General features: G+C 40.8%; 42 protein-coding genes (2 of these 42 cut by a window edge). 19 read left to right on the top strand and 23 right to left on the bottom strand.

From position 1 onward, the window contains the following. Positions 1-612: the 5' portion of an outer membrane beta-barrel protein gene (locus HPC41_RS00465; protein ID WP_172392046.1), read on the bottom strand. Its footprint begins 603 nt before the window's first position; only the first 612 of its 1,215 coding nucleotides appear in the window; its start codon is at positions 610-612; its stop codon lies off the left edge, out of view. After that, positions 609-1,286 (bottom strand): RNA polymerase sigma factor, encoded by a 678-nt coding sequence (locus HPC41_RS00460; RefSeq protein WP_172392045.1) that lies wholly within the window; start codon positions 1,284-1,286, stop codon positions 609-611. The genes HPC41_RS00465 and HPC41_RS00460 overlap by 4 nt, the downstream gene beginning before the upstream one ends. Before the next feature lie 60 nt (positions 1,287-1,346). Between HPC41_RS00460 and HPC41_RS00455 the strand changes: the two genes are divergently transcribed. Genes HPC41_RS00455 through HPC41_RS00440 form a run of 4 tightly spaced genes read left to right on the top strand, consistent with a single transcriptional unit; the run spans position 1,347 to position 4,141 of the window. Continuing rightward, positions 1,347-2,198 (top strand): hypothetical protein, encoded by an 852-nt coding sequence (locus HPC41_RS00455; protein ID WP_216660609.1) that lies wholly within the window; start codon positions 1,347-1,349, stop codon positions 2,196-2,198. A gap of 24 nt (positions 2,199-2,222) precedes the next feature. Beyond that, on the top strand, positions 2,223-2,627 hold the full coding sequence (locus HPC41_RS00450) for a hypothetical protein (RefSeq protein WP_172392044.1): 405 nt from the start codon (positions 2,223-2,225) through the stop codon (positions 2,625-2,627). A gap of 10 nt (positions 2,628-2,637) precedes the next feature. Then, on the top strand, positions 2,638-3,192 hold the full coding sequence (locus HPC41_RS00445) for a YceI family protein (protein ID WP_216660608.1): 555 nt from the start codon (positions 2,638-2,640) through the stop codon (positions 3,190-3,192). A 19-nt stretch (positions 3,193-3,211) separates the two neighbouring features. After that, complete coding sequence (locus tag HPC41_RS00440) at positions 3,212-4,141, top strand: DUF5777 family beta-barrel protein (protein ID WP_172392043.1); 930 nt, start codon at positions 3,212-3,214, stop codon at positions 4,139-4,141. 238 nt (positions 4,142-4,379) lie between these two features. Here HPC41_RS00440 and HPC41_RS00435 read toward each other — a convergent pair whose 3' ends face one another. From HPC41_RS00435 to HPC41_RS00380, 12 genes are all read right to left on the bottom strand, one after another. Next, the gene (locus tag HPC41_RS00435) at positions 4,380-5,261 is read right to left on the bottom strand and encodes an AraC family transcriptional regulator (RefSeq protein ID WP_172392042.1); all 882 of its coding nucleotides are present in this window, start codon (positions 5,259-5,261) and stop codon (positions 4,380-4,382) included. 215 nt (positions 5,262-5,476) lie between these two features. Further along, positions 5,477-6,466, bottom strand: a complete 990-nt coding sequence (locus tag HPC41_RS00430) for a DUF5007 domain-containing protein (RefSeq protein ID WP_172392041.1) — start codon at positions 6,464-6,466, stop codon at positions 5,477-5,479. A 7-nt stretch (positions 6,467-6,473) separates the two neighbouring features. Beyond that, positions 6,474-7,157: a hypothetical protein gene (locus HPC41_RS00425; RefSeq protein ID WP_172392040.1), complete on the bottom strand. Its 684-nt coding sequence runs from the start codon at positions 7,155-7,157 to the stop codon at positions 6,474-6,476. Between the two features lie 15 nt (positions 7,158-7,172). Next, positions 7,173-8,786, bottom strand: coding sequence for a RagB/SusD family nutrient uptake outer membrane protein (locus HPC41_RS00420; protein ID WP_172392039.1), 1,614 nt, complete (start codon positions 8,784-8,786; stop codon positions 7,173-7,175). Between the two features lie 4 nt (positions 8,787-8,790). Beyond that, complete coding sequence (locus HPC41_RS00415) at positions 8,791-11,928, bottom strand: SusC/RagA family TonB-linked outer membrane protein (RefSeq protein ID WP_172392038.1); 3,138 nt, start codon at positions 11,926-11,928, stop codon at positions 8,791-8,793. A gap of 402 nt (positions 11,929-12,330) precedes the next feature. After that, complete coding sequence (locus HPC41_RS00410; protein WP_216660607.1) at positions 12,331-13,515, bottom strand: glycoside hydrolase family 76 protein; 1,185 nt, start codon at positions 13,513-13,515, stop codon at positions 12,331-12,333. Positions 13,516-13,582: 67 nt separating this feature from the next. Next, positions 13,583-14,710 (bottom strand): glycoside hydrolase family 76 protein, encoded by a 1,128-nt coding sequence (locus tag HPC41_RS00405; RefSeq protein ID WP_216660606.1) that lies wholly within the window; start codon positions 14,708-14,710, stop codon positions 13,583-13,585. 10 nt (positions 14,711-14,720) lie between these two features. Further along, positions 14,721-15,860, bottom strand: coding sequence for a SusE domain-containing protein (locus HPC41_RS00400; protein WP_172392037.1), 1,140 nt, complete (start codon positions 15,858-15,860; stop codon positions 14,721-14,723). Between the two features lie 75 nt (positions 15,861-15,935). Then, on the bottom strand, positions 15,936-17,561 hold the full coding sequence (locus tag HPC41_RS00395) for a RagB/SusD family nutrient uptake outer membrane protein (protein WP_172392036.1): 1,626 nt from the start codon (positions 17,559-17,561) through the stop codon (positions 15,936-15,938). An 11-nt stretch (positions 17,562-17,572) separates the two neighbouring features. Next, positions 17,573-21,010: a TonB-dependent receptor gene (locus HPC41_RS00390; protein WP_246250236.1), complete on the bottom strand. Its 3,438-nt coding sequence runs from the start codon at positions 21,008-21,010 to the stop codon at positions 17,573-17,575. Between the two features lie 212 nt (positions 21,011-21,222). Next, positions 21,223-22,398 (bottom strand): FecR domain-containing protein, encoded by a 1,176-nt coding sequence (locus tag HPC41_RS25655; RefSeq protein WP_172392035.1) that lies wholly within the window; start codon positions 22,396-22,398, stop codon positions 21,223-21,225. Positions 22,399-22,505: 107 nt separating this feature from the next. Continuing rightward, a complete protein-coding gene (locus HPC41_RS00380) occupies positions 22,506-23,084 on the bottom strand; it encodes an RNA polymerase sigma factor (protein WP_246250234.1) in 579 nt (192 codons plus the stop codon). 457 nt (positions 23,085-23,541) lie between these two features. On the opposite strand from HPC41_RS00380, the gene HPC41_RS00375 reads away from it, so the two are divergent. Next, positions 23,542-24,042, top strand: a complete 501-nt coding sequence (locus HPC41_RS00375; protein WP_172392034.1) for a GNAT family N-acetyltransferase — start codon at positions 23,542-23,544, stop codon at positions 24,040-24,042. A gap of 170 nt (positions 24,043-24,212) precedes the next feature. Here HPC41_RS00375 and HPC41_RS00370 read toward each other — a convergent pair whose 3' ends face one another. Further along, positions 24,213-24,671, bottom strand: coding sequence for a hypothetical protein (locus tag HPC41_RS00370; RefSeq protein WP_172392033.1), 459 nt, complete (start codon positions 24,669-24,671; stop codon positions 24,213-24,215). Positions 24,672-24,993: 322 nt separating this feature from the next. On the opposite strand from HPC41_RS00370, the gene HPC41_RS00365 reads away from it, so the two are divergent. The 3 genes from HPC41_RS00365 (at position 24,994) to HPC41_RS00355 (ending at position 26,862) form a co-directional block, all read left to right on the top strand. Further along, entirely contained in the window at positions 24,994-25,770 is a 777-nt protein-coding gene (locus HPC41_RS00365) for a hypothetical protein (RefSeq protein WP_216660605.1), read from the top strand. 194 nt (positions 25,771-25,964) lie between these two features. Beyond that, positions 25,965-26,432, top strand: a complete 468-nt coding sequence (locus tag HPC41_RS00360) for a GNAT family N-acetyltransferase (RefSeq protein ID WP_172392032.1) — start codon at positions 25,965-25,967, stop codon at positions 26,430-26,432. A gap of 22 nt (positions 26,433-26,454) precedes the next feature. After that, a complete protein-coding gene (locus HPC41_RS00355) occupies positions 26,455-26,862 on the top strand; it encodes a GNAT family N-acetyltransferase (RefSeq protein ID WP_172392031.1) in 408 nt (135 codons plus the stop codon). Between the two features lie 11 nt (positions 26,863-26,873). Here the strand turns inward: HPC41_RS00355 and HPC41_RS00350 are convergent, their stop codons facing one another. Then, a complete protein-coding gene (locus tag HPC41_RS00350; RefSeq protein ID WP_172392030.1) occupies positions 26,874-27,485 on the bottom strand; it encodes an HD domain-containing protein in 612 nt (203 codons plus the stop codon). 106 nt (positions 27,486-27,591) lie between these two features. Here HPC41_RS00350 and HPC41_RS00345 point away from each other — a divergent pair, with 106 nt between their 5' ends. The 10 genes from HPC41_RS00345 (at position 27,592) to HPC41_RS00300 (ending at position 43,484) form a co-directional block, all read left to right on the top strand. Continuing rightward, complete coding sequence (locus HPC41_RS00345; protein WP_216660604.1) at positions 27,592-28,494, top strand: DUF6528 family protein; 903 nt, start codon at positions 27,592-27,594, stop codon at positions 28,492-28,494. A gap of 431 nt (positions 28,495-28,925) precedes the next feature. Next, complete coding sequence (locus HPC41_RS00340; protein ID WP_172392029.1) at positions 28,926-31,583, top strand: glycoside hydrolase family 78 protein; 2,658 nt, start codon at positions 28,926-28,928, stop codon at positions 31,581-31,583. 363 nt (positions 31,584-31,946) lie between these two features. Beyond that, the gene (locus HPC41_RS00335) at positions 31,947-32,531 is read left to right on the top strand and encodes an RNA polymerase sigma factor (protein ID WP_172392028.1); all 585 of its coding nucleotides are present in this window, start codon (positions 31,947-31,949) and stop codon (positions 32,529-32,531) included. A 129-nt stretch (positions 32,532-32,660) separates the two neighbouring features. Beyond that, positions 32,661-33,878, top strand: a complete 1,218-nt coding sequence (locus HPC41_RS00330; RefSeq protein ID WP_172392027.1) for a FecR family protein — start codon at positions 32,661-32,663, stop codon at positions 33,876-33,878. A 105-nt stretch (positions 33,879-33,983) separates the two neighbouring features. Then, entirely contained in the window at positions 33,984-37,388 is a 3,405-nt protein-coding gene (locus tag HPC41_RS00325; protein WP_246250231.1) for a TonB-dependent receptor, read from the top strand. 5 nt (positions 37,389-37,393) lie between these two features. Then, the gene (locus tag HPC41_RS00320; protein WP_172392026.1) at positions 37,394-39,184 is read left to right on the top strand and encodes a RagB/SusD family nutrient uptake outer membrane protein; all 1,791 of its coding nucleotides are present in this window, start codon (positions 37,394-37,396) and stop codon (positions 39,182-39,184) included. Between the two features lies 1 nt (position 39,185). Then, positions 39,186-40,352 carry a purple acid phosphatase family protein gene (locus HPC41_RS00315; RefSeq protein WP_172392025.1) on the top strand — a complete coding sequence of 389 codons (1,167 nt, stop codon included), beginning with the start codon at positions 39,186-39,188 and terminating at the stop codon, positions 40,350-40,352. A gap of 222 nt (positions 40,353-40,574) precedes the next feature. Continuing rightward, positions 40,575-41,492, top strand: coding sequence for a helix-turn-helix domain-containing protein (locus HPC41_RS00310; protein WP_172392024.1), 918 nt, complete (start codon positions 40,575-40,577; stop codon positions 41,490-41,492). A gap of 89 nt (positions 41,493-41,581) precedes the next feature. Next, a complete protein-coding gene (locus tag HPC41_RS00305) occupies positions 41,582-42,790 on the top strand; it encodes an MFS transporter (protein WP_172392023.1) in 1,209 nt (402 codons plus the stop codon). A 169-nt stretch (positions 42,791-42,959) separates the two neighbouring features. Further along, positions 42,960-43,484 (top strand): GNAT family N-acetyltransferase, encoded by a 525-nt coding sequence (locus HPC41_RS00300; RefSeq protein WP_172392022.1) that lies wholly within the window; start codon positions 42,960-42,962, stop codon positions 43,482-43,484. 112 nt (positions 43,485-43,596) lie between these two features. Here HPC41_RS00300 and HPC41_RS00295 read toward each other — a convergent pair whose 3' ends face one another. The 4 genes from HPC41_RS00295 to HPC41_RS00280 are packed head-to-tail and all read right to left on the bottom strand — an operon-like array spanning position 43,597 to position 51,210. Then, positions 43,597-45,606: a hypothetical protein gene (locus tag HPC41_RS00295; protein ID WP_216660603.1), complete on the bottom strand. Its 2,010-nt coding sequence runs from the start codon at positions 45,604-45,606 to the stop codon at positions 43,597-43,599. 51 nt (positions 45,607-45,657) lie between these two features. Continuing rightward, the gene (locus tag HPC41_RS00290) at positions 45,658-46,614 is read right to left on the bottom strand and encodes a glycoside hydrolase family 43 protein (RefSeq protein WP_172392021.1); all 957 of its coding nucleotides are present in this window, start codon (positions 46,612-46,614) and stop codon (positions 45,658-45,660) included. Between the two features lie 28 nt (positions 46,615-46,642). Continuing rightward, positions 46,643-48,202, bottom strand: coding sequence for a RagB/SusD family nutrient uptake outer membrane protein (locus HPC41_RS00285; RefSeq protein WP_172392020.1), 1,560 nt, complete (start codon positions 48,200-48,202; stop codon positions 46,643-46,645). A gap of 17 nt (positions 48,203-48,219) precedes the next feature. Then, on the bottom strand, positions 48,220-51,210 hold the full coding sequence (locus HPC41_RS00280; protein WP_172392019.1) for a SusC/RagA family TonB-linked outer membrane protein: 2,991 nt from the start codon (positions 51,208-51,210) through the stop codon (positions 48,220-48,222). 254 nt (positions 51,211-51,464) lie between these two features. Here HPC41_RS00280 and HPC41_RS00275 point away from each other — a divergent pair, with 254 nt between their 5' ends. Beyond that, a complete protein-coding gene (locus HPC41_RS00275; protein ID WP_172392018.1) occupies positions 51,465-55,457 on the top strand; it encodes a hybrid sensor histidine kinase/response regulator transcription factor in 3,993 nt (1,330 codons plus the stop codon). Between the two features lie 83 nt (positions 55,458-55,540). On the opposite strand, the gene HPC41_RS00270 is transcribed toward HPC41_RS00275, so the two are convergent. From HPC41_RS00270 to HPC41_RS00260, 3 genes are all read right to left on the bottom strand, one after another. After that, entirely contained in the window at positions 55,541-56,398 is an 858-nt protein-coding gene (locus HPC41_RS00270) for an alpha/beta hydrolase (RefSeq protein ID WP_172392017.1), read from the bottom strand. A 173-nt stretch (positions 56,399-56,571) separates the two neighbouring features. After that, positions 56,572-56,796 carry a methyltransferase type 11 gene (locus HPC41_RS00265; RefSeq protein ID WP_172392016.1) on the bottom strand — a complete coding sequence of 75 codons (225 nt, stop codon included), beginning with the start codon at positions 56,794-56,796 and terminating at the stop codon, positions 56,572-56,574. Between the two features lie 703 nt (positions 56,797-57,499). Further along, positions 57,500-57,671, bottom strand: the 3' portion of a protein-coding gene (locus HPC41_RS00260; protein WP_172392015.1) for an HD domain-containing protein. 422 nt of this gene lie beyond the right edge of the window; 172 of the gene's 594 nt are visible here — the last part of the coding sequence; the start codon falls outside the window, past its right edge — the gene reads right to left on this strand; its stop codon occupies positions 57,500-57,502.

The raw sequence follows: 57,671 nt of genomic DNA, 5'->3' as shown, positions 1-57,671 counted from the left end.
TGGGGCTATTATTTCATCACCTTTTGATTGATAAATGGAGGCCAAACGATTAGCCGTCGCTTCGACGGGGTCGGCTTTAAAGCTGAAACTTGGCAATGTTTTTACATTATATTGCATTTTTGGAATTGAGAAAGCCGTATTCAAACTGGTTACTTGCCCCGGCGTATATTTCGCATCGCCAATATCTACGATTCGTATACTTTGCAATAACGCTGCTTCAATTGCAGTTTGTAACTTCAGCACTTTCTCTTGTTTCGGGTCATACAAAATCCGTGTTCCCTCCTGTTTTGGATCAACAATAGGATAGTCCAAAGGATCAGCAATTTCGTTTTCCGGAATTGCTTCTTTATGTGCTGAAACGGGCTCAGTTGTTCTTTCTGATGATTCGTTTATCAAGCGTAAATCACCATTCCAGGAGAAAAACACCGCGAAGACGGCCGCTATAGCAGCAGCTAATGCTGCTAATACGACAATCTTTTTCTTTTTCGACTGTCTCTCTTTATCTAGCCGGAATTCAATATCATGCCAATGTGATTCATCAAAGTCAAATTTCGCATCACTGAGACCGTCCCTAAAAATCTCATCAATCTTATTCTTATCCTTTTCCATCATGTTTTCTCCTCAGTTTTACCACATGCTGCACGTTGATTTTTCACCATTTCAGCCAATCGGCCGCGAGCCTTATGTAGATTGGATTTTGATGTCCCAATAGCAATACCCAACATGTCACTGATCTCCTCATGTCCATAACCATCTATGGCATAGAGGTTGAAAACCGTCCTATATGCTGGTGGAAGCTGATGCACCATTGCCAATAGATCTTCATAGTTTAATTTTTGGCTGATCGTATCATCATAAACGATTGTTTGCTCATACATCGCTACATCCACAAGTATGCCCTGTCTTATCTTTGCCCGATAAAAATCAATTGCTGTATTTGTCATGATCTTTTTGATCCACACAGAAAAAGGTTTTTGATAATCGTATTTACTTATATTTTTAAATACTTTAAAAAAACCTTCATTTAATATACCTATGGCGTCCTCCCTATTATTCGAATAACGTAGACATATCCCCAAGGCCATCGCATAATAGAGGGTATAAAGATCTTTTTGGGCCCTACGGTCACCATCGATACATCCTTTAATAATATGGATAGATTTTTCGTCAACTTCAGGTATCGCCACTCGATATTGCTTCTTTCTTTTGATAAATATAGTATTAAGTCTAATACGAACGGATAATTCAAAAGGTTGCCTGCAAAAAATATTTTTTTTTCGCCTCATCTCAAGGCAACTTTTTACGCGCAGTGCTCGTAGTAACAAGACAACATTTTAAAACACACAATGATGAAATCAAACAAAAAACAGGTGGCAGCAGCCTTTATAGCCATGATCAGCTTATTTTCGGCATGCTCAAAAAACGATAGTGATGGCCCAGATGTTGAAAACAAAAACAAAGGCGTACAGATAACCGCTAACAGCCAATTCGGCAGTATCCTAACGGATGAAAACGGAAAAACACTTTATTTCTTTTCCAATGACACAAAAGGAAGTTCGACATGTAGCGGCAACTGTTTGGCAACTTGGCCCGTTTACTATAGCAGTGAAGCAAGTACGGACGTCAAAATCGATAAAAGCCTACTTGGTGAAATCATCCGTGAAGACGGTTCCAAACAGAGTACCTTCAAAGGCTGGCCCTTATATTACTATGCTGGCGACAGCCAATCTGGTCAGGCAAAAGGTGATGCCGTAAATAAAATCTGGTATGTCGCAAAACCCGATTATTTACTTATGGTTGCCAATGCGCAGCTCATCGGCCATGACGGTAAAAATTATTTAGCTGATTACACCGAAGGAACGGGAAAAACAATCTATCTGACTGACGACAAAGGAAGAACACTGTATGCTTTTAAACCGGACAAGTTCAATAAAAACAATTATACGGAGCCAGATTTCAGCAATGACGCCATCTGGCCAATCTATCAAAAAGAAACCGGTTCATTACCTTCTCTTGTGGGCTCTGCGGATATCGCTGTAATCTCCGTTTTTGGAAAGAAACAATTGACATACAAGGGCTGGCCGATATACTATTTCGGACAGGATCAGCAACGGGGAGATAATAAGGGAATCAGTTTTCCTCGTGTTGGTGTATGGCCTATCTTGAACGATAATACTGCAATCGCTCCAACAAATTAATCCAATCCTAATCAAATTAAACCTATGTTAAAAAAACAAGAAACAGCAAATACTGGTCGAGCGAGTCGTCCTTTCTTAGTGTTGTCAATGACGATAGCTGCCATTGTATTGACAGCCTGCACCAAAAAACAGGCCCAAGAACTCGGTCCTGATCCCGATGGTGGAGATGAGCCCGTAACGGTAACGAACGTCTCCTACAACAATTTTGCTAAAGCACTTTTGGAAGCTAAATGCAGTTCCTGTCATGCCCCGGGGCGCGGTGCCAGTGCAAAGTGGACATTTAGCGGATATTCATCTGTAAAAGACAATAGCGCAAAAATCAACAATGCAGTATTGGTTATCAAATCCATGCCGATAGGCGGCTCGCTGACAGCAAAAGAGATTGAATTGCTGGACGCTTGGATTAAACGAAATACACCTGAAAATTAATATTCTGAATATGAATAAGATCAGCATTTATAGCATACTCTTCCTTATGGAATTTGGGGGGATTGCGGCATTCGCACAAGAAACATCGTCCTTGGTTTCAAAAGAAACAAGTATCACTTTCTTTAGCAGTGCTCCTTTGGAAGACATCGAAGCAAAGAGCGCGCTAGCGGCATCTGCCATGAACATCAAAACCGGAGATATTATCTTTCGGGTAAAAAACACCTCGTTTCAATTCGATAAAAAACTTATGCAGGAGCATTTCAACGAAAATTACATGGAAAGTGATAAATATCCCTTGTCAGAATTTAAAGGAAAGATCGAAGGTGCCGAAAAATTAATCAAAGATGGCAATTATACCTTAAACGTGAAAGGAACATTACAAATTCATGGGGTGACTAAACCCTACACGGCTGCAGCGATATTCAATGTGAGGGCTGGGGTAATAAAAGCCACGGCAAGTTTTCCGGTCAGGCTCGCGGACCACAAAATCACCATCCCATCTATCGTTGGAAAAAAAATTGCTGAAGTAGTGAAAATCAAAGTTGAGGCGCTATACAAACAATAATAATACGAATTTGTTGCAAATGAGAAATATACTATTTATAATCCTGTGTTTTGCTTCGGCAACAACATTCGCCCAGGAAGACCTTGATAAATTAATACATATCGAGGATCCAAAAAACGAAAAAGTTACAGCAACCTTTAAATCGGGCAACCTAATCAATCTAAAAACAACCGAAACTATTCATCGCAATGAAATGGACTTTAGGGTAGACCATCGTTTTGGCGATATCGCTGGCAGTGCTGGTGGTGCCAAGAATTTCTTTGGGCTCGATAATTCGACTGACATTAGAATCGGTTTTGACTATGGCCTGCTCGATAATCTGAATATAGGGATCGCTCGGGCAAAAGGAGCAACGGAGGTCAGGCAGCTCTATGAAGGAAACCTGAAATACCGATTTCTCGAACAAACAGTTGACAACGGTGTACCTGTGTCCGTCGCATTTTTTGGAAGTACAACCGTTTCTGGAATGGAGGCTGCTGAGGATAAGCAGTCGGCGGCTAGCTTCACCCGTTTCAGTGACCGCCTCAGCTATGTAACACAGCTGATCATCGCACGAAAATTCAGTTCCAATTTCTCGCTAACAGTAGTTCCTTCTTATCTCCATCGGAATTATACTGCCTACAATGACCAAAATGATCTCTTTGCACTTGGGCTTGGTGGTCGGGCCAAAGTCAGTAATCGGATAGCAGTTGTCGCCGACTATATATTTCCTTTCCGGAAGTCATCAAATAAAAAATATCGCGAGGAAGTGACTGGTCAGCGCTATTATAATGCATTGGGTGTCGGTCTAGAAATGGACACCGGAGGACATATATTCCATCTCAATTTTACAAATGCTACTGCGATTCAAGAATCGCAATTTATCAGCGAAACAAATAGCGCTTGGGGTAAAGGCCAGTTTCGCTGGGGATTTAGCATTGCACGGCGTTTTAACTTTAACAAAAAATAAAACTCAAACAGAGCCCTTACAGTCGAAAGGCTCTGTTTGAATTTGACCTATTCAATGAGTATAACAGTGTTTTACCAATTTGTAAAGACACATGGTTCTATACCGACCATTACGCTTCCATACTGCCAAAAACTACTCTTTGTATAGCATTATTACTTTGCAGGCATTGCATAAAATACGTAATGCGTTTACCCTTATTTATTTGATCTACAAACTCACTATTTTCGTAATTTGCGTCTTATTTTTCGCTAGACTTTTGCTTGTAGCTTACCATATATTCTTTCGGTGTACAACCAATGATATGTTTAAAAATACGGTTGAAATTTGTAATGCTGTTAAACCCGCAATTGTACGCTATAAAGGATACGCTATCCAAATGATCCTTGTGCAGGCGACTACAAACCTCACTGATCCTAAGCTGATTGAGATAACCAACAAGGGTCAATCCGGAATGTTTTTTGAAATACCGGCAAAATGCCTGTGGCGAAAGGTTGGCTCGTTTAGCAATACTTTCCAGTGTAAGTTCTTCTTTAAAATGGCTATCGATATAGCGGCAGATCGATAAAATTCGGCTTTTATGAAATGAATGGGCTCTAAACTTCCCGTCTGTATCCGAACAAAGCGGTTCAGCATCTTTTGAAATAGCTGAAAGCGTCCTCAATAAATAAAAAAAATGCATCATCTTGTCTATTTGATCTGAATTTTTCAATTGAACAATTCGATCTGAAACACTTTCATTTTCACTGTTTGGAACCTTAAATCCGCGTGTGTTGTGATTTAAAAATTCTTTTAAAGAATCAAATTCCCCCAACATACATAGTTGCCGCAGCTTACCTAACGGATCAAAAAATATCGAAATTGAACAGGCTTCATTCTTTGAAAAATCGGTTGCCAATGATTTAAAGACATGTGCCTGATTGGCTGCAATAAAAAAGATATCACCTTGTTGAAAGGGATGAACCTCCCCCTCCACAATAAGCACCCCATCTCCTTTTACCACCCACATCAACTGCGCTTCCTGATGACGATGGAGATAGGGATAAAAAGATTCTAAGATGTCCTCCTGAACCCTTATGGTCTGCCCTTGACCAAAAGGTACTTTAAAATCCAAAGTATTCATAATTGTAAGTATTAGGTTACTTAACGTACTAGATGCACCATAAATATAACGACTATAACCTTACCCTTCACCATTAAGATCCATACATAATACAAATTATCAAAATTTAGATAGCATTGGATAATTTATTGTTACTAACTATATTTCAAACCTTTACAGATACTACCCATAAAGTGGAAAGAAAGAATTCTCACTTTTCGGACAGCTTCTTTCTCTTACTGCGTGACACGTGTTACTGCGGGAAGCTTTATTTCAACTTCATAGGTACCTTCCATCAAAATCTGAAAGCCAAATACTGGATTTACATTGTGTGCTGGTAAACCATCTACTTGTACATATTTCATTGGAATGCGATAATAAATAAGAAAGCCCCAATCTGTCCCTCCCTTATCAATGTAATTTGTTAAAGGAAAGGGTGCCACCTCAAAGTCACATATTAATGAATTGTCAGTAAACTGAACCGGATTAAACTTTACATGTGTCTCGAACATCGGGCGATCTCCCCTTTTTACAATCTCTCCATTTTTAGGGTTAAATGCTTTTCCATTTTTGTCTACGATTTTGAGGATGACACGTGCACCATCGTTTGAAATTTTTCTACATTCGATCTTAGGAGCTGTAATTCCGGTAAAAACCTCACCTGCCGTGGAGCCTGTAGCAGCTTGATAGGTCACCTTAAACATATCGTCAATACTTGGCTCCACGACCTCGATAGTAGCAAGCTTGGGAAACAACTTTTCACCTCTAGGATTTGTCATTTTTACATCGAAATTATAACGGCCTAACGGTAAATTAGCCGAAGTCCGATTGAAAACCAGCTGACCGCTTACCGTGTTGAACTCCATGGGTGTTTTCTTGACCGTTTCCCTTTTTTTGTTTAACAGCTCAATAGTCGTATCGGTCTCTGCATTGAAGACCATACCTGGCTTAAACGTCAAAAGGTCAAATTGTTTAAAAAACACTTCCGGCGCAGGCTCACCCGAAGATTCGTTGCGCAGATTTAATAATTCAAATTGATAAGGTGGCGTCGAACCGTCCGTATTGATCCTGTCAGACATGATCAATGACATGCCGCGTTTACAATAAATTGTATTGTCCTTGTAGCGGATGCCGTCACTTAAAAAACCATTATCGATCTTCTTACATGAAACGCTCAATCCGACGACAAAAATAAGGGTATAAAAAAAATTTAAATTCGCTTTCATAACTGTGTTATTGAGCCATTTTTCCGGCGTTAAAAAATAAACGATGTGAATTGCTGAGCACATGCAAAATGCCTGTCGTGCTGATGATTCCTGAGGTCTGGCAGTCATACGATTTATCAATTTCTTCCTTCGGAATGGTATTGTAATCCGGTTCCTCAGCGTCCAGCGTGCCGATGACCTTAGTATAATTTAGGTAGTCCACGTAATCTAAATAGTTGTTATAATCGCGCGTCCTGCGCAATTTAATATTGAACCTTACGTTAGGTATCGCTCCAAACTTGCTTACAAAATATTTGTTGTCTGGGGTTAAATTATCTCGGTTTATTTTTCCATCGAATAAATAGATCATCATGGAATCCCGGAGCTCTTTTACTGGAATATTGTTGATCCCAAACTTAATATTTTCATCACCTTCTTCTGCAATTTTTTCTTGCTTTTTTGCTGCTACATACTCCCTGACACCATAATCACTTGTCGCAAAAAACGTAACATCTGAATTAACGATATCTTTAATACCGGCGCGATCTATAATTTTGACCAATGAATCAAAGCTGCCATGATCCTTTAAAAAATCATAGGTTGTCTTGTTGACGTGGGCTTCGCTCTTACCGCCGTCAACCTTATAGTTATCTTTCTCGCATGCGAAAAGAAAAAATAATAGCAATGCGAACAATCCTGTTATCTTTTTCATAATTCTTTTTTGGGGTTATACCTTTCCTCTCCAAAAGGAGGTTTGAATCAGTTTATTATTATTCTTAAACAGAGCCGGGTTGATCGGCCAATAAAATCCTTCTTGCCGGAAACGTGATTCTGAAAGCCAGGGGACAAAATTGCTGTATTGTCGCGTGCGCAACAGATCATAAAAAATCTGTCCCTCAAGGTAAAGTTCTTTTCCGCGCTCTACGATATACTCATACATAACTTCTTCTTTTGTCGAAGAATCGTTCACAAATGAGGATTCGTCAGCGCCGTTACGTTCTCTAAAGTCATTGATAATATTGATTGCCGTCGATACCTGATTTTTGTATAGCGCAATCTCCGCCTTCAGTAAACGCATATCCGACAGTCTATATACAATCAGGTTGTTACTGACATAAGGATCAAGTTTCTGTGTTGCGTTACGGTAAAATACTTTTTGATATTTTACACAGGTCGGTTTGTCGCTATCCAAGTCAGTAAAATTCCGTCGGCACCGAATATCACTATCGTCAAATGAGCGGGATGGCATCGATTTCCATTCCCATTGGTTTAAAGATGCATTCCAATACCAGTCCCAAATCTCTTCAATCTTATAAAAATGGTTTGACAAATAATCTTGTGGGACATAGCATCTAGAATTGGTGCCTACGGTAGAAAGCTGGGCAGTGCGCAAAAACAAGTTGGCAATATGATGATTGGTGCCTTCCCGATTATTCTCGCTCATGCTGATCTCAAAAATTCCTTCGGACGACAACCCTTCGAAAGTTTTATAGTAATTGGCCGTATCAGTAAGGGAGTACATGCCACTGCTTATAATTTCATCGATCGCCTTGTCGGCCTTTTCAACAGCATCGGCGTCTGGCTGGTTGGAATTGACATCGCTCATGGTGGCTTTCCATAGATAAAAATGAGCTAGCAATGCATTGACCGCCCCTTTATTGGCCGTTACTTTGGCATTTCCGAGTGCTGAATACTGCCACGGCAGGAGATCTCGCGCTGCAATAGCGTCTTTTTCAATCTGCACCATCACGTCTTTCTTGGAACTTCGGGCTAATTCTGGCGCAGATATCGGATCCTCATACTCTTCGGTCACCAATGGTACGTCTCCCCATACACGCAACATCATAAAGTATGTAAAAGCCCGTAAAAAGTAAGCTTCACCCAATATTTCATTCTTAAATTTTGACGGACTTGTCACATCAGTCAATAATTCATCTGACACTTTGGGAACGCGATTGATTATAATATTGCTCATGGTAACCGCCTTATAAAAATTCGTCCAGTCCGCAAAATATTGAAGGTTGTACTGGAAGGTAAAATCACCATCTTGTATCCCCTCAAGGCCATCTCCGGAATATTGTATCGTAAAGTAATTCTTGGCAACAGCATCTCCATACATAAAATAACGTGGGCTTGGATTCCAATTCCCTGAATTCATGACATTTCGGACCAATGCATAGTTTCCGGCAAGTGCACTCCTTAGATCACCTGCACTTTTCCAATAGGCTTCTGAAAAAGTTGAATTGATAGGCTCCTCGACCAAAAACTTTTTGCAGGATCCGAGGGAAAAAACGACAATCAGTAGAATCGCCAGTTTATAATTTAAAATAATTCTTTTCATCGTCTTAAAAAGTTAGTTCAAACCCTAAAGTGTATTTTCTTGGGATAGGATATCCACCGCCATTATATTCTCCGTAAGGGTTTACAGCCTCCGCATCAGGCAGTTTCTTGGATTTTTGCCATCGGGCAACGTTGTCAATCGTTCCAAACAACCTAACCCTCGAAATATTCCACCGTTTGGTTATCCGGTCAGGGAGACTATAGGATAAAATGAGATTTTTAAATCGCATATATGATCCGTTTTCCAGAAAGAAGGTCTGAGCCGATGTATAATAATAGCGATAAGTACCAATATCATACTTTGCATACTCGGCCTGGTCACCCGGATTACGCCAAATATTGAGTTTGTCCAAATCCCGTATCGAATAATAAACAAAATTTGAAACTGCATCCCCCGAAGTGGAATTACTGAACTGATCTGCTTCAAACAGATTGAGTACATCCCGTCCAAAACCATAGGTAAAAAATAGGGTAACTGAAAAGTCTTTGTAGGTAAAAACGTTATTCCAACCACCAGTCCATTTGAAATTCGGATCTCCCAATACTCTTTTATCTGGGTTAAGGCCACTATTGAATACATCAACAAAATAATCTCCATCCACATCTTCAAAGTGAAAGTCCCCAGGATTAAATACTCCATTTGAATTACGATAACGCTCCCCAGTATATGGATTGACAGGGATGTCATTTAGGGTGGAGAATACGCCTAGTGTCCGGTATAGATAAAATGAGTTTATTGGACTTCCCACTGAAAGAATATGGGATTTATCAAACCTGTCGCCATCCATTACCAGATCACGACCACCATTAGGAAGATTCATAATCCGGTTTTTGACGTAAGAAAGGTTTAAGTTGGCACGCCATTTTAAGGCAGATGATCTCGGCAGCACATCTGCCGACAGCTGAATATCCACACCGCTATTGCGGATGCCCACCGAATTTGTTTTGGCATAATCATATCCGGAAGTAACCGGAAGCATTACATCAAAGAGGCCATCGTAATTTTCTTTGTTAAATACATCGATGTTGGCCGTAAACCGCCCTTTATACATTTCCAGATCGACTCCGAGATTCCATTGCCGATTCCGCTCCCAGCTTAGATTCTTTTGCGCTACACCATTCGTGAAATTTGGTGTGATCGCAACCTGACCGTTATACGAACTTGCCCCAGAATTGCCTTGGTATCCACCGTTATTGACATTGTATAAGTTATATTGTAGATAATTGCTGGTCGGCAAAGCTCCGGTAAGACCGTAACTCCCTCTGATCTTTAATAAGGTAAGATGTGGATTATTTTTTAGAAAATTTTCTTCGGTCAAAATCCAGCCTACCGATGCCGAAGGAAAATATCCCCATTTGTTATTTTCTCCAAACCGCGAGGAGCCATCTGCACGTATTGCTCCAGAAAACAAATATTTACTGTCAAAATCATATGAAAACCGACCGAGATAAGAAAGCTGTGACCATTTTTGAAGGTCGGAATAGGCCCCGATATTGTTTTGCAAAAATCCGGTAACGACCTGGATTTGGTCGGAAACACCTTGACCACCCCAAGCTGATACAGATTGTATTTTATTTTTTTCTGCTTCTTGGCCCATCAATAGATTTAGGGAGTGCTTGCCCAGCTGCTTGTTGTAGGTTAGGAAATTTGAAATCCTAACTTGATTGCTCTCATACGAAAATGCGGAGGAATAGTTCCCTTCTCCACTCATTAATGCGGACGGCCTATTATACTGCCTATTGGCCATATCTTTTATGTAGGCTGACTGTGAAGTAAAGGTCAGTCCTGGCGCAATATTGAAGATCAAATTCAGGTTGGCGTTCAGATTAGAAGATTCATTGTTGTCGAGATTGTCATCATAGGTGCCTAACATAAAATCTCTTTTTGCCTGAGAAAGACTGATCAATGAGGTGGGCATGCTTCCGGCACTCAAAGCAATCGGACTAACATCGCTCCCCGTCCCTCGCGCTCGTTTATTATAAGAATAGGCTACGATTGGATTGATTGTCAATCGCTCATTGATCGCTTTACTTGTCAGATTAAGCCTACCGGTATAACGCTTGAAACCCGTCGCTTTTATGATGCCCTGTTCGTCGTAATAATTCCCACTAAAGCGGTAGGAACTAATGGAAGAACCTCCACTGACGGAAAGATCTGCACTATTGATCTTTCCTTTCTGGTAAAATAGATCCTGCCAATCGGTATTTCCGTTAAAGGCTGGATTAAGCGAGTCGGTTAACAGTATAGGCAAATACCTGTAATCATTGTCTGAGAGCTGGTTTTTTAAAATATTCAGTTTTTGCTGCCGTTCCGTCCTTCCCAAAGTAACTTCGCGCAATTCTGGCCGTTGCGTAAGGCCTGAATAGCCTGAAATCATAAAACGGGGATCTCCATTGCGACCTTTCTTTGTGGTAATCATCACCACACCGTTGGCAGCTCTTGAACCGTAAATAGCTGCTGCAGAAGCGTCGCGAAGAACATCAACGGATTCGATATCATTTGGGTTTAGGCCAGCGAGATAATTGGTACCAGTCCCGGTATTGGGCGACACAAATTGCTCTGTTGGTTGGGGTACGCCATCGATGACATAAAGTGGATTACTGACGACCTTATAATAATCATCACTGGAATAATTTAGGTTGACAGCGGAAGTACCCCTTACGGACAGTGTCGGAGAAGCCCCCGGCGCACCGGAAAAATTCTGCACGTTGACACCCGCAAGACGTCCCTGTAAAAGCATATCGAAACTTGCCGCAGGAAGATTTTCCAAATCTTTTCCAGAAATACTCGAAATGGCGGCAGTGGCTTTTTTTCGGGAGGTTGTCTGATAGCCGATCACCACGGCTTCATCCAAACTACTTAACGTCTCAGGCATGGTGAAGGTTACCTTTCCACTGCTGGGAACAACTTGGCGTGTACGCTCATAACCCACAGAATTTGCTTCCAGAATGTCACCTGTTTTACCTGAAATCTTAAAATTCCCCTGTTCATCGGTCTGGGTACTTTTTGATGTACTTGTGTTTCTCACGGTTATCCCCGCTAATTGCTTGCCATTTAGATCACGTATGGTTCCCGTAATTTGTTGGCCGAGTGCAACTAGTGAAGTCAGAAACACAGATAAAAATAATACGATCTTTTTCATTTGTGTTTGATTAGGTACTTTGTTAGGTTAGTCCAAATTTAAGCCTCAGGAAAAGGTAATATTTACCTTATTATACCTCTTTATAGCACTTTTTTAGCAAGAAGTAAAAAGATAGTTCATTGTTTGTCCTACTCTTGATATCCTCGTTCGCTCTGTTCTCCCAAAAGCTATTACTGGGATGGACAATATTGCCTTTTAGCATACTTGACCAATACAAAAGAATCGATAAGCAAGGCATTGGGAGGTGGAAGAAGAAATGGAATAAAAAAACAGGTTAAATAGAAAGAGCCCGGTGCAATACCGAGCTCTTCTACAAAAACCTTAATTTTAGAATTGTTCAATTTTTTGGGGTCACTTCATCTTTTGTACAGTCCATACTATTAATATGACGGATTGAAAAGGCTAATACCCCAGTTTTGCCAATCGCCCATACATCTCTACGAAGGCACATTGGTCTAAAAGCCATTTTGATTTTTTAGGCTTCTGCAATGTCCAGTCAACATCAAAAAGCCCGTCCTGATCCCGCATCTGATGCCATGCGAGATCAAGATTTTTGGCAAAGACAGCTACATATTTTCGATTTCCATCTTGTTCAAATAGGCTAATAAAGCCCCGCATCATTACCGCATGGAACCATAGATTACTATTTTTTAAGACTGGAAAATCTTTGCCGTCTCTTTTTTCAAAAAAATAGCCTAGACAGGCCTCAGCAAGCTGCTGTGCGTCGTCTAGGTATTTCTTTTCTTTAGTCAACTGGTAAAGCAATGCCGCAGCCTGCAGCATCTGACCCGAATTATAGGAATATTTCGCCTTGTTAACCTTACCGTCAAGATGCATATTATCCCAATACAGCTTGTCTTCCGGATCTTGAAGCCCCGCTTTTGTCCATTCATATAAACGTCGACCTTCAAGTAAATAGTCCTTTTGTTTGGTCGCTTCAAATAATTTTAAGGCAAATACTGCTGCCGGTGCATTCGAACAGGTATTTTTAGATTCCTTTTTCTGCTCACACCAATAAATGCCCCCGCCAAGTTTATTATCCTCTCCACTTTTTACAAAGGTCCAAATCTCTTTCGCATGTTTGAGATAATCAGCCTTTTTGGTCTGTATATAACTATCTGTAAAATCAATACCCAGCCAGATGTTATCGTCATAAAAACGGTCTGATGCTGGTGCTGAATTGATATAGGACGCATAGCCAGCAGGTGTACGCTGTTCGTCTCTATATTCACGTAGTCCTTCTAGCACCTTGTGGTCCAATATTTTCTGATAGGTTACTTTATCCTTTGACAGTTCCATCAACGCATTTACTGCTGAGAAACTACCAGAAAAAGGCCATAGATACGCGTATTTTTTTTGCTGTTCAGCCTGTGTAGTATTATTCAAATAGTCCGCCTTAAAATTTTCGTCAAAGGGATATTTCTCGGCCAGTAATTTATTTTTGGCGTTCCCATATTTGTCATAGATCACATCCAAAGTCTTCTGGGCATAATCAAAAAATTGACCGTTTTTAACCTGCGCCTGAGCTGTTAGACAGTATAAACCTGTCATGAGTGCTATCGTCGCTATCCTATTTATTTGTTTCATCAGCATCTATTATTCTAATATAGCCATCAGGACCTGACTGGTAACCTAATGGCTAGTGTATAATCTATTATTTTACCTTCGTCTGATAACGTGCCAGACTCTCAAACAGCATTGCAGCGCTGGCATAGGCTGTAATTTCACTGTTTCCGACCGGCGGCTGCGACCAGGAAGAGCCAAAGAATAAGGTCGGAAGGCTAGTCCCCTTGGTCCAGGCAATTTTGCCATTATTGACCAAAAACTTTTCAAATTTAGCACGGTAATCAGCGTTAATCCCTTCGAGGTTCAGATAATCAACAAAATACCGGATAAATATGCCTTTGAACAATGCTCCATCACCATTACCCTCGTCGCGAAGGATATTATTTCCACCATCAATGCATCGGGTAATCGTATAATAACTTATTTTTTGCGCATCGACCAAATAAGTCTGATCTTTGGTAATCTTAAAAAGCTCAACGGCGGTACCCAGAAAAGTTCCTTGATTATAAGTCAGTGTTGTCTGATTGACAGCGTCAGTCTCCCCGTTGATATTATCATATACAGCACCTGAAGAGGGATTGTAAAGTGTTGCCTTCTGCCATTCATAGATCTTTTTGGCCCAAGTCAGATAGTTCTCATCTTTTGTTAGATTGTAAAGCCTAGCTGCAAGAATACTAGCTGGTCCATTTGAACATGCATTTTTGCTATATAGCATATCCTTGCGCCAAGCTAGTCCCCCACCGGCAAATTGTTCATTCCAGCCCTTGATGATATCTTTCCACAAAAGCAATACCGCATCGAGATATTGCTGTTCTTTTGTGGTCTCATAGAGCCGCAGCATAGTGAGGGCATTCCATTCCATGTCATCGTAGAATACATTGTAATAGGTGTTGCCATTTTTCACTTTAACACCCTCAAACCACTTATTGAAGTAGGTGCTATACTTTGCATCCTTTGTTCGTAAGTAGGCATCAATAACCACGTCCATCGCGTGTGCATTGGGCCAGTATTGAAATCCGAGATCCGATTGATTGATGGCATTATTAAAATACCCCGCTTCATTCCAAAAACCGGTGACCATTTTACTGGATACCTGATCAGCAATTTCCGTCCAAGATTCCTGAATCGCATCGTCGTAGAGGTAAGTATCCTCAACTTTTGTACATCCAAACAGTAAAAACAGTATGGATGAAATCATCACAATTTTTTTCATCATTTCTCCAGCTTTAATTTGGAACTACTGCATGTGTATAATCTTTGTCACCCTGTAAAATCATCGAGATTTTTGTTGGATGTCCATCCACGGCATCTACAAATTTCCATTTGTCATCCCATTGCGAAAGATTTGGTAGGATGCGGACAAAGAAGTATGTCGGATCAGTACCATTAGGTGGCACATCAGTACCTTTTTGGGTGCCTAGCTGCACGGTCTCTGCTTTCCCCGCCTTGATGGTTTCCATCTGGAACTTATAGCGTTGGTCGCGGCCCCAGGTTTCCTGTTTAAAGTTGATGACACCTGTCGCCGACCAGATCCCCTTCCCTTGGTAAGGCAGATCGAGTACTACTGCTCCTGAAGGGGAGAAATAAACACCCATGCTTTTGATCTCGGTATAGGTGATTGTCGCCACATTGAAATCAATTCGAATACGGTATACGGCTGTTTTGGTCGCGGTGTTGCTTCCAGTTTCGCTTTCCTTTAATTTTGTTTGATCTTCGGAATAGAATATACGTCCGTCCGCTGATTTGCGGTCCGTAAATGTATATTTTTTGCCGGCCTCCAATTTAGTAAAAATCTCATACTCCCCGTTGCCCACAAGCTTAAACGGCAATGCTTGCGCAATGGCTGTACCATTTTCAGTTCCTTCGCCCGTGATAAACAATTCATCTGGAATATCTGCAAACCCTTCCAAGGATTTAATAGTCAATACTTTTTTTACTTTACTTAGTACCCGCCTCATCCCTCTAATGGAATATACAGACCAACTGACATCACCACTTGTGCCAGGTTCGATCCCCGCTCGTGCAGCTACCTGATTCAATATTTTGTGGCTGATGTTTGCTCCGTTTGAATTTCCGTTATTATCCGATGTAACGCTATAAAGGGGCTTGCTAAAATCGCCATCCACCTTATCAAAAACAACCTCATATTGAGCTGCCCCCCCATCAGCAACCAACGCGGACTCCCATTCAAAATACAGGGCAGCAGAACTAGAGCTCAATAATTTGACAGCTTTCCCATCTGCAGGTGCATATAAGTTCTCTACAGCGGATACGTCTGCATCCGAATATTTCATATCGTCTTTTTTGCAGGAAACAATCCCCCCAATCAATACGATCAATGTTATAATTTTAAAATACCATTTCATGTCTTTATCATTAATTTAGTGATTCAAAACGTACCTTTTTTGTAGCGTTTATAACTATTTGTTTCAATTAAATTTTTAATTTGAATAGCCTTGGTTATTGGGCAGTAGATTTTTATTCAGATCAATCTGCGTCCTTGGCACTGACCATAAATAATCCCGGCTCTCATCAAACCGTCGAATATCCAACTTGATATAGCTACTATTGCCGCCATATTTAGCTCCAAATACCTGGCCATCTAAGTAGGTTTTACCGGCTTTCCAGCGCACAATATCATAGTAACGTAAACCTTCTAGCGCAAGCTCGCTTCGGCGTTCATTCCGTACAATTGATTTCAGGTCACCTGAAGTCGGAAAATCCAGTGCTTTCGCGGCTTCAAAACCGGCTCTTTTGCGAATAGGTTTGATCGTTATATCCCATATTGCGGCATCGAGCTGTCCTAGCGCCTCTTTTGCTTCGGCATACATCAATAAGACATCGGCATACCTGAACATAATGATATTGAGCCCAGCATCGTATTTTACAGTTGCTGTTTGATCGTAATATTTTTTCACATAGTACCCTGTGGGTGATGCATTGGCACTTGCTCCCTGATATTCGTCAAGACGTTCTTTATCTGTCTCTCCCGAACCCGGTTTGATAAAAATCTTACGTACTGTTCCGTCGAAATCAGTCCATTGACTTCCGTGGAAAACAATCGTTGCGGCCATCCTTGGATCCCGATTAACATAGGGATCATCACTCCGGTAATTGGGATCTGTAGTGATCGTATTGCCATCCAGGGTGATGTAGTTATCGACGAGACTTTGCAAGGGTGCATAACCATTTAGACGTGCCTGGGCGGAGATCGGCGCTGCATCATAGAGTTTATTCCAGGTTTTCAGCTGCGGCACATAGGCATAGTCGAGGATTACTTCTGAATTGTACTCATTGGCTGCAGTAAACAACCCAGAATAACTATTAAAAAGGGTGTATGCACCAAATTCCGCCTGTTTCTTGATCAGATTTTCACAATATTCCAGCACCTTGTTCCAGTTACTTTCATAAAGATAAGCTCGTGCCTGAAAGGCTGATGCCGCACCTTTTGTAATCCGCCCTTTATCATCAGCGGGTAACGCATCTTTGCTGGGTAAATCTACCATACAATCATCCAATTCCTGATGTATAAAAGTCATTATTGTGGCTTTAGGTGTCCTGGATATCGTCTTAGACTCGTCCAGAGTTATATCCTTTGTAAAGAAGGGCACATCACCATAAAAATTGATCAATCTAAAATAGAGCGCGGCGCGGATAAACCGGATCTCGGCTATACGTCGTTTTTTTAGAACTGCATCCAGTCCAGGTACACGATCCACATTTTCCAGATAAACATGGCAGGTCTTGATGCCGCCATAGAGATCTGACCATTCAGAACCAAAACGTCCCAACGTCGGATCCGCAGTCCCATTACGGATAGCACGTTGATCTGTATTGGACCGCCCCTCAAAAATATTATCACTTAGGGCTTCGTCATTCCATAAACGGTCTGCAGAAAACAGTTGATTATAGGCCATATTGACCATTTTTTCCGCATTTTCCGGATAATTCCAAAAGTTTTCATCGGTAAAACGGTCTGTTGGCAAGGTATCCAGCTTATTACAGGAAGTGAAGTGGACAGCAGCCACTAAACTTAAGCCGCCTACAAGTAATTTATATCGTTTCATCACATCAAAAATTAGAATTGAATATTTAATCCACCACCATAATATTTCAACGTTGGATAGTTACGAGCGCTATTGGCCGAACCGCCCATGTTAGAATCAAATTCGGAAGATTCAGGATCTATCCAGGAGTTTTTGCTTAATGTCAGTAAATTTTGGGCATTGACAAAAAAGCGCACCCGCTGTAGCCCTAATTTTGAAACTACTCCTTTTGATAAACTATATCCTATTTGCAGGTTTTTCAGCCGTGCATACTTCCCGTTGAAAAGATAGAGGTCAGAATCTTTGCCAAAATTGTTGGTAGACGCTGTAGACCCATTCGCGGTAAGCCGTGGCCACTGCCCATCGATATTTGTCGGTGTCCAATAATCCAGCTGATGCTGGTAAATGGCATACGAATAATTCTGATGAAAAGGTTCAATCAGTTCACCGCGGATCATCATATCACGCTTACCAACCCCTTGCCAGAACATGCTAAAGTCAAAATCTTTATAACTAAGATTATAGGTCAACCCAAATGTAAAGCGGGGGAAACCATTACCCAGGACGAATCGGTCACGCGCGTCGATGATGCCGTCGTTATTTCGATCGACATACTTGACATCTCCAGGGCGCAAATCCGCGGCAGTAATGCCGCTTGGCAAGGCTGAGGTTTCTATATCGGCGATATTCTGAAAGAGTCCTTCCATCTTGTAACCGTAATAGGAATTATAGGGAAGACCGACACGTGTCAATTTGGTGATATTATCCACGGTTGAGATCCGATCATCTCCTGGCATTGCAATAATCTTGTTATGGCTATCTCCCATATTGGCGTTGATTTGATGCTGAAATTCGCCTGTTTTAGCTTGATAAGTCAGGTTGATCTCCCAACCTTCGTTGTTCATTTCACCTAAATTCTGGTTTTTTAATGAAGTTCCGAATACGGAAGGGATCTGTGGTGACATCAGGATATCGACAGTCCGCTTTTTAAAATAGTCAAAACTGGCAGTCAGCTTATTCTGAAAGAAAGTTGCATCCAAACCGATGTTAAAGTTATAGGTTTTCTCCCAGCGCAAATCTAGGCTGGCATAATTAAACCCTGCGGAAGTTACAGGCTTATTGTTGAATCCATAACTGTTAGGATAGGATTCATAAGTGAAATAATAGGAATAGTCATCAACTGCCTGATTTCCCAATACGCCATAGGTTGACCGAATCTTCAGACTTCCGACATGATCCTTGTACCAGCTCATAAATTGCTCATCCGATGCCCGCCATCCCAGTGACCCTGAAGGGAAGAAACCCCAGCGATTTGCTTTCGAGAACTTGGACGATCCATCGTATCGAAAGCTAAATTCGGCGAAATACTTACTTTCAAAATCATATCCAGCGCGCCCAAAGATTGAATTGATACTATTCTGTAAAGTGCCATTGGGTGTGACACGAACATCGGCAGGGTTAATAACCGTCCCACTACCAGGTGTCCCCAGCACAGGATCAGTAAATTTCATTTTGAGTTCGTTCTGTCTACGTGTATAAGATTCATTGGATGCGCCAATCAAGCCTGAAATGTGATGCTTGCCAAAGGTCTTATCATAATCCAGAAGTAATTGAAAATTCAGTAAAGAAGCTTTCTCGTTAAAGTCCTCGGTATTCCGATCCGAATTGACGTAGACCTGGGGCTGTAATGCATCCGGACTGGAATATAGGGGTACCTGGATCCGTCGAATAAAGCGGTGATCAGCATAGATATCGGCCCCAAAAATACCACGTAGTTTTAAACCATCGAACAGTTTCGCTTCGAGATTCAGGTTTATATTAAAATAGTCATTATCATTTTTGATATAACCACCTTCATTAAGTTCAGCCAATGGATTCTGATCCGTCAGGGCATTGTTTACCAGGTATTTTCCATTGTCAGCCCGCATTCTATAGTAATAATATGAAGGTAGACGAGAAGCATTGATAATAGCACTTCCAGCCGTATTGCCTATATTATTATTGCGAGTATAAGCTAAAATCGAGGTCAGTTTAAAACGCCCGATCTCAGTACTGAGGTTAGTCCGCAGATTATATCGTTTTATCCCGAAATCCTGTCCTATAAAGTTACTTGGTTGGTTATAAAATCCTCCAGAAAATAAATAGGAGCTCTTCTCACCACCGCCAGCAACACTGATATTATATTTTTGCTGGAATGAATTTTTCATGATCTCCGGTAAATTCCATTGTTCAATATCCTGATGTGCATACAGATCAGCGATTGCTTCAGGAGAAAACTGAGGATCCATTCCGGAGTTGGTGAGCGCAAGATTGCGTAAGGTAGCATTTTCATAGCCCCTAACAGGAGAGAACAAAATCTTGGGCTGTTGTATTCCCCATTGTGTGCCGATGTTAACGGTAGGCTTCTGATTTTGTCGTCCTCTTTTTGTGGTTACGAGGATGACACCATTGGCCGAACGTGAACCGTAGATAGCTGTAGATCCGGCATCTTTAAGCACTGATACGGTCTCGATATCATCTGGATTGATCTTATTTAAGGTCCCGCCTTCGGTAATAATGCCATCAATCACTACGAGTGGCGCATTACTATTTACAGTAGATATCCCCCGAATATTAATGTTCATTGAATTATCGTTCGGATCCATGCTTTTCTGTTGAATGGTCAAACTTGGAGAAGCGCCCTGTAGGGCTTGCGTCACGTTGCCAACGGGCCGATCCTGAAAGGTTTTGCTGCCGATCTGATCAACTGCACCAACCAAGCGCTGGCGGGTCGTCGTACCATAACCGATTACAATAACCTCTTCTAACTGACTATTGCTATTTTTCATTACTACATGTAACTGTCCCAATTCTTCGGTACGTAAAGAAGCCAGTTCCACACGCTGCTGATCATAGCCCACGGAAGAAAAAACCAATGTCGATCCCGGAGAAAGATTACGGATTGTAAAACTTCCATCCGTAGCAGTAGAGGTCCCAGCAGACTCATTCCCTTTGATGCGCACGGAAACGTTTGCAAGGGCTTCGCCCCGTTCATTGGTGACCCGACCCTTGATCGCTTCCTGATTTGGCTTCACTGCGGATGCTGCCGTTGACAGGATCGTCGTTGCTTGGGGCCGGTCACGGATGACGACTGTCTTATTGTCCAGTTGATACGACAGCGGCTGATCTTTAAAGATCTGGGCCAGTACATCTGATAACACCCGGTCCTTTACTTTTATATTGACAGGTCGGGCTACCGACATTTGCCGTTCGGTATAAAGAAAATTGTACCCTGTCTGTGACTTTAGGTCCTTAAATATTTTTTTAAGGCTCATATTGGAATATTCCAATGTTACCTTTTGTGCAAAGGTCGAAGCACTAACCTGCATAAAAGTAACCAAGATAATTATGGTCGTCAATCGCATAATAAGCCAAAGTTTACGGAATAGCAGATAAGCTATCTCCTTTTTTCTGATATAATTTTGATACATTTGCAAGGTTTGATTCGCAGTATATTCGAGTCGTCCAAAACAGAAATATACTGCAGATTGGATAGTTAAAAATTAATTGTCCCAAACAGCAACCGGGACCTCCGGGATCTTGGTTGCTTTCCTTTCCACTGCGATTGCTATTCGATTTGTTTATATTTTTTCATCATATTTTTTTTAGGGTATGAGTTATAATTGAATATTTAGCGAACAATTTATGGAAGGACATACAGGGTTTTACCTTCAATTCGAAAATGGACCGCCCCCGTTTTTTCCAGTAGATTTAAGACCTGCTTGACATCGTCAAAACGGGAAATTCCGCCCCCGAACTTCTCTGTCGTTTTTTTGCCTTGATAGATGACATCAACTTTATACCAACGTGCTATCTTACGCATAACACTTTCAATATCATCATCGTCAAACATAAATTCATGATTGGTCCAGGCGACGATGGGTGCAGTATCCACTTGTTGCAATTTTAGCATCCCATTGGCTGTGAGGCTGGACTGTTGTCCCGGAAACAATCGTAGTTTTTGATTATTAGGGGAAGAGACTTGGACACTGCCTTCCAACAAAGTGGTTCGCAGCTCTGGCTCGTCAGCATAACTATTTACATTAAAGTGGGTACCCAACACTTCGATCTTTTGCCCAGCACTCTGTACCACAAAGGGATGTCGAGGGTCCTTTGCCACTTCAAAATAGGCCTCCCCTATCAATTCCACTTCTCTTTTTCCCTGAAGGGCAAAACGCATTGGATATTTAAGGGCTGAAGCAGCGTTGAGCCACACTTGCGTACCGTCGGGCAGCTTAATGCGATAAGTTTCGCCTTGTGTTGTTGATAATGTATGATGTCCTGTATCATTACCAATATTTTTCCCAACCTCATAGATTAGCTGTCCGTCATTACTTTTAGATATTTTGATACCCATTTCATTCAAAATCTGTCCATCTACAGTTTCTTGCAGATGAATCTGTTTACCATTGGCTAGTGTTAAGGTTGCAGATTGCTTTCCGGGTGATATGGGCTCCGGTGTGACTTGCTGGGATACCGTATTGCTGGCGCCATAAAAAATCCACCAACCGGCAAATAATACCCCAATAACCATTGCTGCAGCTGCACTGATACGTTTCCAGGACCACAATGATCGCATTTTCGGTTTATTTATCTGAAGATGTAATTGTTCCCATGTGTTATCCAATACTGTTAATAATTCAGGATTCTGAAGCAAGTCCTGATCAATAGGATCATCTAAAACTTCTTGTATCAGTTCATGTAGCAATACCGAATCTTCACCAGATTTTATATAAGATAGGAAAGCACGCAAATTTTCTTCACTGAGCTCTCCCCGTATATACTGTCTTAAAGTATATTGAAGTAATTTCTTTTCCACAATTGGTTATCTTCTTTTTAGCTAATACACTTCAAAAGCAAGGATCATCTGCTCTGAGGGTAATTTTATTTTACTTTTTTTCAGCCTTAAAAAAATAATTGCGGTTACTATTGTTGGAGGAGTATGAAGGAGACTATCAATAGCGTCGACTTATTCACAACACGGTGTCTTTCTTTGATATACTTTGTAGCTTTTACAATATGGTCATTAATGGTGGAAGTGGATATCCTTAACAAGCTACTCACTTCTGCGTAGCTTTTGCCTTCGATTTTACAAAGTCTATAGATCAGTCTTCGTTGAGGCGGAAGCTGTTCAATCGTTTGGTACAGCCATTGTTCGTCTTGTTTTTCGTCTAATTGTTCTTCTACATGGGTATAGAGCTGCGTATTGTGGCGGCTAAGATAGGCTTGAATCTGTTTCTCTAGGTTATTTTTACGGATAAAATTATATACTGTGTATTTGGCAATCTGAAACAAATAAGACCTAAAGGACTGTTCGACATCGATCAGCTCCCGCTTATCCCATACTTTAATAAATACTTCTTGCAAAAGCTCTGCTGCATCCTGTTCGGATTTGACCATTTTACAAATATTGAGGTAAATACGACCACTGTACAAACTGTAAATTTGTCGAAAAGCAGATTGGCAGCCCGAACGCAGGGCCGACAGAATCTCCTTCTCTTCCATATGATCATATCCCGGTTTATACATTGCCACTCAAGTGAAATATAAAATAGATTCCCAAATCTTGGTCTTTCCCCATATCCTAATGACAAAAAGCAGAAACTATCCCTTTTGTTGAAAAGTAAAAATGCTATAGCTTTATCGTATTTGGTTACCCTCTCTCTTATATCATATATAATACATCTTATTAAAAACCAGAAAAGATTCATACTGGCATTTCAACAAATTGAGGCCCTAGCTCAGCTCAACTTTATTTATTATTGATACATCCATAAGATTGAATAAAACAAATATAAAAAAACTAAAACGGTTTTGCTGATTTCAGAAAAATTTATGGAATATTAAACTCAATTATCTAATTTTACTTATAAGGGGAACAAACAATCAAATAAAAGAAATTTGGTTACGATCCATTAATTCTTTCTTTTCCACAACCAAGGTATAAAAATTGAGCTTTCACATGGAAACTTTAATCGCAACAGATCAATTAATATTGAAGCCTGTCGAACTGGCAGACTTGCAAGATATGTATGTTCTCCGAACCGATCCGCAGGTCGCTCAATACATAGAAAGAGATATCACTAAAAGTCTTGACGACATAAGACTGTTTATTGAGATGGTCAGAAAAAATAAATTCTATTTTACGATTAAAACAATCAATGGAAATGACTTTGTGGGAGCTATAACCTTATGGAATATTGACTGGAGTAAAAAATATGCTGAATTAGGTTACGAATTACTTCCGCAATTCCAAGGTAAAGGACTCATGAGCGAGGCTGTAAAGGCCATGCTAGATTATGCCTTTACTGAAGCAGGGTTTGAATATATCGAAGCGTATACACATCAAGAAAATATTCCTTCCAAAAAACTTCTGGAGCGCCTCGGCTTTAAATTGGTCGATGATAAAATTGACGAGGATAATTTAGATGTTGTCATTTACGGAATAAATAAAACCTGTTGATCCAATCTTAAACGGGATGTACAACAAATACAAACTATTTCGAGAACAGGTAAGCAAGACATCCTAACCGAATATTGCAAACACCATTTGATCGTTGTATTTTTCACATACTAGGAATTCTTATTTGTTTTGAAAGCACGGTTCGGTGGTGATACAACTATTTCATTCCATCATGAAATAACTATCGCGTTCCCTTTTCTACTATTCTGAAGTAGAATAATCAAATAGGGTATTAGAAAAAATAAATCAAATGAAATTTTGCGTGGGAAAATTGGTTGATCAAAATAGATCAGGCCAAAGATCATAAAAAGACAAATCAGGATACCGATCACCGCATCAATATGAGCAAAAGTCTTTGCCCAGTCCATACCCTTATAAAATCCCCAGGCAACTAAAAATTTAAAGGCATAAACAATAATCGTTACAACGCCTGTTATTGTAAGTAGAGATTTGCTTTCAAGACCATAAATACTGATTGTCGCTTTCACTCCAAATAGTTGACTTATTGCAATTATTAGGACTACTACGCCCGAAAGCATAAAATAGTAAGAAAAAGCGCGAATAAAAAAAGGTAAACTCATCCAGCTATCTGCAGGTTTGCCAGCAATTGTATTGAAAAAATTCTTCATTATAATTAGTTTTTGTCCAAAATAACATGCGATAAATAAAGGTCTTTCGCTGATATATGATATAAATTTAAGCATAATATTATAAAATCTGGTAAATTATATACGAAACATCAAATCCCCTTAACGTTCTGCATCAGCATTTTAGACCCTTACAACGAATATTGATTCGTTAATGGCGATTCGACGAATATCTTCTATCGCTTCAATTACCAATGATCTATCAAATGTAAAAAACGAAGCTATAGAAACCGTAGAAGACGAAAATCATATTTGATCATTATCCATATAATTTTAGTAATTTAATAGCTAAAAGACAGAGCGGATGACAAAACAACAGATGAAATTTAGCTTTTTAATTATGACTTTGCTGGCTTATAGCTTTGGCTATGCACAGAAACCCGAAATTAACGCTTCAAAAAAAGCCAGAATCAGCAATATTATCTCATTATTTAAACAACAGAATATAGATGATATTTCGACGATTGTAAACTATCCTTTGAAGCGGGAAACCCCCATTCCGGATATTAAAAACCCAAAAGAATTCAAACAAAGATTTCGTGAAGTCTTTGATGAGACGCTCGTCGATCTGATCGCACATTCCAAAACTGAACAATGGACAGAAGTTGGCTGGCGAGGAATTATGCTCGATAATGGCATAGTATGGATAGATAGCGACGACGGAAAGATTACCGCGATAAACTATCAGAGCACTGTTGAAAAAAAATTAAGACAAGCACTTATTCACCAACAAAAAGAACATGTACACAGTTCGCTCAAGCCATTCAAAAATCCTATATACAGGCTAAAAACGGAAACATATCTCATCAGAATAGATGAACTAGTTAATGGCAAGTATAGATATGCTTCCTGGAAAATTGGCAAAAAAGAAAATGCTCCACCTGATCTCATCTTAAACACTGGTAAACTGGACTTTGAAGGAAGCGGAGGCAATCATGTCATCACCTTTAAGAATGGTATTTATACCTACAAGATATATCGAAATATTATTGGAGAGAAAAATGCACCGGATATTACCCTTATTGTTGAAAAAAATAACCGGAGAATTTTACGTCAGCATGGCACACTAATAGCAGACTAAAACATTCGGCTACGATTGCGAATGTAGATACGATGACAAAGGCAGCACAATACCACTCTTCCCTATTACCTTTAAACTAACATACAGGAAAACGCTGTGAATGACAGAATTGAAAGGTGAAAATATGCAATAAGCTAAACTTTTTGAAGCGATATTTCAAAAGCTGAGATATTGTTGATAAATTGGGTCTAGCTATGGAAAATACATTCACATTTCAGGACACAACAACCGATTTAATCGCTGTCATGAATTTATGGAACGATGAATATCCTGCCAGTTTATCCTATACTAAGACGGCAGATTTCGAAGATTATACCAAGACCCTTTTATTTCCAAATCATATCCTTATCAAAAGTGACAATCAACTTGTTGGTTGGGCTACCAAATTTGACCGTGAGACTGATCGTTGGTTTGTGATTATACTATCCAAGAATATACAGGGAAAAGGTTTGGGATCTAAAGTAATGAATAAATTAAAAAGAAATGAACAACGGCTTAATGGGTGGGTTATCGATCATGATCTTGGAATCAAGATAGATGGTAGCCCTTATCGATCACCACTCGGATTCTATCTAAAACACAGATTTATCCCGGCCTTCGACCAACGTCTTGAATTCCCTAATTTATCGGCTGTAAAAGTAACATGGACCGACAAAATATAAATACAAAGATTGATTATAATAAATGAGCATAACAATTTCTAATACACGCAACATTAAAATTGATGATATTTTAAAATTATACCAGGCTAACGGATGGAGCGCCGCGAGCAAACCAAGTGAATTGTATCAAGCGCTGATGAATTCGCATACATTGATCTCCGCATGGACAGAAGGAACATTAGTTGGCCTGGGAAATGCAATTTCAGATGGCCACCTTGTCGTTTATTACCCGCACCTATTAGTCCACCCTGATTATCATAGCAAAGGAATAGGTCAGCTTATTCTTCAAAAAATGCAAGACATCTATGGTCATTTTCATATGCAAATGCTTACAGCAGACGGGAAAGCTGTAGATTTCTATAAAAGGAATGGTTTTGAAAGAGCTGGAAAAACTGTCCCTATGTGGATTTACAAAGGTGACGAGCATTAACCAATAGCGGGCTATCTGATTAAATCATTGATTTCACGCTGAATATTGAGGCGGGCCTGTTTTTCATATTTTTCATAGAAAAGGTCCGTTTTAAATATTTTTTCCATCGCTAGGAAACTCCGCAAAACTTGCGTCCTTCCTGCGTCAAAATAAATAGAGTCACCATATTCTTTACGGATTCCAGTAGCATACCTCGCATAGGAAGCATTGTCTGCACCAAGTATCGACATATCAGCATCAATAAAATAATTTATATTGGTGTCCCTATTTTCCGCATGTGCCTTTGTTGCCAGGATCATCTCCACACAGTTGCCGATCAGGTGCGATGGATAATTCAATCTACCTAAATGATCTACTGCAACCAATGCACTTTTTGCTTCATTTGTACCATCCATCATAAAATATACAATATCATGATAGATCATGGCCAAATAAACTGTAGAATAATCTGATAAATTATGTTTGCAAAGATCCAACTGCTGACTAAAGTGCTGAAGGTGTGCCAAGGTATGATAGCCCCTTCGTTGATCCGAATACGATGTTAGAATCTCACCCCAACATGCTTCCAGCAGTACAATATCATCGGTATATGGCGTCAAGCACGAAAAATATCTCGCTTTCATTTTTAAGTCATCAACTATCATAGTTAAAGCTAACTATTTTCATGTGTATATTCTTTTCAAAAATTTATGTGGTTAACTTTAAATAGGAATTTAAGTAAAATGTAATATGAAATCTATTAAAATAACGCATACATTAGTGCTATGCTTCATCATGGCAATACCCTTTTTTAGCAAGGCCCAACAAATAACCCAAATCTCCAAAGGCTATTGGGTAGCTTGTGGAGATGACAAGGTGCTTATTATTAACCCTGCAGTTGGATCAGATAGCTCAGCTATAATCTGGAAATGGCAACTCAAAGAAAGTGCCGATCAGATACCGGAGGAATATAGCAATTATTTTAAATCGATAGATGAGTGCAAGCCGGTTTTCGCAAACAAAAAGATCCTGATTACTTCATCGACAGGCGCAACCTGCTTATTGAATATCGCCGATAAAAAAATCGAGTTCTTGGCGAAAACACCGATGGCTCACTCCGCAGACTTACTATCCGAAAAGCTGGTAGCTGTGGCAAACTCGACCCATCCAATGGGTAACTCCTTAGAACTTTACCACTTGGATCAGATGGAGAAACCGATCTATAAAGACACACTTTATTCCGGACATGGTGTCGTCTGGAACAACGAACTACAACAGTTATTTGTGCTGGGTTATGATGACCTACGAACATACCAATTAACTGATGATAAAAATAGCTTAACACTTGTTAAAACGATAAAAATCCCAGGACAGGGTGGCCATGATCTTTCTTTGGTAGACAACAACCGTTTACTCGTTTCTTTTGCAGACAATGTCGCTGTCTTTTCTATAAAAGATCAAAAATTTGCCCCGTTCGCTCAATTAAAGGGTGTACATCATATAAAATCTGTAAACTGGAATGCAAAAACAAATCGTGTGATCTATACAAAAGCCGAAGATAGCTGGTGGACATATAATATATATGCGACCAACCCAAATCAAACGCTACATATACCAACGTTGAAACTTTATAAAGTCCGCGTTTGTAATTAAGATTATCGAATTAATTATTGATCAATCGATTTACATTTAGGAAACTGTGTAAGCAGGTTGATTTATAGGTTGAACCAATTCACTCGTTTCGTAGACATAAAAAGCCACATCTCACGACGTGGCTACTAAACTAAACTTATAAACTTATGATTCACTAATTGTTAGGCTACGAGCTAAATGACTCACCACTAGTTGTTGTTCTGATTTGTTGATTCAAAACTACAACACAGGGGTTCCCCCGGGCAATTGGCTTTAGGCTAACGGGTATAAAAACTCGGTAAACAACGGAAATATGGAGGTGAAATTCACCAAATTTTGTCTTTTGTAATAGGTTTCAAAAGTATACAGGATAGTGCATGACGCCTCTATCAAATTTAATATTTATAATAGTAAATCATTCCGGATCTCCGGCTAACCATCAATCCTCAAATATGGAACCAATTATAAAACATCTGTTTCGGAAAATTGTGACACTCGGGATTCTATGTCTATTGGCTATCAACACCTTTTCTCAAAAATTAAGTGTAATCGACCTTAAAGTAGAACACCTTAAAAACCCTCTGGCAATCGAAACCGAAAACCCACGATTTAGTTGGAAAATAACCTCCCCGATAAAGAATACACAACAGTCATCATATGAAATCAGAGTTGGCCGTCATAAAGCAACGATGGATGCAGGCAAGGACCTGGTGTGGAAAGCGACAGTAATCGGCGATCAGTCTGTATTAATTAAATATGAGGGTGCTACACTACAATCAAGAAAGAGATATTTTTGGCAAGTTAGGGTAAAAGACAATCATGGCAATACTTCCGCCTGGTCTGAACCTGCGTTCTTTCAAATGGGCATTAGCCCTATGTCATGGTCTGCAACATGGATCAAAGTAGCCGGAAAAGACACGTCGGCAAGAAGTCCTCTTTTCAGAAAGGAATTTGCCATCAATAAAAAACTTAAATCAGCAATGGTCTATGTCACAGCAAAAGGATTGTACGAAGCGCATATCAATGGCCAACGCATCAGTGATACCTATTTTGCTCCAGGATGGACCAGTTATAAGGATCATTTACAATATCAAGTGTATGATGTAACGACAATACTAAGGAATGGTGCTAATGTCTTTGGGCTCAGTGTTGGAAATGGTTGGTACAAAGGGCGGATTGGATTCGGAAATCAACATAATTTCTATGGCGATACGCGTGGGTTGCTCTTGCAGCTTATGATGGAATACACAGATGGAACAACCGAAACGATCCAAACCGATGAAAGCTGGAAATATGCTTACGGACCGATCATGGCATCCGATATTTATGATGGCGAAATCTATGATGCTCGGATGGAAATAGATGGTTGGAATAATATTGGCTTTCAAGTGGATAACAAATGGAATAGCGTGAGCACAATGGAGAAAGGTCCAGAAAAACTTGTCGCAATGAGTGGCCCGCCTATTAAGAAACACGAACAGTTCAAAGCGCTTAAAGTTTTTAAAACACCTTCAGGTGAGACTGTTGTGGATTTCGGACAAAACCTGGTAGGTTGGGTCATGCTCAAAGCTAAAGGTGCCGCCGGAACCAAGATCACACTGAGCCACGCTGAAGTACTTACAAAAGAAGGCAATTTTTATACCACCAACTTAAGATCCGCTAAGGCACAGGATATTTATATTTTAAAGGAAAATACCGAACAGGTCTTTGAACCTCATTTTACGTTTCAAGGTTTCAGGTATGTGAAGGTCGAGGGCTATCCAGGGGAATTAACAGCCGACAACCTTACTGCTGTCGCGTTGTATTCCGCGATGGAGAGTACAGGAAAATTCGCTACTTCCAATAGTCTACTGAACCAGCTACAACATAATATTCAATGGGGACAAAAGGGAAATTTTTTGGATGTACCAACGGATTGTCCACAACGCGACGAGCGTCTGGGTTGGACGGGTGACGCACAGGCTTTTGCCAATACTGCTGCTTACAATATGGATATTGCGGGATTTTTCACCAAATGGCTCAAGGATGTCAAGGCTGACCAACTACCTAACGGTTCAATCCCACATGTAATACCCAATGTACTAGGAGCAAACGATGGTGCATCAGCAGGTTGGGCAGATGTGGCTACTATTATTCCATGGAATATGTATGTAGCCTATGGCGACCGGCAGTTGTTGGAAACACAGTTTGAAAGTATGCGGAAATGGGTAGATTATATATCTTCCGTAGCCAAAAATGATCTTTGGAACTCAGGTTTCCATTTTGGTGACTGGTTATTCTATCGCCCCAATGATGACAATGACGGAAGGGCCGCAGTTACCGATAAATACTTGATTGCCCAGACTTTTTATGCGCATTCTACCCAATTATTGATCAATGCAGCTAATGTATTGGGCAAACAGCAAGATGTCGCTAAATATACAGCACTGTTAGCCAATATTAAATCCGCTTTTGTAAAGGAATACATGACACCCACTGGGCGATTGGTTTCTGGAACACAAACGGCTTACGTTTTGGCGCTACAATTTGATATGTTGCCCGAAGAACTTCGAGCAGCATCGGCAAATCGTCTTGTGGCGAATATTCGTGATTATGGCAATCACCTCACAACAGGATTTTTGGGCACTCCCTATCTATGCCATGTACTAACCAGATTTGGTCATAATGATGTGGCTTACGATCTCTTGATGCAGGAAAGCTATCCTTCATGGCTCTATCCTGTTAAAATGGGTGCAACAACAATATGGGAACGATGGGACGGGATCAAGCCGGATGGTTCTTTTCAAACACCGGATATGAATTCCTACAACCACTATGCGTACGGAGCAATTGGAGATTGGATGTACCGAACGATTGCGGGCATCAATTCGGTCGCCGAGGAACCTGGTTATAAATCCATTGTTATCGCCCCTAAACCAGGTGGAAAAATAACAAGTGCCTCCGCAGAATTAGAAACTCCATATGGTCCAGTAAGATCGGCTTGGGCACTAGAAAATGGATTATTGAAACTTGAGGTTACTATACCTGTGAACACCAAGGCAAAAGTGATACTACCTGAAGTGACAAGAGAAATCGGTTCGGGCACCTATCATTTTGAGAGTAAATTTTAATTGCTCAAGGTCTTGCATACAATAACCTCCAAAAAATAACATGTAGATAAAAATTGGAATACATCTCCGAGCGACATAATCTTGCTATTGCCTAAATAAGAGATCATATTTGGTGTTGGTTGATGACCAATGCTTCTATAATGCATGTTAGCGAATCTCTCAAGCGAAAAAAGCTTAAAAAATGGTATCATAGATATTAAATGGGTTTTCAAATCGCAGCTTGCGTTCGTATCTTATACTACTTTATAGTGGCGTCAGGTTGCGCATCTTATGTTTCGAAAGGTTTCATTTTGAATTAATACCTTTTTTATATAAATTTAATATCAATTTTGTTTCTTTAGACCAATAAAAACCTATGTATTAATGGATTTGAAAGGATTTCCACTTGATTTAGAGGAATTTGAACGATTTCAAATGGCTGATGGGAGAGTTTTTCGAAAAATTTTTGATAACTACAAGCCCTGTTTACTGAAAAAAGTATGCCGTTTGACCTCCTCAACAACTGAAGCAGAAGAAATTGTGCAGGAAGTTTTTGTTCAGCTCTTTCTAAAACGAAATGAAATTCCTGCTGCTGAAGCGATATTCCCCTTTCTCTATGTTGTAGCCAAAAGATTGGCGATATCTAATTTTCGAAAAGAGGTCATCCGAAAACAATACCGAATGGATAGTGGAAACATCCAGTTGAATACATCACCCTGTGGACACATTCAGTTGGAACAAAAGGAACATGAACAGATGCTACAAAAGGTTATTGATGCACTTCCAGCCCAACAAAAACGGATTTACCAAATGAATAAATTGGAGGAAAAGAGCTATCAGGAAATTGCGGAGCAAATTGGTATCTCCCGAAATACGGTGAGAAACCATTTGACTGCCGCCTGTAGTTTTGTCAAGTTAAGACTCCAAAAAATCTTATTCACACTAGCCGTCCTACTCGTGTTATATTAACATGCTGCTCTTGTGGCTCTCCCCTATTTTCTGTCATCTATTTTCATTTTTAAAAATTTCACTTTTTTGACTAGTACATTTTGATCACTGATGCGAATAGACATTTAAAGCATGTAGAAATTAGCATCGATGTCAAAAATAGAAGCTTACAAAAGATTAATCCGTCAGTATTATAACGATAAACTCCAAGGAGAGTCGTTAATGCAGTTTATAAAATATATGGACGATGAAGATTTTTTGGATGCATGGGAACAAATAAAACTTGAAGAACAGCCCGTAAATAAGCTTGGGTCTGAAATGAACAACCAAGACATATTTGAAAAAATCACCGCTGATGAGCGTATCAAAAATCAGTTGTTGGAGCTGGTTCCGCTAAAAAAACCAACGCTGATTCCCTGGCGAAGTATGGCTGCTGCTGCCTTGCTATTGGTCGTCGGTATAGGTGCACTAATTTATTTTTTCGGAAAATCCAGTGGCTCTTTGATCAATGAGCAGCAGCTCATGGCCAATAATGGGATCGAATCGGTGCTCCCGGGTAAAGACCGTGCCCAGATTATTCTGGAAAATGGCCATCGAATTGACCTGGAAAAAATCAAAGGTGATACTATTATTGACCACGGCGATTTTGAGATTATCAAAACCGCAGCCGGAGAGATTTCCTATCATATCAAGGATGGTGTTGATCCTCATAAACTTGTCTACAACAGCATCGTAACGCCAAGGGGCGGTGAATATAATCTTACACTACCCGATGGTACACGAGTATGGCTCAATGCATCTACTTCGTTGAAATACCCTGTTGTGTTTGATCGGTCAAAACGGGAAGTAGAAATGTATGGCGAGGCCTATTTTGATGTGGCTAAACGAACTGAAGAGGGAAAACGAATCCCCTTTATTATCCATACTGGTTCTCAGTCAATAGAGGTATTGGGTACTTCTTTTAATGTGCAGAACTATGGAAAGAAAATCATAACAACTTTGGTGGAAGGTAAAGTAAAACTGAATTTTAAAAATACGACAATACCAGATCAATTCCTGCAGCCCAATGAACAGGCAACATTTGAACATGCGTCAAATCAGTTTTCGATAGATCCGATTGATCCCTTTTATTCTATCGCATGGAAGGATGGTAATTTTGCCTTTTACAAAACCCCTCTTGTTGAGGTTATGGCCATTATCGGCCGCTGGTACGACGTTCAGGTGGAGTTTAAATCTCAATTTGAGGATTTTCAATTTTCGGGTACAATATCGAAATATGGTGATATCAAAAAATTATTAAAGACTATCGAACTTGTCGGTGGTGTACATTTTGAATTAACGGGGAGGAAAATATATGTAAAAAACTAATCTTTTACAACCAAAGGCTTCAGAAGCGTTGCGACCGCTCCTGAAGCTGGTCTCATAGAGACAGTTGACACATCTTATCAAATATTAACTTAAAATATCAACCGAATGCAAAAATACAAAAAAAATCGGTCTGTTCTTCCTATGGACTTTAGGAAGAACATCATCCTCAAACCATTGGTTATGAAACTGTCTATCGCAGTGCCACTACTCTTTGCAACTAGCCTAAGTACATATGCTAGTTCTTTCGGACAAACGATCAATCTCAAAAAAAATAAAGCAAGCCTCGAAACCTTGCTAAGGGATATTCAAAAACAGAGCGGGTATAACATCTTGTATAAAGAATCGCTCTTGCCCCAAAAACGTACTGCGGATGTAAAGTTTGTCAATGCACCACTGGAATCTGTGCTAGATGAATTGCTGGGCAAATATCAAATTGTCTATAAAATAGTCGACAAAAATATTATTCTGAGCAAGGGTGCAGGTACCGCCCATGAAGCTATTGAAGGGAGGGTTACCGCTATACAACAAAAGATCGTGAAGGGTAAGATTCTCGATGCAAAGGGCGAACCATTGGCCAATGCGACTGTAAATGAGGTAGGAGCCGTCAATAGGACTTCTACACTTGAAGATGGTTCTTTTACCCTACCGGTAGCCAGCAGCACCCCCACACTCCATGTCAGTATGATCGGGTATCAGGCGACAGACTATAAGGTCATTTCAAACGAAAATATCGAAATCAGACTCCAACAAACCGTAACTTCGATGGAGGAAGTAGTGATTGTAGGCTATGGTACGCAAAAGGCATCAACAGTCACGGGCTCCATTGTCGATGTCAAAGGCGATGTATTGGACAGAGCTCCCGTAATGAACGTCACAAATACACTTGCTGGTCGGCTACCGGGTTTGGTGGCAACAACGACTTCCGGGGAGCCGGGAAGTGATAATTCCACACTTCGGATCCGGGGAGCCAATACCTTAGGAGACAACTCGCCGCTGATCGTGGTTGATGGTATCGCCAACAGATCCATTGAAAGACTCAATCCACAGGATATTGAAAGCGTGACCATATTAAAGGATGCATCGGCTGCCATCTACGGTTCCCAGGCTGCCAATGGTGTTATTCTGGTAACGACAAAAAAAGGAAAAAGCGGCAAACCGCAGGTTAGTCTGACGCATAATCAAGGCTGGTCTCAACCTAATGTCATCCCAAAAATGGCGGATGCTGCGGAATATGCGCAAATGCTCAATGAGATCGGTCTCTATGCTGGCCAGAAACCAAAATACAGCGAAGAAGAATTAGCCTTATTCCGCTCCGGTACGGATATCTGGAAATATCCGAATACAGATTGGTTTGATGCAACATTTCATGCTGCCGCACCGCAGCATAAAACTGCACTCAATATTACAGGCGGTTCGGAATACCTCAATTATTATATCTCAGGTGGCTATGATAAACAGGATGCGATCTACAAAAATTCGGCAACGAAGTTTAATCAATACAATTTCAGGAGCAACCTGAACGGAAAATTTAATGATTATATTAAATATGGGGTTAATGCCGCGTTGCGTGAATACAACCGAAATTATCCAACGCGCTCCGCAGCGGATATCTTTGGAATGATCTTGCGGGGTAAACCGAACATGCACGCGTACTGGCCTACCGGACAGAATGGCCCCGATATAGAATATGGGAATAATCCTGTCGTTATCACGACCAATCAGACCGGTTACGACCGAAATAAAACCATGATGCTCGAATCCAGGGCAAATCTGGACATCACAATTCCCGGAGTCGAAGGTTTGTCTGTGAGCGGAAACGTCGCGTATGACAGGACCTTACAGAACGACAAATTATGGCAGACACCGTGGACATTGTACAATTGGGATGGCAAAACCATGGATAATAATGGTACACCGATTTTGGTCGCCGGATTGAAGGGATTCACAGCACCACAGCTCCGACAGGACTTTGACACCAAAAACCTATTGACTTTAAATGCGTTGGTTCGCTACGAACGAAATTTTAGTGAAAAGCACCATTTCAATGGTTTGTTGGGACTGGAAAAGATTAAAGGTGATAATATGGAGTTTTACGCCTTTAGAAAGTATTTTGTTTCTGCCGCCATTGAAGAGCTATTCGCAGGTGGCGATGCCGAAAAAGATAACTCCGGCCAATCTGCCATGCAGGCCAGGCTCAATTATTTTGGCCGCCTGAATTATGACTTTGACAACAAATACTTATTGGAATTTCTGTGGCGATATGATGGTTCGTATAAATTTCCAAGCAACAAACGGTTTGGCTTTTTCCCCGGAGTCTCCGGAGGATGGCGCTTATCCAATGAGGCATTCTGGCAGCCAATCAAGTCTGTGGTTTCAGACCTAAAATTAAGGGCTTCATGGGGTCAAACGGGTAATGACCGCATAGATGACTATCAATTTATGTCAAGTTATGGCTTCCTGACAGGCGCTTCCAATGTCTATGTTTTTAATGGCACACAAGAAAATAAAGTACTGAATGAACTCCGGATACCTAATCCAAATGTGACGTGGGAAGTCGCCAATCAATCCAATTTTGGTCTGGATGCTAAGTTTCTGAACAATAAATTAACCCTGACCGCCGAATATTTCTACAATGTCCGGACTAATATTCTCTGGAACAGAAATGCCTCCGTTCCCTCGTCTTCGGGACTTACTTTACCCAAAGAAAATATTGGTGAGGTGACAAACAAAGGATTTGAACTGCAGCTGGGCTATGCCGATCAGGTCAATGGTTTTCACTATGCTGTCAATGGAAATATAGCGACCAATCATAACCGCATTCGTTTTTGGGATGAAACTCCTGGAATACCGGATTATCAGCAGTCCACAGGCAGACCCATGAATGCGAAACTCTATTACAATGCAATCGGTATATTCAGGGATCAGGCTGCTGTTGACGCTTATCCGCACTGGGCTGGGGCAAGGCCTGGAGATATCGTTTTTGAAGATGTAAATAACGATGGTAAAATAGATGGTTTGGATCGTGTGCGATCCGAAAAAACAGAACTTCCGACACTAACCGGGGGATTTAATATAGACTTATCCTATAAAGGATTTTATACGAGTTTATTCTTCCAAGGCGCTGCTGGCGCCATCCGTAACAACTACTACGAAATGCAGGGTGAGGCTGGCAATTATCTCAAGCAAAATGTCGAAGGGCGATGGACAGCAGAGAATCCTGATGCTGCAAAACCACGTGCATGGAACCGATACAATGAATATTGGAGATCCAACGATAATACCTATTGGTTGCAGAGTTCCAATTATGTCCGGTTGAAAAATTTCGAATTCGGTTATAATTTCTCCGATGACATCTGTAAAAAACTTCGGCTGACCAGACTACAGTTATATTTCAGCGGGCAGAACCTGCTCACCTGGACAAAAGTAAAGGACTTTGATCCTGAAACAACTGCAGCGACGGCATATCCCCTTAACAGAGTGTATAATCTAGGCCTTTCACTAACATTTTAATCACCATGAAACGACAATTTAATCTATTCATATTGCTAGCAACGTTGGCACTTGGGTCTTGTCAAAAAGACTTTTTAAATACAGATCCTTCAACAGAATTCTCCGAAAATGCAGTGTGGACCGATCCTGCACTGGTAGAGACATTTATCAATCAATTATATTTTCGGCTGGACGAGCCATTGACAGATGGCCGGTTCAAGGCCAACTTGGTCGATGAAGGACATTATCGCGGGAATGCGGCTTCCTTAAATTTTAACCGCAGCATCCAATCTCCGGATGACCTCCTGGGTTGGGGGGTATCGCGCTATAGATCCTGGGCCGATCTGTATAAAAGTATCCGTTTTTGCAATCTCTTTTTTTCGAAGGTTGATCAAGTTCCATTTTCCGCTAATCTCATTGATGGGAAAACAATGAAAGATCGCATGACCGGTGAAATGCATTTCATGCGGGCATATTATTATCATCTACTGACAAGTACATACGCTGGTGTACCATTAATCACGGAGCCGTACGAACTGACCGATGAATTTCAGAAAGAACGAAGTTCGTATGCGGATTGTGTCAGATTTATGATGGCGGAACTTGACAAAGCTGCCGAACTATTGCCACTTGACCATTCGGGAGCGAACCTGGGACGTGCAACCAAGGGGGCAGCACTCGCATTGAAGGCCAGGATCCTGCTCTATGCGGCGAGTGACCTTTATAACAAAGATGTATTCCCGGGATTTGAAAAGCCTAAGTTGCTACACTATACAGACGGAAACCGCACAGCAAGATGGCAGGCAGCAAAAGATGCGGCCAAAGCTGTCATTGATCTGAACAAATATAAGCTATATAAAGCTGTACCTGCTGCAACGGATAATATCTCCCAAAACCTAACGGAAATTTTTCTTAACAAAAACACCGAGGAAGATATTTTCATTAAATACTTTACCATACCTATGGGTCAGCGTGTGGGCCTCTACTCTTCGCCCAATGGTTACCACGGCTGGGGTACAAATGCACCGCTCGGAGATTTTGTCGATGATTTCGAAACCCTGGACGGTAAAAAGTTTAGTTGGTCTGATCCAGCTATGGCCGTAGATCCTTACCACAATAGAGACCCGAGGTTTGCTGCAACGGTGCTTTATAATGGTGCTTCCTGGAGACAAAGACCAGATGACGCAAAAGGCCTGGATCCGGAGAATAAAGTGCAAACAGGAAGATGGGAACGCTGGAACGCCACCACTGGTAAGACAGAGCTTGTTTATGGTGTTGATACACGAAAAAGCACAATTGAAGATTGGAATGGATCCTATACGGGCTATTATTTACGCAAATACATTGATCCTACAGTAAACGCACAATATGATAAACAGGCAGTGACCTGGCGTTTTATGCGTTATGCGGAAGTCCTACTAAATTACTCCGAAGCCTGTATAGAGCTGGGATTGGAGGATGAAGCGCGCACCTACCTCAATATGATCCGTAAAAGAGCTGGGATGCCGGCCATTACTGACTCAGGGGCAGCATTAAAAGAAAGATACCGGAATGAAAGAAGAATAGAATTGGCGTTTGAAGAACATCGTTTCTATGATGTACGCCGTTGGCTGCTGGGCCCTCAAATTTATAACAGAACAACAAGGGTCGCAGACATTGTCTACAAAATGAACCCTGACCACAGCACGGCAAGTGTACCCACGATCAGACATATTGATTTTGAGAAATACAACTGGATCGATAAAGCTTATTTTTTGCCTATTTTACGTGATGAATTAAAAAAGAACAATTTACTTATTCAAAACCCCGGATATTAATATGAAAAGATTACACCTCATAATCATGCTACTCCTGTTCAATAGTTTGCGGGCTATAGGACAAGAGGACATCAAAATAACCCATTTCCCTTTTATCCAGGGATTGACCGAACATTCGGTTTCCATTGTTTGGACAACAGATCAGCCAGCAACAGGATGGGTAGAACTGGCACCAGATGATTCGAGCCACTTTTATTTTAAGGAAAGAACTAAATACTTTGCATCAGCCTACGGTTTTAAGAAAGTCGGCACACTACATCAGGTCACATTGAACAACCTGAAACCAGGAACACGTTACCGATACAGGGTGTACAGTCAACAAGTATTAAAACATGAAGGTGTCAATGTACAATATGGAAAAGTTGTGGCCAGCAATGTCTATCGACAGACGCCATTATCTTTTCAGACGCTCGGGAATGCTGCATCGACTCATTTTACTGTCGTCAACGATATCCATGAGCGTAATGAGGTACTGGATAAACTATTGGATATAGGTAATTTAAAAACAAGCGATTTTGTCGTTTTCAATGGGGACATGGTCAATAATCTCCTGAGTGAGAAACAGCTATATGATGGATTTATGGACACGGCCATTAAAAGATTTGCGAGTGAAAAACCGATGTTCTATGCTCGAGGAAACCACGAAACCCGTGGCCCATTTGCGACTGCGTATCCAAAATATTTCCCGACACCGACAGGCAAACTTTATTATCAATTCCGACACGGTAACACAGGCTTCATCGTACTCGACTGTGGCGAAGACAAACCCGATACGGATATTGAATACAGTGGTATTGTGGAAATGGATAATTATCGCACAGAACAGGCTGCTTGGCTGGCACAGGCGGTTGAAGATCCGTCATTTAAAGATGCCAAATATAAGGTAGTCATCTGTCATATGCCGCCTTTCGGAGGTTGGCATGGCGAACAGGAAATCTTAGAAAAGTTTGTTCCTATCTTAAATAAGGCCGGTGCGCAGATCATGTTATCGGGTCATCTACATAGACATATTATCCAAAATGCAACAAACAGCATCCATTTCCCCATTATTGTCAATTCAAACAACAATGTACTTCGGGTGGATCTAAACAATGAAAAAGGAACATTTAAAATCTTGGATCAGCAAGGGAAGGTTGTGGATCAGGTTGTGATCAAACCGCTGAACTAAGCTTATTTATTTTGCTGACAATAGCGGAGTTGCCAAATCTTGTCAACTCCGCTTTTTGTTTTATTCAGTCTTAAACTTCTACTAGCGTATTTCAGCTATTCTGATCCGAACCCCGCCATTTTACATTACAGATCTCTTGCTTCTTAGTCTTAAACACGAAATTAAGTTAATGGGTTGATAAAAATCTGTGAATACATTTGATTTTTGTAACTTTAAAAAATCATGAGTGAAACATTAGAAACCATACAAGATTACTATAAGCGATTGAGCCATTTACATTCGAGCGATGGCACGGCATTGGATGTAGAGCTCGGAAAATCACATTTTAACATTTCCCTGCGCAAATACTGTGATTTTAAAACGCCTTACAATAGACGTGATTTTTATAAAATCAGTCTAATCTTGGGTAAGGGTTGGTTCAAGTACGGCCAACATGAATTATATATCGATCGTCCTGCGCTTTTTTTACCGGCATTGAATATACCTTATAGCTGGATATGTGATACAAATGAGCAAGAAGGGTATTTTTGTTTATTCAATCAGGAGTTTTTTACAGGTAGTCAAACATTTGAACCTTTTAAAAAAACATCACTATTCAAGGAATGGAGTAAGCCGATTGTTTTTTTGGACGCGGAACAGTTAAGTCTACTTACAAGTTTTTTTGACAATATGTTTCGTCTGAATAACTCCGGTTATCCTTTACGCTGCAGTGCGATCAAGAGCAATTTGGCAGCGGTTCTTCACTTAGCGCTGGAATGGCGAGTAGAAGATGTCGCTCCTCAGGACCAATCCGGAAGCCTACGTATGTATCGTTTATTTGACGAACTGCTGCATAAGCAGTTTCCGCTGGATTCCCCGGCATATCCACTAGCATTACGCACAGCTGCTGATTTTGCCCAACGACTCAATGTACATGTCAACCATCTCAATGCTTCTGTCAAATCGGTCACCAATCTGACCACTACACAGATTATTAAAAGAAAAACTTTTGAAGAAGCAAAAAACCTTTTAATCTACACCGATTGGAATGTCGCTGAGATCGGTTATACGCTGGGGTTTGAAGAACCAACTCATTTCAACAATTTCTTTAAGAAAAATGCAGGAACCTCCCCCCTTAAATTTCGTCAGAAAAATATTTAATATTTGATTTTCGTAATTTTTACTTTGTCTCATAGTACCCACCTTATCAAAAAAGTCTCTAGTTTTGTTTCATAAAAAACAGCAAGACAATGTTGAGAGAAGCATCCGCACAACGCATCAAGTTAGTGACGTTCATGGCATTTGTATCCATGCCCCTATCGGGGTTTGTAACGGACATCTATCTGCCTTCATTTCCAGCAATGGCCAAAAGTTTACAGGCTCACGAGCGGGATATTCAGTTGACATTGACAAGTTATCTACTCAGTTATGGTATTTCCCAGTTATTTATAGGCAACATTCTTGACAGCATCGGCCGATATCATCCCAAGGTCGTGGCCCTAACACTGTTGATATTAAGCAGCCTGTTGATCGCGCATACAGACAGTGTGCTTTTCATTTGTCTGCTAAGGGTTGTCCAAGGTGTGGCCATATCTATTCTGGTGGTAGCTACCCGTGCACTTTTCGTTGATCTGTATACGGGTGAGCGATTGAAAAATTACCTAAGTTATTTTACAATTGTATGGTCCTGCGGTCCGATACTAGCACCCTTTCTGGGCGGCTATCTGGAAAAAATATTCAATTGGCAAGCCAACTTCTATTTTCTAGCCTTTTACGCCAGTGGCCTATTGCTGTTTGAAATCCTTTATAGTGGGGAAAGTATTGCCCAAAAGAAAAAGATCAATCTAAGGGACAACCTGAACCTGTATAAAATGATGTTGCAAAACAAACTTTTTATTTTAGGGATTTTGGTCTTGGGATTTAGTTACTCCATTGTTATGCTGTTCAATATTACGGGGCCATTTATTATCGAAAATACGTTCCGTTTTTCATCCGTCACGATTGGCTATTGTACCTTGCTACTTGGTTTTTCCTGGATGATCGGTGGGTTTATCACAAAAAAATGCATGCATCTTGACTTTGTGCCCCGAGTGATTGCTCCTGTTTTCTTGCAGGCATCCTTTATTGTTGCTTTAATACTGGTCGGCATATTTCAACAGAATCTATATATCATGGTCGGTTTTGCATTTTTTATCCACACCATTTCAGGAGTTCTATTTACAAGCTTTTTCACCAATAGCATGTTATTTTTCCCGAACCATGCGGGCACTGCCGGCGGTTTAATGGGGGGAATGGTTTATATTGTGACATCGCTATCCAACTTTATCGTTGCCATAAGCGGGAAAATAACAACGCAAAACGGCTTGGCGTGGCGTTATTTTATCTTTTCGACCTTCTTGGTCATGATCATACTATCTATGTGGAAATTACAGCGCGCTAATGCTGAGCAAAAGAATTGATCAAAGCAGTGCGATCGAAGTTGAGAAGAATTAAAATATTTTATTATTTTTAAATATGTCGATTTTAATTGCTATTATAAGAAATCGAAGTGTTTTTTACAATTGGAATTGATCATGCTCCTCAAACATTAAATAACTGATTATTAACACAACAAAGAGTATCAAATAAATGGACACATCGATAATTCTGAAGCCCCTATCAATCCAGGATGTCAGATCATTTTATACCTGGGTAAACGATCCGGAAGCGATTAAATATTCACTTTCTTTATTTCAATCTTTAAATACAAAAGAAGCGATCGATAAATGGTTTATCTCTGTGGTCAACGATTCAAAAAATTATAATCAGGGAATTTTTCTCGCCCATTCAAATACACTTGTTGGCTATGCGGGGATCTGTAATATCTCGGCATCAAACAAACTTGGCGAGTATTTTATCTTTATAGGGGACCGCAATCAATGGGGAAAAGGTATAGGCTCACAAGTAACGAAATTAGTTGTTGCCTTGGGATTTGAAGAACTAAACCTCAACCGCATTATGCTTACGGTTTCGGAGCCCAATTATGCTGCTGTGAAAGCATATAAGAACGCAGGTTTCAAAATGGAGGGCAAGATGCGCCAGGCATGCTATAGAGATAATAAATTTCATGATAAATTAATCATGTCAATATTAAGAGAAGAATGGAATAATTGACAGGGTACTTGTCAATACATTTCAAATAACAATATTCTATTAACTTAGTTAAATGCACAATAAAAATTGGCACCACACGTACCGATGTGGCGCCAATATAAAAAACACATTACTATTTCTGCGCTGTTGCCAGAAATTCTTCCGTCCTAGATGGGCTCAGCAGCTCCCAGAGGGAAGCGACGGTCCAGCCAGGCGCAAAAATATCGTTGTAAAATCCTTTTCCATTTTTACCATAATCCCAATTTGTATGCTGTACGACTTCTGGATAATAACCTACCTTAGCGATATTGAAAAGATGGTCCTTAACCGGCATCAACTGTAACATGGAGCTCTTAATCACACTCGAGAAGGCGGCGAGTCGCTGTTCCTTGGTTTCCTTGGCAAGCCAATCAAGAACAGCCGCGAATTCAAAGATGAAAACATCAATATGGTTATTCTCTACGGAGACATTTCCCCAGCCGCGGGATTTAAAACCGACATCGCCCAACATTTGTCCGGCGGCAAAAGGCACGTCCCAGGTATAGTACCAAGTGAGACAAAAGTAAGCTGCTTTCTTGCACTGCTCCAAATAATGTTGCCGCTCTTTTCCTTTACTTACCTGCGCCAAGTAATACATTGCTGTAGAAGCATATAATGAAGCTTCTTTATCCTCACAATTCGCATCCAAGGTGGACGAAAAGTAATCCGATTTAGAAATGATTTCCCGCTCTAAATATCTTGCGGATTTTTGCGCCTGTTGAAAATATCCGCCCTGTTTAAAATAGACGGAAGCCATAACCAATGGCACTGTCGCTGAAGGTGTACTACCGCCGCTGCTATCCTTCACCTGTAGCTGATCGTCAAATTTACGTGGGAAACTCCCATCCTGCTGCTGGAGCTTGGCGAAGTTGCCAAGTAATTTTTTAATGCGCTGTTCCCATTCAGGATGCTTTCTACCCTTTTTCTTTTCGTAGCTGAGGTAGTTAAGTATTGCAAAGATCCCTTCCGACTGTCTCCGAATGCTGAATTCTTGTGGTTCGCTGTTATGTGTAAAATCAACGAACTCCCTGAAAAATCCATTTGCTGTAAATCCATGTTGCAGGTAGCTATCAAATATTGCTGTAGCGTTACGGACCAATTGCGTCTGTGCATGGGCTTCTCCATATTCAAGTGCATTGTATGCATTGAGCAATACCCGTCCCACGAATCCGACTTCCGCAGAGCCAGTATTGTTGCAGTCATCGGTACGCATATGGACACCAGAATAGTATTTTAGTTCTTTGTTCCCGACATAACTGTCCTTAAAGAAGTTTGCCAAAATACCTTTGGCTTGTTCCTGAGTATAAGCTGTCGGAAGTGTCGATGGCTGCTGTCTGTCGTACGAGTAGTTCCACACTTTGGACACAAAATCACCATAATTATCGGCCTGACCTTCGCTGATCTCCCAGGAAAGCTCTCTTGTTTCACCCTTTTCAAGTTTTTCAAAGGCAACGACCTCGGGAGCCAGTGTCAATTTTCGGAGATAAGTCTTGGGGGCTTCGTGATAAGGAAAGCCAAAGACCAAAGCGGAGGCACCATCAGCATTTTTAAATCCTGTAAATCCAAGATCAGTTTTGCCACTTAAAATCACCTCTCCACTTGGGTGTGTAGTCAAGGCATCTTGATTTATTTTATCTAATCTGATAACGGTATAATACGTATGGGAAGCCGCATTGAAAACGCCAGTCAAAGGTGTGCTAAGGCGATCTTCCCGAACCTGCCAGCTATCGCTGGTTTTAAAAGAAGGGGCTTCCTGCGGTGAACGCATATTTTTATGGTACCAAAAACCCGGCATCAGAAACTCGCTTTCGGCATGTGTATATTTTTTAATTTTAAATGTCTTTTCAAAATTAAAGTACACGCGTTCTTTGGCGGTCAAAACTACTTTAACAATAGTTTTCCCTTCATTTTTAACAACAGTCTGCTTCACATCCACTGGCATGGTCGCCGTGGACTCCAATGTCTGCCCACCTTTGTCGAGTAGTTCAAAGCGCTGGGCCGGATTGCCGGGAGACTTTAACAGGATCGCCTGGCTCATCTCCTGCGCGCTCAGAGCATAGGAGTTTGCGGCAAGTAATAAGGAAATTAAAAAGTGTTTTTTCATTCGAATAATTGTTTTTGAGTACCCATTTCTGGCTATGTATATTTTGCTGGTTTATTTTCTTTTTATTTTCGGTCGGATAATTTCGGTGGATATCTTCATAAGGGGAACCGCATCCGTTGTCCAGGTAACATCGGCAATATACATCGCCCGTGGATGGATACTATCTTTGCTATGATGCGCGTGAAAAACGATCTTGAGTTTCCCTTCCTTATCCAGAAAAAGTGCATTATGGCCCACACCAACCAAATCCGCAGGCAGCTGCAGAATTGGGTTGCCGTCATATTTTGTCCATGGCCCCGTGGGGGAACTTGCTGTGGCCAAGCCAATACCATAACGCTGACTTTCATAACTATTCGCCGAATAGGTCATATAATATAGGTTATTATGTTTAATGACAAATGGCCCTTCATTAACCAGTCCCCACACTTTTTCCCACTCCTGTGATACCGCAAGGTGCTGCTTCAGGCTACTGCTGTTAATCGTCTTCAGGTCAGCAGCAAGTTGCGCCGACCAAACTGCTGACCCATTATTAAAACGGACAAAATAGAGATAAGCTGTGCCATCATTGTCGACAAACAGGCTATTGTCAATGGCCTTTTCACTTGCTAGCATCGGTGTTTTGGGTTCCTGAACAAATGGCCCCAACGGTGACTCTGAAGTCGCTACACAAATATGTTCATTGGCGCTGTAATACATATAAAACTTCTTTTTATCCTTGATATAATAAATTTCGGGCGCCCAGAACCAGCGTCCGCCCCAGGAATCCTCACCTTTCAGTGCCAGTATATTTGATTTGGTCCAATAACGAAGATCATCCGAAGTATACACTTCGATACCGTTTTCGGCATTGGTACCGTAAGCGTAATAGGTACCTTCATGCAATAGTATAAATGGATCACCCAGTGGTACGGCTGGTTCGAATACAAAATCACTCTTTTCAGATTTTGAGCAGCTGAAGCTATAAAGTGAAAATAGCGACAGTAAACAGATATAAATTAGTTTTTTCATTTCCTATAAACTTTATACGGCCAAGCCATTAATAATTAGGGTTTTGCTTTACATTTGGATTATTGTTGACCTCATCTGAGGGAATCGGTAGTGAACGATGTTTCCCTAAGACAAAATTATTAAAGTCGGCATCCCTTTGTTTCAATTCGGCAAGTCCTTCTTGTGAGTCTACCATCCCCCAACGTTTTAGATCTGCCCAGCGATGTCCTTCTGTTGCCAGTTCCAATACTCTTTCAGTCTGCAATCTTTTCAGGAATGCGGTTTTATCGGTGGTTGCGCCAAGATAATTCACGGCTAATTTTGGCATATTTACACGTTCACGGACCCGGTCGACAAGGGCAACGGCCTCCGTTAATGAACCATTTGAGGCCACAATACATTCTGCATACATTAACAATACATCAGAAAAACGAATTATCCGCACATTTGTTGGGTTGTAATAGTCATCAAAATCACGAAAATAATCTGACCCATATTTTCTAAAAAAGACACGTCCGGGCCAATTGCTCCACTGGGCGGCATCACTTGTCAATCGATAGATTTTGTTATTATCCAGAAAATCGTTCTGCATACCATTATAAAATGCCGTATACCGCAAACGTATATCAAATTCATTGTCCATATTTTTTTCTTTCTTAAATGCATCAACTAACCAGGGGCGAAGTTCTCCATCTGTCCAACCAATGCCCGGAGGGGCAAAAAACTGTCCTCGGTTCAAGCCTAGATTAGGCCCCACATCTAAATCGCCATCACCGGCAGGAGACGGATTGGCATCTGAATATTGGATTTCAAAAACTGACTCCATATTATTCTCTTTCGCTTTATCGAAATTATCAAAATAATTGGCTGTCAAGTTATAATACCCCTTTCCGGCCCCTGTTACCAGCCAGGCCAAATCTGCCTTTGCTTCATTCCATTGATGCAGCTGCATATATGATTTTGCCCGAAAAGCAAGTGCCGCACCTTTGGTTGCCCTTCCTTTTTCGGAACCGCCCCATACTTCGGGCAATAAGCTTTCGGCTTTACTAAAGTCGGCTATTGCCTGCGCATAAACCTCTGCTTCGGTATGGCCCTCCGGTTGAATTCCTGGGGTTGAAGGTTCCAATACAATTGGAAGACTAGGATTGGTACCGCCCCATAATAGCGCAAGGTAGTAATAATATAATCCCCGCAAGAAATACGCTTGCCCGAGAATCGGTCCCTGATCAGCTGGATTGGCAAATGTAATATCCGGGGTATAATGCAGCACTTGATTTGCACGGAAAATAGCCTCATAGCAATCGCGATAGGTCCAGGCATTTCCTTCCCAGAAGTTGTAGTTATTGTACCGAAACTGTGTCCATTCTTTAAGCTCAGCCCAAGGACTTTGACTAAATCCTTCATCTGAGGTTAGATCCAAACGAAACCACATCCAGCGGCTAAAGGTGCCCGGTTTATAGAACATATTGTACACTGCGTTGACCCCACGTACCGCATCTTGCTCGGTTTTCCAATAGGTCTTTACGGTAATGGTATTGGGATTTTCCACATCCACTTTGCAGGCTTGCATCAGGCCCGCCGCCAATAAAATATAGAGTAGCTTTTTCATTGCGTTCAAAGATTAGGTTAAAAAGTAATTTGGGCTCCGAAAGTGAAACCTTTGGCATTGGGAAATGCGCCACCATCATAGCTTCGATCCCAAATATTGCCATTCAAAAACTCGGGATCCAATCCGCGATAGGAGGTAAAGGTGATCAGGTTCTGTGCATTGACATAAAACCGAACCTGATTCAAGGTTTTACCTAACAGCGTTCGCGGCAGATTATACCCCAATGCGAGCTGTCTGATCTTAACATAATTCCCATTCTCTAACCAACGGTCCTGATCGCCCCGGACATTTCGGGAATCCGCATAAATGGGACGCGGGTCTTTGGCATTGGGATTTTCTGGAGTCCAAGGATCATAATCGGCGCGGTAGTTTGAATTGTCGTCAAAACGGTCGTACGCACTGCGTGGCCCATTAAAGGATTTGAAGCCAAATGCACCTGTCAATTGTACCTGAAAATCGAAGCCTTTGTACGCTAGGCCTAGATTCATCCCCAATTGATATAATGGTATGCTCCGCCCTAAATACTGCCGATCGGCATCTGTAATCTGTCCGTCATCATTAAAGTCTATATATTTAACATCGCCTGGTTTGGCATTCGGCTGAATCAATTGCCCTTGACTATTTTTATATGCCTGTACTTCATCGTCTGAACGGAAAAGACCATCCGTTTTGATCAGATACCAGTTACCGATGGAGCTGCCAACTTTGGATTTTGTATCCCATTGCGTAAACTCCTTTTTGTCATACCCTAATTTGAGGATCTTATTCTTGATATAGGATGCATTGACGCCGATCTGATAACCGAATTCACCAATATTATCACGCCATTCCGTTGCAAGTTCAATACCCGCATTGCGCAGGGAGGCAGCATTCACATAAGGATTTCCGCCGTTGTTGCCCGTAGCCATTAAGATCTGCATAGGTGTCAATACATCTTTGGTTTCTTTGATAAAATAATCCACAGATAGATGGAGCTTATGGGAGAATAACTGGGCGTCAAATCCGGTATTCAACTGCGCGACCTTCTCCCATTTGAGATCGGCATTGGCCAGTTTGACCTGGGTCATCCCGTTTTGGACCGTCTGATCAACACCAAAAGCTGCCTGCGGAAAAACATTGATGAAAGAAACCCAGTCCCAAACGCCGATATTGGAGGTCCCCAAAACACCGTAATTGGCGCGCAGCTTTAAATCATTGATCCAGGGTACGTGAAAAAAATCTTCCTTACTCATACGCCAGCCCCCGGAGACAGACGGGAAATAGCCCACTCGGTAATCCGGATTAAATTTAGAGGATTCGTCGCGGCGCATGGTAAAACTAAACAGATACTTATCGTCATAAGTATAATTAACCCGACCAAAGACGGAAAATAACTTTTCGAGATCTTGATAATTACCGGTCTTTGGGTTGTCCAGTGCAGCATCCAAGTTGGTAAAATAGTTTTTTCCAGACATGAGCACATTATTTTTCGTTCCCCACAGCTGTTCATAATTAGAGGTCTGATAACTGATACCCGCAACGGCAGAGACATCATGCTTATCAAACTTCTTCGCATATTCTAAAGTATTGTCATACACCAACCCACGGTATTGGGCCTGGTTTTTATTTAAGGAGGATGGATCATAAGGCTGGTTGTAGGTCCAGAAACCTTCCTTTCGGAGATACATGTGACGATCATTACTCAGGTCAAAGCCAAAATTAAAACGGTATTTGAATGACTTGAACAGTTCCAATTCGGTAAATACATTCCCTCTGGTCCGCAGGTTACCATTTTCCGTTTGCTCAAAATCTTCTTTGGCGAAAGGATTGGTTCCAAAAGTGACATCCCGATTCCCATCGCCAATACCATATCCTCCTTTGGCAATGTTATTTTCATCGTAGATTGGAATGGTTGGCAGCATACGATAAACGTCGACAATGGGATTGGTATTGAGTTCATGTACATTAAAATTACTCAGCACAATATTTTCGCCGATACTTAATTTGACGTGCTCTCCAAAGTTGCGTGAAGTAGACATATTGGAACGTAGCGTAAAACGTTTACTGGATGTTCCGATCGTGGCTCCCGTATTGGACTGATAATTACCCGAAATATAATAACGGCTTTCTTTGCTTCCGCCTGAGAAAGCGATCTGCTGATCCTGCAGCCAACCTGTTTTGAATACCTCTTCCTGCCAATCGGTAGTGCCCTCGAAATGGTTGGCCGATTGCCTATTGCCATTGCTAAATGCCAGATCATTCAAACTCAGCCATAGATTTCGGTCGGCTAAGTTATAACGTGGCAGCCATTGTGCTGTGGCCCGGGAGGAAAGCTCGATTTTCATCTGCCCTTCTTTACCCTGCTTGGTTGTTATGATGATAACACCATTCCCAGCCCTCGAACCATAGATCGCAGCTGCGGAGGCATCTTTCAGCACCTGAATACTCTCAATATCATTGAAATTAAAATCCCGGTTTGCTCCCGATACAACCCCGTCGACGACATATAAAGGAGTGCTTGACCCAAATGTCCCGGTACCACGGATCTCAACTTTACCTTCTGCCCCCGGATTGCCTGCCGTGCGTACACTGAGCCCGGGTAAAGTTGCCAAGGCATCCCCTACAGTCCCTGTTACCGTGGTATTTTTCATCTCCTTTGGATTAAAGACCGAAACAGCACCCGTCAGATCCGATTTTTTGATCGTCTGATACCCAATCACGACAACTTCTTCCAGGTCTTTGTTTTCTTCCTGAAGTGTGACATCTAAGGTCGCCGCACCGTTAAATAAAATTGTTTTGGAATGAAAACCGATCAAAGAGAAGATCAGCTCCTGCCCGTTGCTGGCAGCAATCGTATAATGGCCGTTTTCGTCCGTCGTCTTCGCGGTCCCTGATGCTTTTATGGTGACGGTTACACCTGGCAACGGCCGCCCCGATTCACTCGATACCCTCCCTTGAAGGTTACTCGTTTGTGACTTTACTGCTAAGGATAGCAAGCACAAGAAAAGAATGAAAAATTTTCCCTTCATAATTTGATTTATTAGCGTATAAAACTGGTTATTATAAATAGGCAAAGACAAGAACCCATGGCCGGATTCTATCTTAAACCTATTTCAAATGTAACAGGCGTTACAGAAACAAAGTAGCAGATATGATCCAAAAAATGGTAAAAATAAGTCATTCCCGCTTTTTGACCAGTTTATACATCTTTTAACCGACAATTACCATTTATCGGTTATCGGTCATATCAACAGAATCATTTATTAGTTTTATTTTAGTTGATATGAAAGGGGCGCTCATTTTTGGCATTATTTTTTTGTATCTGGTCTGTTCGGTCACCTGCCAGGCACAACGTTATTCAAATTTTCATTTTAGAAAGTTGCAAGTGGAAGACGGTCTTTCTGAAAATACGATCTATTGCATTGTCCAGGACCGGCAAGGATTTATGTGGTTCGGGACAAAAGACGGATTGAATCGATACGATGGAAATAGTTTCAAAAATTACCATTACCAACCGGAAAAAAAACAGTCACTGGGGAATAATTTTGTCCGAAGTATCACTGAGAAATCGCCAAGTCACTTGTATATCGGAACCGATGACGGTTTGTATATCATGGACAAGGTTACAGCATCCTTTCAAAAGATTGAGCTTAGCATGAGCGGCAAAGGAACGTTTAACTCAGCGATCAATGCCCTTCATGTCGACCGGCAAGGAAATCTTTGGATTGCGACCATGTCGCAGGGAATCTGGAAATATAATCCAAGTACAAATAAAGTTGCGCAGATACAACTGAATGGAGCCACATTGGGGCAAAATGCAACTTGGGCCATTCTACAGGATCGTTCCGGCGTTATTTGGGCAGCCACACGTCTCGGACTCCTTCGTTTCAACAACCAACAGGCACATTTTAACATCGTCGGCCCGCTATTCAGCGAAGTGGGAGATTCTCAATTTGAAATTCTTTCGATGTGGGAAGACCCTAAAGGAGACCTATGGTTAGGTACCTGGTCACAAGGCTTGATCCGTTATAACAAACAGTCTAACGAATTCAGTCGCTTTCTAAATAAGACCAGCCATCCCTATGTTACGCACATCCGTGCGCTACGAGAATTTCGCGAAAACCAGCTTCTCGTTGGTTCAGATGACGGACTCTTCCTATTTCACACCGAAACGGGAGCATCCGAACGATTAGACGTACCCTATTACAAACATGGTCTAAGTGACCAGAATGTATACTCCATTGCGCGGGATCGCGAAAATGCCATTTGGATCGGCACCTACTTTGGTGGAATTAATTATCTCAATACAGCATTACTTTCCGTAGAAACTTTTTTCCCGGATATTCTTCCCGGATTTCTGTCCGGAAAAGCTGTTAGCCAATTTTGTGAAGATACGAAAGGAAACCTGTGGATAGCCACAGAGGATGGTGGCATCAACTACTATGACAAAAAAAAGAAGCAAATTTCGCAACCAATAAAAGCGTCTTATCATAATACCCATGCCCTGCTTTTAGATGGCGATCATCTTTGGATCGGCACTTTTTCCCGGGGACTCGATCGTTACAATCTGACAACTGGTCAACGCCAAAATTTCCGTCATGACGCCAACAACCCGGAAACAATCAATGATGATTGCATCTTTTCGCTGTTTAAAACAAAAAATGGGGATCTTCTAATAGGAACTCCCGTCGGACTCAGTCGATATGATCAACAAAAAAAGAAATTTGTCCGTATCCCTGAAGTCACCCAGTTTATCTATGACATCAAAGAAGATGATGAAGGTAATATCTGGCTCGCCTCGTACCAATCAGGCCCCATAAAATTTGACCTACGCAAGCAAGCCTGGATTCATTATAGCTTGATCCGACCAAAGGATCCCATTTCGTCCAGCAAACTAACCAGCATTTATATTGATAGCCAACATCGGTTGTTATTTTCGAGTGAGGGAAAAGGAATATTTATTTATGACAAGACGAAGGATAGCTTTCGAAATATCGGGCAAGCCCAAGGATTGCCCAACAATGTGATTTACGGCATACTCGATGATGCCTTGGGTAACCTTTGGCTTAGCAGCAACAAAGGCATTATCTGCTTTCACCCTGACAGTCCCCAAAATTACAAACTCTATACGACGGAGAATGGGTTCTCAACGAATCAATTTAATTTCAAAGCATCTTTCAAATCAAAGGATGGCCGATTTTATTTTGGTGGGATCAATGGGTTCACAAGTTTTTACCCCGATGAAATTAGCTCAGTTAAAAATCAAGCTGTACCAAATGTTTTCATTACGGAGATACAATTACTGAACAAGCATAACCCTAACTTAGAAAAAGACATTCAGGTTCAATTGAACAAGAACGAAAAGATTGTACTAACTCACCATTTTTCTTCATTCAATATCTCCTTTGTGAGCTTGAGTTTTGCGTCACCTTCCAAGAATCAATATGCTTATAAACTGGAGGGAGCTGATGACGAGTGGACTCTCGCCGGTAATACGAAAAGTGTGAGTTATGTCAATCTTTCGCCAGGGACATATGTTTTTCATGTAAAGGCATCCAATAATGACGGTTTATGGAATGAAAAAGGTACGGCGGTACAAATTGAAATATTACCGCCGCTATGGCGCTCCATTCCTGCAAAAATAACGTATGCGCTCCTGTTCATCGCATTGTGCTATATTTGTCTGCGGTATTATATTATAGCGAACAAACGTAAGCAAGCTCGTCATTTAACGGCTTTCCAGTCTGAACAGGAACAAAAATCCTTCCGATCAAAAATTGATTTCTTCACCAATATCGCGCACGAGATCCGTACGCCTTTGAGCTTAATTACAGCCCCTCTAGAAGAAATACTCCTATACAAAAATGCAGATAAAGAAACCATGCATAATCTCCGGATCATAGAGAAAAATTGTGCGCGTCTTACCGTACTGATCAATCAGCTACTTGACTTTCGCAAAATGGACGAAAACGGACAGCCGTTAAGTCTGGAGCCTGTCAATTTGCGAAATTTGGTAGAAGATCTTTACGATAGATTCAGAAAATCAATCCACCGCAACAAAGTTCGCTTCGATCTATCAATTCCTCAGGATCACGACCTGATTATCGAAACCGATTTGGATGCTGTCATGAAAATTGTAAGTAACCTACTTACCAATGCGACGAAATTCGCTTATTCCTATATCTCGATCGGGCTAGAAAAAAACGCAGACAATTCTCTCACGATTACGGTCTCGGATGATGGTCCGGGAATACCGGATGATTTTAAAAAGCTTGTATTTGATCCTTTTTATCAGCTTAGCACGAATAAAGACCGCAGCGGAACGGGCATCGGATTATCCTTGGTCAAACATCTGACAAACCGGCTGGGGGCTGAGATAAAAATTGAAGATATACACCCCCGAGGCACCCGGTTTATCTTTACGATCACCAGTATTCAGCTAAGCCCTAAAGTGGTCATTCCAAACATGACGGAAGAGCCCATAACCCAGGATAAGGCTGAATACAATCTTACCCAGATCCTGGTCGTAGATGACAACCCGGACATCACAGATTTTATTCGCCATTCATTAGCAGCTTCTTATCATATTGATATTGCGGATGGTGCAGCAATGGCCTTGGCGATGTTGGACAATAAAGTTTATCATCTTGTGATCTCCGATATTATGATGCCAGAGATTGATGGGATTACATTTGTAAAACGTTTAAAAAACGACATTAACTACTCACATATTCCTGTCATTCTACTATCCGCCAAAATACAAAATGCGACAAAAGTTGAAGGTCTACTCTCCGGTGCTGACGTATTTATTGAAAAACCTTTTTCGATGAGCTTTTTAAAGGCACAGATCAGCAGCCTATTGCAAAACCGAAAATATCTATTGGATAATTTCCATGCCTCGCCATTGTCCCCTTATTCTTCCTTAACGACAAATGTCCATGATGAGGCTTTCTTAACACAGCTCAATGCTGAAATCGAAAAACATCTTTCAGACGAACAATTCAATGTAGAATCACTGGTGGATATATTTAAAATCAGCCGTTCTAATTTTCAACGAAAATTAAAAGCGATCAGCGGGACCTCTCCTGGCGACTATGTAAGAAATTACAGACTAAAGCGCGCCTGTACATTACTGATTGAATCAGATTACCGCATCAATGAAGTGGCGTTCTTGGTTGGGTTTAGTTCAGCTTCCTATTTTACGAAAGCCTTTATAAAAGCGTTTAATTTAACGCCAAAAGAGTTTATTCAACAATCGCGCTTATCAGCAAAGTAAGGCATAAATCGTTCAAACAATTGCGCGGTCAATTAATACTTAATATGCCTCACACAAAAGAGTTCAACGCGTATTGTACACGATTATTTCGAATAAGCTGTTTTGGGATATAATTGCCTGAACGCGTTGTAAACTGCCTGATGAATAACGGTTGAATGCAATTCTTCGGCCATATAGTCAAAAATAATAGCCGTCTTTTTATGCTTGCGTAGGATATTATAAAATGCTTCGGCGTCCTGATACATTTTAAGATCTTCTTCTTTGTTGGGAACCCCAAGATAAACCCGCACCTTTTTTCTCAGATTAGCATCCAACAGCTTCTCGGAATTTTTCAACAATTCCTGTTGCCCCCACCATAAACTGGGACTAATGATAATATAATTATCAAAAAGATCAGGTTGTTTGAGTAAGACTTCTGCTGAGAAAAGTCCAGCCAAAGACTCCCCGATTACTGTTCTTTCCGCTTTTGTTCTATAGTTTTTACCGATATAAGGCAACAATTCATCTTTAAGGAATGTGATATACTTTTGCGATCCACCGTAGGCAGGAAAGCTGGCTTTTTGAAAACCTTCTTTCTCTAAAAAATCAATATTGGGAACTGCGAATGTAAAATCACGTCTTCGGGTATTGCCTTCAATACCTACCACAATACTATTCGGAAACCGTGCTATCCAAGGTTGTGTATCAAAACGAACAATCCCGACGATATGAAAAAAGTCTTCATCCATACCACCGTCGAGGACATAGACGACCGGATAGGTCAATGTATCATTTTCGACATAATTATTCGGAAGATAAATATTGATTTTACGGTCTTCATTTAAAATATGAGAATGGAGGAAAATTGATTTACCGATGGTCAAATCACCACTTTCGGCCTGTCCAACAGCACCATAATGGCAAATGAGTATGATTAAAAGAACAAAAATTATACGCTTCATATTCGAATACTATATTAAAAACATACCTGATTTCACAAAGCAGATCCTGATTGAAAGGATATGCTGTAGCGATAACCCATAATAACCTCGAAAGTAAGTGTAAAAATCAATAAAAAAAACAATTTTTAGTATTTCCCACGGCTAATATGTGAATCCTTTCAGCTATGTAAGCATTATGTTATCCGCTCACATTCGTAGCCCCAGTCAAACATCAGTTTCGTAATGTGATGGACATCAATATCCGAATAAGTAGACTCAATTCTTAAAATATTTTCTTCGTCATCAAGATCAAAGTTTATTTTATACGCGGCGAACAACCCCAGAAATGCCGTAATGATTTGTTTTGCGTCTTTGTATTTGCAGACATTTGTTTTAAATATTTCAACTCTTTTCATCATATTCTGCTTAAATTTTTGAGGTACTTCCACACTGTTTTTAGGCACGAGAATTATTGGAAGGTATCTCAGCGTGTTGTTATTTTATTGTTTATTGGCCGTAAATCGCCCAAATACTTCAGATCAACTTTAGATACCGAATCCGTGCAATAAACATTCGAAACAGCCGGAAAACCTTCGTTATCTTTCTTTTTCTCCATATTTGAAAAAAGCGCTACAAGTGACAGGAATAAAAAAATAATCAATGCATTAAAAAGATGTACCATACCAAATAGAAACTAGATTACTAGTGTCTAATTTCCAAAAAGCGCCCATGTCTTTCCAGTTGTTTTCGGTAAAAGGTAGGTATAGCTCGGTAAACGGTCACTTTTCCCCCTTTAACACCTAAAAGTTTTTTACTTCTAAGCATTCTTTTGCAACAAAATCCGATGGATATCTTATATTATACGCTCGGCTATGATACTTTCGGGAAGCGGCTCCTCGATAAAAGTCGATATCATTGTTATTGGTAATATCCAATTTTAAGGCAGCTCCACTCTTGATGTTATTGACAAAGCCATTTGGTTAAACGGCGATTATAAAAAACAGGTTCAATATCGAGGCGGTATCATAAATGAAATTCACAATTAGAAATCAGAATTAAATTTGGGAGGATAGCTTTTTAATTACAAAAATTGACTTTTGATACAGCCTCTTCAGAATAAAGTCAATCTTTCTTTAAAACACCTTTTTTTACGCCATCATCAATCAAACCTTCGGCATACTCCCATAATACATTGGCCCCTGCTTTGATAACACTCTTTTTTGCATAAACCTTATTATAGTTCACACCAGGTTCATTCCAGGTGCCGCCGTTGTTGGAGCTATTCTGCAACAGT

Origin of the sequence: Sphingobacterium prati (assembly GCF_013167215.1) — a bacterium.
GTDB lineage: Bacteria > Bacteroidota > Bacteroidia > Sphingobacteriales > Sphingobacteriaceae > Sphingobacterium > Sphingobacterium prati.
The sequence above is the reverse complement of the archived record's forward strand: the minus strand, read 5'-3'. Positions and strand labels throughout refer to the sequence as shown.

Bases quoted from the DNA above. Each gene is read 5' to 3' on its own strand.
- HPC41_RS00275 (WP_172392018.1), top strand. From the start codon at position 51,465: ATGAAAGGGGCGCTCATTTTTGGCATTATTTTTTTGTATCTGGTCTGT.
- HPC41_RS00435 (WP_172392042.1), bottom strand. From the start codon at position 5,261: ATGAATACTTTGGATTTTAAAGTACCTTTTGGTCAAGGGCAGACCATA.
- HPC41_RS00395 (WP_172392036.1), bottom strand. From the start codon at position 17,561: ATGAAACGATATAAATTACTTGTAGGCGGCTTAAGTTTAGTGGCTGCT.
- HPC41_RS00320 (WP_172392026.1), top strand. From the start codon at position 37,394: ATGAAACGACAATTTAATCTATTCATATTGCTAGCAACGTTGGCACTT.
- HPC41_RS00325 (WP_246250231.1), top strand. From the start codon at position 33,984: ATGCAAAAATACAAAAAAAATCGGTCTGTTCTTCCTATGGACTTTAGG.
- HPC41_RS00425 (WP_172392040.1), bottom strand. From the start codon at position 7,157: ATGAAAAAGATAACAGGATTGTTCGCATTGCTATTATTTTTTCTTTTC.
- HPC41_RS00280 (WP_172392019.1), bottom strand. From the start codon at position 51,210: ATGAAGGGAAAATTTTTCATTCTTTTCTTGTGCTTGCTATCCTTAGCA.
- HPC41_RS00290 (WP_172392021.1), bottom strand. From the start codon at position 46,614: ATGAAAAAACTAATTTATATCTGTTTACTGTCGCTATTTTCACTTTAT.
- HPC41_RS00380 (WP_246250234.1), bottom strand. From the start codon at position 23,084: ATGGAAGAGAAGGAGATTCTGTCGGCCCTGCGTTCGGGCTGCCAATCT.
- HPC41_RS00305 (WP_172392023.1), top strand. From the start codon at position 41,582: ATGTTGAGAGAAGCATCCGCACAACGCATCAAGTTAGTGACGTTCATG.
- HPC41_RS00365 (WP_216660605.1), top strand. From the start codon at position 24,994: ATGACAAAACAACAGATGAAATTTAGCTTTTTAATTATGACTTTGCTG.
- HPC41_RS00450 (WP_172392044.1), top strand. From the start codon at position 2,223: ATGTTAAAAAAACAAGAAACAGCAAATACTGGTCGAGCGAGTCGTCCT.
- HPC41_RS00350 (WP_172392030.1), bottom strand. From the start codon at position 27,485: ATGAAAGCGAGATATTTTTCGTGCTTGACGCCATATACCGATGATATT.
- HPC41_RS00415 (WP_172392038.1), bottom strand. From the start codon at position 11,928: ATGAAAAAGATCGTATTATTTTTATCTGTGTTTCTGACTTCACTAGTT.
- HPC41_RS00295 (WP_216660603.1), bottom strand. From the start codon at position 45,606: ATGAAAAAACACTTTTTAATTTCCTTATTACTTGCCGCAAACTCCTAT.
- HPC41_RS00405 (WP_216660606.1), bottom strand. From the start codon at position 14,710: ATGATGAAAAAAATTGTGATGATTTCATCCATACTGTTTTTACTGTTT.
- HPC41_RS00340 (WP_172392029.1), top strand. From the start codon at position 28,926: ATGGAACCAATTATAAAACATCTGTTTCGGAAAATTGTGACACTCGGG.
- HPC41_RS00270 (WP_172392017.1), bottom strand. From the start codon at position 56,398: ATGAAGCGTATAATTTTTGTTCTTTTAATCATACTCATTTGCCATTAT.
- HPC41_RS00310 (WP_172392024.1), top strand. From the start codon at position 40,575: ATGAGTGAAACATTAGAAACCATACAAGATTACTATAAGCGATTGAGC.
- HPC41_RS00430 (WP_172392041.1), bottom strand. From the start codon at position 6,466: ATGAAAGCGAATTTAAATTTTTTTTATACCCTTATTTTTGTCGTCGGA.
- HPC41_RS00300 (WP_172392022.1), top strand. From the start codon at position 42,960: ATGGACACATCGATAATTCTGAAGCCCCTATCAATCCAGGATGTCAGA.
- HPC41_RS00370 (WP_172392033.1), bottom strand. From the start codon at position 24,671: ATGAAGAATTTTTTCAATACAATTGCTGGCAAACCTGCAGATAGCTGG.
- HPC41_RS00390 (WP_246250236.1), bottom strand. From the start codon at position 21,010: ATGTATCAAAATTATATCAGAAAAAAGGAGATAGCTTATCTGCTATTC.
- HPC41_RS00440 (WP_172392043.1), top strand. From the start codon at position 3,212: ATGAGAAATATACTATTTATAATCCTGTGTTTTGCTTCGGCAACAACA.
- HPC41_RS00455 (WP_216660609.1), top strand. From the start codon at position 1,347: ATGATGAAATCAAACAAAAAACAGGTGGCAGCAGCCTTTATAGCCATG.
- HPC41_RS00360 (WP_172392032.1), top strand. From the start codon at position 25,965: ATGGAAAATACATTCACATTTCAGGACACAACAACCGATTTAATCGCT.
- HPC41_RS00315 (WP_172392025.1), top strand. From the start codon at position 39,186: ATGAAAAGATTACACCTCATAATCATGCTACTCCTGTTCAATAGTTTG.
- HPC41_RS00375 (WP_172392034.1), top strand. From the start codon at position 23,542: ATGGAAACTTTAATCGCAACAGATCAATTAATATTGAAGCCTGTCGAA.
- HPC41_RS00445 (WP_216660608.1), top strand. From the start codon at position 2,638: ATGAATAAGATCAGCATTTATAGCATACTCTTCCTTATGGAATTTGGG.
- HPC41_RS00345 (WP_216660604.1), top strand. From the start codon at position 27,592: ATGAAATCTATTAAAATAACGCATACATTAGTGCTATGCTTCATCATG.
- HPC41_RS00355 (WP_172392031.1), top strand. From the start codon at position 26,455: ATGAGCATAACAATTTCTAATACACGCAACATTAAAATTGATGATATT.
- HPC41_RS00335 (WP_172392028.1), top strand. From the start codon at position 31,947: ATGGATTTGAAAGGATTTCCACTTGATTTAGAGGAATTTGAACGATTT.
- HPC41_RS00285 (WP_172392020.1), bottom strand. From the start codon at position 48,202: ATGAAAAAGCTACTCTATATTTTATTGGCGGCGGGCCTGATGCAAGCC.
- HPC41_RS00460 (WP_172392045.1), bottom strand. From the start codon at position 1,286: ATGAGGCGAAAAAAAAATATTTTTTGCAGGCAACCTTTTGAATTATCC.
- HPC41_RS00420 (WP_172392039.1), bottom strand. From the start codon at position 8,786: ATGAAAAGAATTATTTTAAATTATAAACTGGCGATTCTACTGATTGTC.
- HPC41_RS00330 (WP_172392027.1), top strand. From the start codon at position 32,661: ATGTCAAAAATAGAAGCTTACAAAAGATTAATCCGTCAGTATTATAAC.
- HPC41_RS00410 (WP_216660607.1), bottom strand. From the start codon at position 13,515: ATGAAACAAATAAATAGGATAGCGACGATAGCACTCATGACAGGTTTA.
- HPC41_RS00400 (WP_172392037.1), bottom strand. From the start codon at position 15,860: ATGAAATGGTATTTTAAAATTATAACATTGATCGTATTGATTGGGGGG.
- HPC41_RS00265 (WP_172392016.1), bottom strand. From the start codon at position 56,796: ATGATGAAAAGAGTTGAAATATTTAAAACAAATGTCTGCAAATACAAA.